A 56,443-nucleotide genomic window follows, 5' to 3' on the forward strand; every position below is an offset into this window, starting at 1 on the left:
AGCACGATCCGGTCAATCTGATCCGCATCTTCCGCCTGGCGCAGAAGAACAACCTCGCCTTCCATCCGGACGCGATGCGCGACGTGACGCGTTCGCTCGGCCTGATCAACGCGCAAATGCGCGAGAATCCCGAAGCCAACCGTCTCTTCATGGAGATCCTGACCTCCGACAACGCAGAGATCGTGCTGCGCCGGATGAACGAGACCGGCGTGCTCGGCCACTTCATCCGCGCCTTCGGCAAGATCGTCTCGATGATGCAGTTCAACATGTATCATCACTATACCGTCGACGAGCATCTGATCCGCTGCGTCGGCTTCCTCCAGGACATCGAGCGCGGCGGCTTCGAGGAGTTCACGCTCGCCAGCGACCTGATGCGCAAGATCCGGCCCGAGCATCGTTCGGTGATCTACATCACGACGCTGCTGCACGACATCGCCAAGGGACGGCCCGAAGATCATTCGATCGCAGGCGCCAAGGTCGCGCGCCGGCTCTGCCCGCGACTCGGCTTCAGCGCAGCCGACACCGAGCTGGTGGCCTGGCTGATCGAGGAGCACCTGACGATGTCCACGGTCGCGCAGTCGCGCGATCTCTCCGACCGCAAGACCATCGAGAATTTCGCCGCCGTGGTGCAGTCGGTCGAGCAGATGAAGCTGCTCACGATCCTGACCACCGCCGACATCCGCGGCGTCGGCCCGGGCGTATGGAACGGCTGGAAGGCGCAGCTGCTGCGGTCGCTCTATTACGAGACCGAGCCGGTGCTGACCGGCGGCTTCTCGGAGGTCGACCGGGGCAAACGCCTCACGGCCGCCTACGCCGAATTCCGCCATGCCTTCGCCGAATGGCCGGCGGACGAGCTCGACGCCTATGTCGGCCGGCACTATCCGGCCTATTGGCTCAAGGTCGAGCTGCCGCGCAAGATTCGCCACGCACGCTTCGTGCGGTCGAGCGAACAGGCGGGCCACAAGCTCGCGATCAATGTCGGCTTCGACGAGGTGCGCGGCGTCACCGAGCTCACCATCTTCGCCGCCGACCATCCCTGGCTGCTGTCGATCATCGCGGGCGCCTGCGCGTCGGCCGGTGCCAACATCGTCGACGCCCAGATCTACACCACGACCGACGGCCGCGCGCTCGACACCATCTCGATCTCCCGGGAATACGACCGCGACGAGGACGAGGGCCGGCGCGCCACCCGCATCGGCGAGATGATCGAGGACGTGCTCGAAGGCAAGCTGCGCCTGCCCGAAGTGGTGGCGCGGCGCACCGTGCGCAGCAAGGCGCGGCCCTTCGTGATCGAGCCGGAAGTGACCATCAACAATCAATGGTCCGACCGCTACACCGTGATCGAGGTCTCCGGCCTCGACCGCCCCGGCCTGCTCTACGAGCTGACCACCGCGATCTCGAAGCTCAACCTCAACATCGCCTCGGCCCATGTCGCGACCTTCGGCGAGCGCGCCCGCGACGTGTTCTACGTCACCGACCTGCTCGGCGCCCAGATCAACGCCCCGACCCGCCAGGCCGCGATCAAGAGCGCGCTGACCCATGTGATGGCCGGCGACAAGGCGGTTGCGGCACCGGCGGCGTGAGCTGAGCCTCAGACCTCCACGCCCTCGTGCCGCAGCAGCCAGCGCTTGCGCTCGAGACCGCCGCCGTATTTCACCAGCGAACCATCCGCGCCGATCAACCTATGGCACGGCAGCACCACGCTGATCGGGTTCGAGCCGTTGGCGTGGCCGACGGCGCGAATTGCCTTCGGCATCTCGATCTTTGCGGCGAGTGCGCCATAGCTCATCGTGGTGCCTGCCGGGATTTTTGCCAGCGCGGTCCAGACCTTTTGCTGGAACGGCGTGCCAGCGATGCGCCATTCGACGCGTAAGAGCTGACCGAGATCGCCCTCGAAGTAGGCCGACAGCGAGGTCTTCATCCCGGTCGGCGCGGGTTGATCGACCAGATCCACTGCGCCGTGATGCAGGCGCAGGAGCTCGCGCATGCGATGCTCGTAGTCGTCCCAGTCGAGCGCGCGCAGCGCGCCGTCGGCATCGGTGACGAGCAACGCGATTCCGATGGGCGTTGCCAGCCGATCGAGGCCGAAGCGTTGTGGAGTCCTGGTTGATCGAGCGGCCATTGCGACACCATTGCATCGAAACACGGCATCGCACTTTCCATGCCGGCCATGCTATCGTCCACCCGAAAGCTGACGCTTTTGGGGGAGCTCAACTTGATTCTGATCGCCAATATCCTGGTGGCGCTGGTCGCCGCGCTGCACGCCTACTTCCTGATCCTGGAGATGTTCCTCTGGGACAAGCCGCAGGGCTTGAAGGTTTTCCGTAATACGCCCGAGAAGGCCGAGATCACGAAAGTGCTGGCCGCCAATCAGGGCCTCTATAACGGCTTCCTCGCCGCCGGCCTGATCTGGGGGCTGGTGCAGGGCAACCCGGCCTTCGCGTTCCAGATCAAGGTGTTCTTCCTGCTCTGCGTGATCGTGGCCGGCGCCTATGGCGCGGCGACCGTCAGCACGCGCATCCTGATCGTGCAGGCACTGCCGGCGGCGATCGCGCTGATCGCTTTGTTCCTGGCCTGAGACCGTTGAACTTAAGGCTCCGGGCCTGAGACGCTACGGCGCAGCGCCGCGATCCTTGCGCGGCGCCTGCCCTTCCTCCACACTCTTCGGCAGCGATGGCGACCGTTGCAACCAGCGGGAAAAGACCGTCGACCGGAAAATTCCGTCAGGAGGAACAACCCAACATGAAGACTCGCAGAGCCTATCTAGCTGCCACGGCGGCGCTCGCCTTCGCGTTCTCCGCCAACCAAGCCCTCGCCCAGAAGAAATACGACACCGGCGCGAGCGACACCGAGATCAAGATCGGCCAGACCGTGCCGTTCTCCGGCGCCTATTCCGTCTACGCCAATATCGGCAAGACGCAGGCCGCCTACTTCAAGATGATCAACGATCAGGGCGGCATCAACGGCCGCAAGATCAATCTGATCCAGTATGACGACGCCTATTCGCCGCCGAAGACCGTCGAGCAGGTGCGCAAGCTCGTCGAAGGCGACGAGGTGCTGTTCACCTTCCAGATCATCGGCACCGCCGCCAACGCCGCCGTGCAGAAATATCTCAACGGCAAGAAGGTGCCACAACTGCTCGCCTCGACCGGCGCCGCACGATTCAACGATCCGCAGAACTATCCCTGGACCATCGCGTACAATCCGAACTACATCTCCGAAGGTCGCATCTACGCCAAGTACATTCTCAAGGAGCATCCGAACGCCAAAATCGGCGTGCTCTACCAGAACGACGACATGGGCCGCGACTATCTCGCGGGGCTCAAGAGCGGCCTCGGCGACAAGGCGGCCAGCATGATTATCGGCGAGGTCTCCTACGAGGTCACCGATCCCACAGTGGACTCGCAGGTGGTCAAGCTGAAGTCGATGGGCGCTGATCTTTTCTACGATGCCTCGACACCGAAGTTCGCGGCGCAGGCCATCAAGAAGGTCGCGGAGCTTGGCTGGAACCCGGTCCACATCCTCGACATCAACGCGAGCCCGATCTCGGCGACGCTGAAGCCCGCCGGCCTCGACATCTCCAAGGGCATCATCTCGACGCAATACGGCAAGGAGCCCGGCGATCCCCAGTGGAAGGACGATCCCGGCGTGAAGGCCTTCTTCGCCTTCATGGACAAGTATTTCCCGGAAGGGGACAAGCTCAACACCGTCAACACCTACGCCTATTCGGTGGCGGAGCTGCTGACGCAGGTGCTGAAACAATGCGGCGACGACCTGTCACGCGAGAACGTGATGAAGCAGGTCGCCAACATCAAGGACTTCACTCCGAGCTTCGCGCTGCCCGGCATCAAGATCAACACCGGGCCGAACGACTACCGTGTCAACAAGCAGATGCAGATGATGAAGTTCAACGGCGAACGCTGGGAGCTGTTCGGACCGATCATCGAGGATTCCGGCCCGGCGGGTTAGTTCGATCTTGTAGGGTGGGTTAGACCTGCGGCTGCACGAAGCGCCGTCCGCGGGGCGTAACCCACCTCTTCTACGTCCGCGAAGATAAACAGTGGTGGGTTACGCTTCGCTAACCCACCCTGCGAACCAATGCCCCCTACGAACGGCCAGCGCGCCCCGCCTTGCGTTGCAGCAACCACTCCTCCACACTCGCCCTCAGCGATGGCACCGGACGCGTCGTGCGCCCGGTAGACCATCTGCAATAACAGACTGAGGAAATTGCGAATGAGGAATGGAATTCTGCATCTGGCCACGGCAACGGCGCTGACCCTGGCGCTGTCGGTCTCTGCGGCCAATGCCCAGAAGAAATATGATCCGGGCGCCAGCGACACCGAAATCAAGATCGGACAGACCATGCCGTTCTCGGGACCGGCGTCGGCCTATTCGTCGATCGGCAAGACCCAGGCCGCCTATTTCAAGATGATCAACGACCAGGGCGGCATCAATGGCCGCAAGATCAATCTGATCCAGTCTGACGACGCCTATTCGCCGCCGAAAGCCGTGGAGCAGATCCGCAAGCTCGTCGAGAGCGACGAGGTGCTGCTGACCTTCCAGATCATCGGCACGCCCGTGAACGCCGCCGTGCAGAAATATCTCAACTCCAAGAAGGTGCCGCAGCTGTTCGCGGCGACCGGTGCCTCGCGGTTCACCGATCCGAAGAACTTCCCGTGGACCATGGGCTTCAATCCCAACTACTTCGTCGAGAGCCGCATCTACGGCCAGTACATTCTGAAGGAGCATCCGAACGCCAAGATCGGCGTGCTCTATCAGAACGACGACCTCGGCAAGGATTATCTGAACGGCCTCAAGGCCGGTCTCGGCGACAAGGCCGCCAAGATGATCGTGACCGAAGCCTCTTACGAGGTCTCCGATCCCACCGTCGATTCGCAGATCCTCAAGATAAAGGACGCCGGCACCGATCTGTTCTTCAGCGCGACGACGCCGAAGCAGGCCGCTCAGGCGATCAAGAAGATCGCCGAGTTGGACTGGCATCCGGTGCAGATCGTCGACATCAATGCCACGTCGGTCGGCGCGGTGCTGAAGCCCGCAGGCTTCGAGGCCGCCAAGGGCCTGATCAGCGTGAACTACGGCAAGGAACCGCTTGATCCGACCTGGAAGGACGACGCCGGCCTTAAGAAGTATTTCGACTTCATGGCCAAGTACTATCCCGACGGCGACAAGGACTCGAACTTCAACACCTATGGCTACAGCACGGCGCAGATGCTGGCGCATGTGCTGAAGCAGTGCGGTGACGATCTCACCCGCGAGAACGTCATGAAGCAGGCCACTTCGCTGAAGGACTTTGCGACCGACACCGCGCTGCCCGGCATCAAGGCCAATACCTCGCCGACCGACTACCGCGTCAACAAGCAGCTTCAGATGATGAAGTTCAACGGCGAACGCTGGGAGCTGTTCGGCCCGATCCTGGAGGACGCAGGTCCGGCGGGTTAGCCACCGGGCTCTGAAATCCAATCGGCGGCCTGCGGGCCGCCGATTTTTTTGAGCTATCGCCGTCACCCCCGCGCAACGGCACAGCCGTTGTCGCTGGAGGTGGCCGCTCCTTCAGCGGCCCTCGAAGGGCGACGGCCCCACTGGTGGCCGTACATCCTTCGAGGCTCGCAAGAGCTCGCACCTCAGGATGACGGGGAGAGAGGCGCCTCAGCGACGGTTACTCGGGTATCTCTCCAAAATTCTTCCCCACCGGCAGCACCGCGTGCCGGATCAGGCGCGAATCCTCCACTCCCGCCTGCCGATGCTTCACCGCTTCGCGATAGACGGGGTCGCGGATCATCTCGACGAAGGCTGAGACGCTTGGGTATTCGGCGATGAAGCAATGGTCCCAGCGCTCCTCTTGCGGACCGATCAGCATCAGCTCGAACCTGCCTTGCCAGACGATGCGGCCGCCGAGGCGTTCGAACACCGGGCCGCTTTCGCGACCATAGGCCGCATAGGCCTCCGCACCGGAAGCTTTCCGTCCGTCGGGATACGCCGCTTCTTTGCGCAAGCGCACCAGGTTGAGCATGTGGATCGGGCCGGGACGGTCGTTGTCCCGGAATTGCGCGAAGATCTCCTTGGTCGGATCGATGTGGCCCATGCGTGGGTTCCTTCTTCTTTATAGCAACGATCCTAGCTCCGGCGCCCCGCGAGCGGAACTGTGGCCGGCGAATGCCGCACCTCCTAATCACGCGTTAACGTCGGGGTAACCGGGCCTTAAACCCAGACCGCTAGCGTGCGGCGGGCGGGATGATCGGGCGTTTCAAGTATGGGGTCGGGAAAGAAAAAGAGTGGGCGGAAGGAGCCGCTGTTCGGCTTGCCCGCGGCGCTCGCCGATCTGCGCCTGACGGCGGCCGATCGCATTCCCGGTGGCGGCGACGACAAGCCGAAGAAATCCGCCGGCAAGCGCAAGGCCGAACCATCCGACGACGACGAGCCGCCGCGCGAACGCAAGGCGCAGGCCAAGAGCAGTGGTGCCAAGCGCCGGTCGAAATCATCGTTCAGCGCCGGCCTCGGCCGCCTCGTCTATTGGGGCGCCGTGCTGAGCCTGTGGGGCGTGATCGCCGTGATTGGCGTCGTGATCTGGGTTGGCGCCCATCTGCCGCCGATCCAGTCGCTGGAGATTCCAAAGCGCCCGCCGACGATTCAGATCGTCGGCATGGACGGCAGCCTGCTGGCGCAGCGCGGCGAGATGGCCGGCGCCAATGTCGCGCTGAAGGACCTGCCGCCCTATCTGCCAAAGGCCTTCATCGCGATCGAGGACCGCCGCTTCTATTCGCATTTCGGCATCGACCCCGTCGGCATCCTGCGCGCGCTCGTCACCAACGTGCTCCATCGCGGCGTGTCGCAGGGCGGCTCGACGCTGACGCAACAGCTCGCCAAGAACCTGTTCCTGACCCAGGAACGCACCATGGCTCGCAAGCTGCAGGAGGCGGAGCTCGCGATCTGGCTGGAGCGCAAGCATTCCAAGAACGAGATCCTGGAGCTCTATCTCAACCGCGTCTATTTCGGTTCCGGCGCCTATGGCGTCGAAGCCGCCGCGCAGAAATATTTCGGCAAGCCGGCCAGGAATGTGACCATTGCCGAAGCCGCGATGCTGGCGGGGCTGGTCAAATCGCCCTCGCGGCTGGCACCGAACCGCAATCCGGAAGGCGCGGAGGCGCGCGCGCAGATCGTGCTCGCGGCGATGGCGGACGCCAAGTTCATCACCGAGGCGCAGGCCCAGGCTTCGATCGGCCACCCCTCCTACAATGTGAAGCCGGTCGGCGCCGGCACCGTGAACTATGTCGCCGACTGGATCGGCGAGGTGCTGGACGACCTCGTCGGCCAGATCGACGACAGCATCAAGGTCGAGACCACGATCGATCCGAAACTCCAGGCCGTGGCGGAGGCCGCCATCATCGACGAGCTCGCGGCCAAGAGCGTGAAGTTCAATGTCAGCCAGGGCGCGCTGGTGGCGATGACACCCGACGGCGCCGTGCGCGCCATGGTCGGCGGCCGGAACTATTCCGAGAGCCAGTACAACCGCGCGGTCACTGCAAAACGCCAGCCGGGCTCCTCGTTCAAGCCGTTCGTCTATCTGACCGCGATGGAACAGGGCCTGACGCCCGATACCGTCCGCCAGGACGCGCCGATCGAGGTCAAGGGCTGGAAGCCCGAGAACTACACCCATGAATATTTCGGCGCGGTAACGCTGACGCAGGCGCTGGCGATGTCGCTCAACACCGTCGCCATCCGCCTCGGCCTCGAGGTCGGGCCGAAGAACGTGGTGCGCACCGCGCACCGGCTCGGCATCTCCTCGAAACTCGAGCCCAACGCCTCGATCGCGCTCGGCACCTCGGAAGTCTCGGTGGTCGAGCTGGTCGGCGCCTATGCGCCGTTCGCCAATGGCGGCTTCGCGGCCACGCCGCATGTGGTGACGCGGATCAGGACGCTCGACGGCAAGCTGCTCTACATGCGCCAGCCCGACGAGCATAACCAGGTGATCGAGCCGCGCTATGTCGGCATGATGAACACGATGATGAAGGAGACGCTGATCTCCGGCACCGCGAAGAAGGCCGAGATCCCCGGCTGGCAGGCGGCCGGCAAGACCGGCACCAGCCAGGATTACCGCGACGCCTGGTTCATCGGCTACACGTCGAACCTCGTCACCGGCGTCTGGCTCGGCAACGACGACAACTCGCCGACCAAGAAGGCGACCGGCGGCGGCCTGCCGGTGGAAGTCTGGACCCGTTTCATGCGCGCCGCGCACGAAGGCGTGCAGGTGGCGACCCTCCCGAACTCGCCAGGCAATTGGGGGCCGGCGAACCTCGTGCAGATCTCATCGCAGGTGTCACCGCCGACACAGGCGGCAGCGCCAGCATCTGCACCAGCGCCGGTCAGCAATGGCGGCTATCGCGCACCGCCGCCGACCCGCACCAATGTCAACGCGCGGCCGGAAGCCGCCGCCGGGCTTGATGGCTGGCTGATGGACCGGCTGTTTGGCGGAAACCGGTAGCTTCGGCGTGAGGTCCTGGTGACCTCAAAACAAAAACGCGAAAACAACCCCATGCACAGTAGGCGGCGTGATCCGGCGTGATGCGCGGTGGATTGGCTGAAGGCCTTGATGCGATGGAGTAAAACGCACATCGCCCGCATTCGCGGGCGATGACACCTTCCAAGACGCTAGCTGCGCGCCCTAATCGTCGACCCCGTACCGGTGCAGATCGTTGCCGTAGGTGTCGAGCCACTTCTTGGCGCGCTCCATGGACGGGCAGATCTTGCCGCAGACGCGCCAGAAGCGGGCCGAGTGGTTCATCTCGACGAGATGGGCCACCTCATGCGCGGCGAGGTAGTCGAGCACGTAGGGCGGCGCGAGGATCAGGCGCCAGGAGAACGACAACGAGCCCGCCGAGGTGCAGGAGCCCCAACGGCTGGACTGATCGCGGATCGAGAGCCGCTTCACCTTGACGCCGAGCTCGGCGGCATGGGTCTCCGACGAACGCTGCAGATCGCGGCGCGCCTCGCGCTTGAGGAAGTCGCTGACACGGCGATCGACGTGATCGAGGCCGCCGGCGACGCAGAGAATGCGTTCACCGCTGTCGCGAATTTCGGTCCACACCGTGCCGCGCGCACCTGCGCGATGCACGATGCGATGGGAAACGCCACGGAGCGGTATCACTGTGCCAGGCTGGAACGGTGCAGCCTTCGGCAAACGACCGAGACGTGCCGCGATCCACGCGCCGTGACGCTGCGCGAAGTCCTTGGCTTCGGCGAGCGTGCCGCGCGGCGGGATCGTGAGGATCGCTTCGCGGTCACTCGGATGGATTCTGAGCGTGTAACGGCGCGCACGACGGTGTCTGCGCAGCCGAATCGCAAAGAATTGCGATCCATGACTGATGACGAGGGTCTTCGGTTCGTGGGGCCGACGGTAGAGGAGCGCGCGAGTGGCCATGTCTGTCAGTCCGGGGAGCAAGAGTTCGCCCGGATTCTGCCATAACCGCCGCCAGGGAAAGCGCTCGGCGCAAAAACAAATCATTTGCCCAATATACAGGGGTCTGGCGTCCGGGAGACCCTACAGACTGGGGTTGGAACCCGCTTTTTTCGCCCCCGCTGGACGCATGTGGCACCCCCAAGGGGTGAGCGGTGACTCACTCCTATAAGACTACCTAAATACCTCGAATCTGGCGGGAACCAGGCCCTCCCGGAGCGTCCGGCAGGGCCCGAATTTTCGACGGGAAAGCCGAAAAACGCAGTTATTCAGCCGCAAGCGCCTGCAACGAACTCGGATTCGCAGCGGAGACCATGAAATCATGGATGCGCGGCACGATCTCCGACTTGAAGCGTGAGCCGTTGAACACGCCGTAATGTCCAACGCCCTTCTGAACGTAATGAACGCGGCGATGATCGGGGATCGCACGACATAATGTGTGCGTTGCTTCGGTCTGACCGAGACCCGAGATGTCGTCGTTCTCGCCTTCAACCGTCATCAATGCGACGCGCGTCACCTTGGAAGGATCGACGCGAGTTCCACGATGCATCATCTCGCCTTTCGGCAGCGAATGCTTCACGAATACGGTGTCGACGGTCTGCAGATAATACTCGGCCGACAGGTCCATGACCGCGAGATATTCGTCATAGAAGTCGCGATGCTTGTCGACGAGGTCGCCGTCGCCCTTCACCAGGTTGGCGAACAGGCGCTTGTGAGCGTCCATGTGGCGGTCGAGGTTCATGCTGATGAACCCGTTTAGCTGCAGGAAGCCCGGATAGACGTCGCGCATCATGCCCGGATGCGGGAACGGCACCTTGGTGATGACGGTGTTGCGGAACCAGTCGATGCCGCGCTCCTGCGCGAGCTGGTTCACCGCGGTCGGATTGCGGCGGGTGTCGATCGGGCCACCCATCAGCGTCATCGAGGTCGGTACGAAGGGATCGCGGCGCGCTTCCATGATCGAGACGGCGGCGACGACGGGCACGGAGGGCTGGCACACCGCCAGCACATGGGTGTTGCCGCCCAGCACGTGCAGCATCTCGATGACGTAATCGATGTAGTCGTCGAGATCGAAACGGCCATCGCTCAAGGGCACCATGCGGGCGTCGGCCCAATCGGTGATGTAGACCTCATGTGCCGGCAGAAAGGCCTCGACCGTGCCACGGAGCAGCGTCGCGTAATGGCCCGACATCGGCGCCACGATCAGCACGCGCGGCTGCGGGCTGCGCAGCGGACGGGCGAACTTGCGATCGAAATAGAGCAGCTTGCAGAACGGCTTTTCCCAGACCGGGCGAACCTCGACGGGGACGCGGATGCCGTTGACCTCGGTGTCGTTGAGACCCCATTCCGGCTTGCCGTAGCGGCGCGTGGTGCGCTCGAACAATTCGCAGGCCGCGGCGACGGACTTGCCGACTTCGGTGCGCGCCCAGGGATTCAGCGGGTTCTGAAACAGCAGCTTGGTCGCATCGGTAACGGCGCGTGCCGGATTAAGAGAGGCCTGCGCCATCTCGTACATCCAGTACATCGGCGTCGTCAGGACCGGGCTGCCTTCATTAGCCTGGAGCGGTACGCCGCCAAACTCACCAATCGGCATGATCAAATTCCTCTTCGCATCGCAGCATACTGCCGAATGCGTAATATTGCGTCAATGCATGGTTCCGTACATCTACGTGGCGCAGACGGTTAAATCGGCGTGAATCCACGGGAAAGTGACGTTATTCGCCGCCCGAGAGCAGCGAGCCGTGCTTCTTGGCGCTGCGCAAAAGGGCAAGGAATGCCCAAAAGGAAGCAACCAGAATCACCGCGTTGATGGCTAACGCACCCAGCATCAGATCGGTCCGGAAGGTGTTTTCGATCAGCAGCGCGCGCATCCCCTCGAACACGTAGGTCGGCGGCAGCGACCAAGCGACGGTTTGCAGCCAGGGCGGCAGGACGCTGACCGGATAATAGATGCAGGCCAGCGGCATAATGCCGAACATCAGGGTCCAGACGATGCTCTCGGCACCAAGGCCGTTCCGCAGCACCAGACCCGAGACGAAGATGCCGACCGCCCAGCTGGTGAAGATCAGGTTGCAGAAGAAGGCGATCAGCGGCAGGCCGAGGCTATAGACATTGAAGTGAAAGAACGCGATCGCGAGCAGCGTCATCGGAATCACGCCGATCGCCAGCCGGATCAGGCTCATTGCCATCAGCGACAGCAGAAACTCGATCGGCTTCAGCGGGCTCATCATGAGGTTGCCGAGGTTGCGCGCCCACATCTCCTCCAGGAAGGAGATGGAGAAGCCGAGCTGGCCGCGGAACAGGATGTCCCAGAGGATGACGGCGCCGATCAGCGTGCCGCCCGCCCGCGCGAAGAAATTGGCGTTCTGCGCGATGTAGAGCTGAAGGAAGCCCCAGGTGATGATCTGCAGCGCCGGCCAGTACAACAGCTCCAGCAGCCGGGGCCAGGACGACATCAACAGATACCAGTAGCGCAGGATCATCGCGCCGATGCGTTGGACGGAGATGCCGCGGTGGAGGGACATTTCGCTCATCGTTGCGTTCCGTAGCCCCAGTTGAGCCAGTAGCCCGGATGGAACGAAGCGCAATCCGGGGTGCAGTGCCAGCCACGCCCACCGACGTCATCCTGAGGTGCGCGCCCTTCGCGCGCCTCGAAGGATGGGCCGCAGGCGTGCGCTGCCCATCCTTCGAGGCAAACCTTGCGATGCAAGGTTTGCACCTCAGGATGACGGCTGTGCGCGCGGATAGAACAATCGTGGAGAGGTCCCCTCATTGCGCTCCCTCCTTCGTCCCGTTCGCCCGCCCGCGTGCGACGTCCAGAAACACCTCCTCCAGCGTGGTGCGGTTGTAGCGGGCCATGATGGCGTCGGGCGTGTCGTCGTCCTCGACGCGGCCGCGCTTCATGATGATGACGCGGTCGCAGAGTCGCTCGACCTCGAGCATGTTGTGCGAGGCCAAGAGGATGGTGGCATTATTGTCCTTGCGATAGCGCTCCAGATGCGCACGGACCCAGTCCGCCGTATCAGGGTCGAGCGAGGCGGTCGGCTCGTCCAGCAGCAACAGCTCGGGCTCGTTGATCAGCGCCTTCGCCAGTGCGACGCGGGTCTTCTGCCCGGCGGACAGCTTGCCGTTGGCGCGGTCGATGAAGTCGCTGAGATCGAGATCATGGGCGAGCTTTGCGATGCGGTCCGGGAGATTCCTGACCGCATAGAGCTTGCCGAAAATGGTGAGGTTCTGCCGCACCGTGAGCCGCATCGGCATGTCGACATAGGGGCTTTCGAAGTTCATCCGCCCGAGCACGGCCGCGCTCTCCTCGGGCATCCGATGCCCGAGCACCTGCACACGGCCCGAGGTCGGCAGCACCAGGCCCATGATCATCGCGATGGTGGTGGTCTTGCCGGCGCCGTTGCCGCCGAGCAGCCCGGTGATGCTGCCGCGGGACAGCGAAAAGGAGATGCCGTCCACCGCACGGGTCTGCTTGTAGAGCTTGACCAGGCGATCGACCTCGATGGCCGCGGACAATGTGCTGTCCGCGACAGTCGGCCGACTTGAAGCCTTGGAGTTCTCAGTCATGCTAAGGGCGTTCTTCCGCCATTGCGCGGTGGAGCGCAAGACTTGTAACTCAAAGGCCTGTAACTCCAAGACTTGTAGGTCCAAGGCTTGTAACTCGTTGGAATCAGTGGGCCAGCGTGTTTGTGATAGGACACGCGCACCGCTAGATTGGCCTGCAATGACCGAGACCGCCGCTTCCGACTTCCGCCCGTCGCAACGACACATCCGCCTGGACACCATCCTGCGGCTGCGCTGGCTCGCGGTGCTGGGCCAGCTCGCCGCGATCTTCATCGTGGCGCAGGGGCTCGAGTTCGATGTCGCGATTGTCCCCTGTGTCAGCATCATCGGCCTGTCGGCCGCGCTCAACCTGGCTCTGCAGACCGTGGCCAACCCGATGCAGCGGCTGGCGCCGCTTCACGCGGCCGGATTGCTGGCGCTGAACATCGTGGAACTGGCCGGGCTGCTGTTCTTTACCGGTGGATTGCAGAACCCGTTCTCGTTCCTGTTTCTCGCGCCTGTCCTGATTTCCGCCACCGCGCTGCCGGCCCGGCTGACGTTCGCACTCGGCCTTCTGGCCGTGGCGTGTGCCTCGATCCTGTTCTTCTTTCATTTCCCGCTGCCATGGGACTCCGAAGATCCCGTGGTGCTGCCGCCGATCTATCTGGTCGGTGTCTGGCTATCGATCGTGCTGGCGATCGGCGTCACCAGCCTCTACTCGTTCCAGGTGACCGAGGAGGCACGCAAGCTTGCCGACGCGCTGGCCGCGACCGAGCTGGTGCTGACGCGCGAGCAGCATTTGACCCAGCTCGACGGCCTGGCCGCGGCCGCCGCGCACGAGCTCGGCACGCCGCTTGCGACCATCTTCCTGATTTCGCGCGAGCTGGAAAAGACCGTGACGGACCCGGTCTTCGCGGCGGACCTGAAGACCTTGCGCGAGCAGACGCAACGCTGCCGCGACATTTTGAGCAAGATCACCCAGCTCTCCTCCAGCGGCGCGCCGTTCGACCGCATGAAGCTGTCGGAGCTGATCGAAGAGGTGGTGGCACCGCACCGCGACTTCGGCGTCGACATCAAGGTACGGATTGCGGTGGCCGCGACGGCCGAGCCGGTCGGATCACGCAATCCGGCGGTGCTCTATGGCGTCGGCAACATCATCGAGAACGCCGTCGATTTCGCCAACTCCACGGTCGAGGTCAACGCGTGGTGGAACAATGAGACGATCGAGATCGTGATCTCCGACGACGGCCCCGGCATTCCGCCCGATCTCATGAACCGGATCGGCGAGCCCTATCTGTCGCGGCGGCGCACCCAGGATGCCGGCGGTGGCCTCGGGCTCGGTGTGTTCATCGCCCGCACGCTGCTCGAACGCACCGGCGCCAAGGTCTCGTTTACCAATCGGACGTTTCCGGAACACGGTGCGGTGGTCCAGATCGCGTGGCCCAGGGAGCGTTTTGAGACTATCGAGAGCCTAGAAGAAACAATAGGATAGGGCGCGACCTTGCGTCGCACATGAGGCTTGATCGACTATTGGCGGCCTTGGCACCGCCTGATTGCGACGCCATATGTGGATGTGCAGGAGAGAGGACAAAACCTTGAACGCCATCGCCGAACTGAACGAACAGACCGACCGCTCGCTTCTCATCGTGGAGGACGACAAGCCGTTTCTGGAGCGCCTGTCGCGCGCCATGGAGACACGCGGCTTTGCGGTGACGTCATGTGACACGGTCTCCGATGGTCTCGCGCAGATCGGCAAGTCCGCACCGGCCTTCGCCGTGGTCGATCTTCGCCTCGGTGACGGCAACGGCCTCGACGTCGTCTCCGCGCTGAAGAAGAAGCGTCCCGAAGCCCGCGCCATCGTGCTGACCGGCTATGGCAACATCGCCACCGCCGTCACCGCGGTGAAGATGGGCGCGATCGATTATCTCTCGAAGCCCGCGGATGCCGACGACGTCGTCGCCGCGCTGCTCTCGACCAGCGCTGAAAAGTCCGAGCTGCCGGCGAACCCGATGTCGGCCGACCGCGTGCGCTGGGAACACATCCAGCGCATCTACGAAATGTGCAACCGTAACGTCTCGGAAACGGCGCGGAGGCTGAACATGCACCGCCGTACGCTGCAGCGGATTCTGGCCAAGCGCGCGCCGCGGTAACGGTCTCCGCGGTCACGGTCTCGTAGGGTGGGTAGAGCGAAGCGAAACCCACCGTCTTCGCGGCTTGCATTGAAAGTGATGGGTTTCGCTTCGCTCTACCCATCCTACGAATTCATTCCCAAAAATCCGCGTGCCCCTGCGGATCGACCAGGCGGTTGATCCGCAACGCCGCCGCCATGCCGAACCGCACCGTCATCTGCTTGCGCGTGGCGGCTGCGATCTTGTGCTCGGGCGCCTCGCACTGCATGTGCGCGCCATAGGCGTCCGCGATGATCAGGCCGGTGCCCTCGGGGAAAATCTCGCAGGGCAGATCCTGCGTGAAGGCGAAGAACAGCCGGTCGCAATGGGCGCGGTATTCGTGCCATTTCTGATCGGCGCGCAGATCCTCCACCGATGATTTGATCTCGACGATCCAGATCTCACCGCGCTCATTCAGCGCGACGAGATCAGCGCGCCGCCCCGACGGCAGCGGCATTTCGCTGATGCAGGAAAAGCCGAGCGAGCGTAACAGCCGCGCCGTGCCGCGCGCGATCGCGAGCGCCGTCTCGGATTGACGACGGTCCGGCGGCGGCACGAGGGCGATGCGGGCGGGGCTGTCCATGGGGAGAGAGTAGCCGATTCCAGTGGAAGCGGACACTAGCCGATGAGGCATGCTGCGGCCTCATTCTCCGCTGTCGTCCCCGCGAAGGCGGGGACCCATAACCACAGGGAGAAGTTTGGCGAAGATTCGCCGTTCGGTACTTCTACCAACAGCATCGATGGATCACGCGGTATGGGTCCCGGCCTTCGCCGGGACGACGAAGATGCGGAACCTCCCCTCCCGCACGCGCTTATCACGCAGCCGCCGCTCCTCGGCGGAACCACCGAGGCCGCGCGCGCATGATCGACGATCTCTGGTACAAGAACGCCATCATCTATTGCCTCTCCGTCGGCACCTATATGGACGCCGATGGCGACGGTGTCGGCGATTTCAAGGGACTGTTGCGCCGGCTTGATTATCTGCACGGCCTCGGCATCACCACGATCTGGCTGATGCCGTTCCAGACCTCGCCGGGCCGCGATGACGGCTACGACATCGCCGACTATTACAGCGTCGATTCCCGCTACGGCACGCTCGGCGATTTCGTCGCGTTCACCCATGGCTGCAAACAGCGCGGCATCCGCGTCATCATCGACCTCGTCGTCAACCACACCTCCGACCAGCATCACTGGTTCAAGGAAGCGCGCCGCGACAGGAACTCGCCCTATCGCGACTGGTATGTGTGGTCCGACAAGAAGCCGGCCAACGCCAACAAGGGCATGGTGTTTCCCGGCGTGCAGAAATCGACCTGGACGCGCGACAAGGACGCCGGCGCCTGGTTCTTCCACCGCTTCTACGATTTCCAGCCCGATCTCAACACGTCGAACCCGCATGTGCAGGCGGAGATTTTGAAGATCATGGGCTTCTGGATCCAGCTCGGCGTCTCCGGCTTCCGCATGGACGCCGTGCCGTTCGTGATCTCGACCAAGGGCGCCAAGGTGACGAAGCCGGTCGAGCAATACGACATGCTGCGCAGCTTCCGCGAATTCCTGCAATGGCGGGAGGGTGACGCGATCATCCTGGCCGAAGCCAATGTGCTGCCGGAAACGGACATGGAGTATTTCGGCCGCGACGCCGACCGCATGCACATGATGTTCAACTTCCACGTCAACCAGCATCTGTTCTATGCACTGGCTTCCGGCGACTCACGACCTCTGGCCAAGGCGTTGAAAGCGACAAAGCCACGGCCGGCTTCGGCGCAATGGGGCCTGTTCCTGCGCAATCACGACGAGCTCGATCTCGGACGCCTGACCAAGGCGCAGCGCGAGACCGTGTTCAACGCATTTGGTCCCGACAAGGACATGCAGCTCTACGATCGCGGCATCCGCCGCAGGCTTGCGCCGATGCTCGGCGGCGATCGCAGGCGGCTCGAGCTTGCCTACAGCCTGATGTGCACGCTGCCGGGGACGCCCGTGATCCGCTACGGCGACGAGATCGCGATGGGCGACGATCTCTCGCTGCCCGAACGCAACTGCGCGCGCACGCCGATGCAATGGTCGACCGAACCCAATGGCGGCTTCACCAAGAACAGCAAGCCGGCCAATCCCGTCATCGACACGGGGCCTTACGGCTACGAGCACGTCAACGTCGCCAGACAGCGGCGCGATCCGAATTCGATGTTGAACTGGACCGAGCGCATCGTCCGCATGCGCAAGGAGGTACCCGAGATCGGCTGGGGCGACTTTGCGATCATCCCGACCCGCGATCCGGCCGTGTTCATCATCCGCTATGACTGGCGCAGCAATTCGGTGCTGTTCGTGCATAACCTCGACGAGAAGCCGCGCGAGACGGCGTTCTCGGCCGGCCTGCCCGGCGATGCCGGCGAGCACCTGATCAACCTGCTCGCGGAAGATCATAGCCACGCCGACAAGCGCGGCCAGCACCGCATTGTGCTGGAGCCCTATGGCTATCGCTGGTACCGCGTCGGCGGGCTGGATTATTTGCTGAAGCGGAGCGATGTCGACGCGACGACGGTGAGGAAGGGGCGCACACGTTAGCCGCACACACCGTCGTCGTCCCGGCGAAGGCCGGGACCCATAACCACTGGGCGACATTTGGCGAAGACTCGTCGTTCGGTACTCCGACCAATCGCGACAGATGGATCACGCGGTATGGGTCCCGGCCTTCGCCGGGACGACACTGGAGAACGACGCTAACGCCTTACCCTTCCGTTCAGGCCGGCGGCACCACCACCACACCTTCATTGCCGCGAAGATCCAGCACACCCTCCAGCCGTTCGCCCTCGCGATCCAGGAACGTCGACAGCAGGATCTCGCTGCCGAAACGGATCGCGCTGGTGGTGACCGCGATCGGCTCGGGGCCGAGATTGAGCACGATGAGGAGCGCCCTGCCCTCGGCCTCGCGGCGATAGACCAGCAGATCGCCTTGCGCGGCGATCGGATGATAGTCGCCGGCGACCAGCGCGGGTGAATTCTTCCGCAACTCGATCAGGCGCTTGTACAGGCTCAGGATCGAGCGCGTGTCGGCCTCGAGGTTGACGACGTTTTCGTGGATGTGATCCTCCGGCAGCGGCAGCCACGGCCTCGTTTCCGAGAAGCCGGAGAAATCGGACGAATCCCATTGCATCGGCGTGCGGCAGCCGTCGCGCCCCACCCCGATGCCGGGCACGTTCTTCTCGAAGGGGTCCTGCACATCCTCGGGCGCGATCGCGAGCTGATGCATACCGATCTCGTCGCCATAATAGAGCGTGGGCGTGCCGCGCAGGGTCAGCAGCAGCATCGCGGCGACGCGGGCCTGCTCGGGCCCGACGCGGCTGGCCACGCGCGGGCGATCGTGATTGCCGAGCACCCAGTTCGGCCAGGCGCCCCTGGGCAACGCCTTCTCGTAGTCGTCGATGATCTTTTCGATCGAGCGCGCACTCCAGAAGGTCGAAAGCAGCGCGAAATTGAACGGCATCTGCGCGCCGGTGAGATCATTGCCGTAATAGGCCATCAGACGATGCAGCGGCAGATAGACCTCGCCGATCAGGACGCGCGCGCCAAAGGCATCGGTGACCCGCCGCATCTCGGCGATGACATCGAACACCTCCGGCTGGTCGGTGGAATATTGGGTGAGGATTTTTTCGTTCGGCGGCCGCCCCTCGACATAATGCGGGTTGGGCGGATTGTCGCGGAACTCGGCATCCTTGATCAGGTGCCAGATCACGTCGACGCGAAAGCCGTCGACGCCCTTCTCCAGCCAGAACCGCATCACGTCGTAGATCGCGGCGCGCACCTCCGGATTGCGCCAGTTGAGGTCGGGCTGCTGCGCGAGGAAGGCGTGGTAGTAATATTGGCCGGTCGCGGCGTCGACCTGCCATGCGCTGCCGCCGAACTCGGACAGCCAGTTGTTCGGGACGCCGCCATCGGGGGCCGGGTCGCGCCAGATGTACCAGTCGCGCTTGGGATTATCGCGCGAGGCGCGGCTCTCGACGAACCAGGGATGCTGGTCGGAGGTGTGGTTCGGCACGAGGTCGAGGATCAGCTTCAGACCATGGTCATGCGCGGCCGCGAGCAGCGCATCGAAATCGGCCATCGTGCCGAACAGCGGATCGATGCCGGTATAGTCGGAGATGTCATAGCCGAAATCGGCCATCGGCGAGGGGAAGATCGGCGACAGCCAGATCGCGTCGACGCCAAGCGATTTCACGTAAGGAAGACGCCGCAAGATGCCGGCGAGATCGCCAACGCCGTCGCCGTCACTGTCCTGAAAGGAGCGCGGATAGATCTGATAGAAGATGCCGTCGCGCCACCAGTTCTCGCTGCCCTGAGCCATCTCGGAAACCCCACCCGGAAATCTGTGCCTCGCGCGAGAGAACGCGGAAGCAACGTCCCGGTTCAAACCAGCAGCCGAATTGGGACGGCCGTGTGACGGCGGGGGCGGCTGTTCCGCCGGCGGACCACGACTATTTTGCTTGGCGGCGCAGCAAAAATCGGCATTGTGGCGCCATGACCGAGCAAAGCGACACCCAACAGGCCAAGGCCGGCGCGATCATCGTCCCCGTGACGCCGTTCGAGCAGAATTGCACCATCATCTGGGACGAGCCCGGCAAGAAGGCCGTGGTGATCGACCCCGGCGGCGACGTGCCGAAGATCCTCGAAGCGATCAAGCAGACCGGCGTCACCGTCGAGAAGATCTGGCTCACCCACGGCCATATCGACCATGTCGGCGGCGCGGCCGAATTGCGCGATGCGCTGAAGGTGCCGATCGAGGGCCCGCATGTCGCGGACAAATACCTGCTCGACAACGTGGTCGAGAGCGGCGCGCGCTTCGGCATGACGGGCGGGCGCAATTTCGAGCCGGACCGCTGGCTCGACGAGGGCGACACCGTCTCGATCGGCGCGTTGAAATTCGACGTCCTGCATTGCCCCGGTCACTCGCCGGGCAGCGTGGTGTTCTTCAACAAGGATCTGCGCTTTGCCCATGTCGGCGACGTCTTGTTCGCGGGCTCGGTCGGACGCACCGATCTGCCCGGCGGCAGTCACGCCACGCTGATCGACTCGATCATGACGAAGCTGCTGCCGCTCGGCGACGATGTCGGCTTCATCTGCGGCCACGGCGCCGGCTCGAGCATCGGCCAGGAGCGGATGACCAATCCGTTCATCACCGGCGAGATGTAAGTTTATTCCGCGGCGTCTGCGAGCGCTGCGGTCTCGTCGAGATTGCGCTCGCCCCACTCGCGGATCGCCGCCACCACGGGCACAAAGCTCTTGCCCTTGCGGGTGAGGCGATACTCGACCTTCGGCGGCACCTCGCCAAAATCCTTGCGATCGATCAGTCCGCTTTCCGTGAGCGCCTTCAATTCGCGGCTGAGCACGCGCGGGGTGATCTCCGCGCTGCCTGACGTGCCGCGCAGCAAGCCGCTGCGGATCTCGCCATAGCGGCGCGGGCCGTCCTTGAGATCCCAGACGATGCGCAGCTTGTACTTGCCGCTGATCATCTTTTGAAAGGCTGCGACCGGACAGGCGCGCGCGGGAGCTTTTGCCATGTCGTCTCCTCCCCTTTTTGTTCTGACGCGTTTTCTTGACGCGAACCGGGATCCACTTCGCTTGAAAACGCTATGGCAGAGAGGATAGGAGCGACGGCGAAAAAGTCCATACTATCAATTTTGTCCGTACTTGCAGGATGGCTCACGGGCCGCAGATGATGGTGCACAGCGAACAGGGAGCGTCACATGAAGCACTTCATGATCAAGTACGAATTCAAGAACGGCACGACGGAGGCCTGGCACCAGGAGATCGGCCGCTTCATCAAGGCAATCGACAACGATCCGGAGCTGAAAGGGCGGATCGGCTACCGCGTCCTGAAGAACCGCGACGACGGCCATTACTTCCATCTCGCCAGCGTCACCGATGAGGCCGCGCAGAAGACGCTGCAGTCGCGCGACTTCTTCAAGGCCTATGCGGAGATGACGCGGAAGGTGGCGGCCGGCGGCGAGGTGACGGCGACGCCGATCGAGATCATCGGCGCGACGGCCTGACCTACTTCATCAATCCCGCGGCCGTCAGCGCGCGCGTGATGATCTGGCCGAGATCGAAACCGCGGGATTGCTCGCGCTTCGGCTCGGCCTGTTCGTCAGCGACCTTCGCACGGATGGTGCGGGCAAGATGCGGCGCGGGCGAACGCGCTGGCGCCGCCTTGGCATCCGCCTTCTTCGCGTCCTGAACCCAGCCGGTGAGACCGAAGAACTTTGCGATGTGATAGGACGACGAAATGCCGGCCTCGATCAGGAACGCGCCTTCGACGCCGTAGCGCTGGTCGTTGTCGGCAAGCCCAAGCGGCGTGCCGTGCGCCATGCCGGTGATGGCGTAGAATTCGACCAGCGTCTCGCCGTCCTTGTTCCACCATGCCTGGCGCGGATAGCCGTCGACATTGGTCTCGGCCATCGGCGTCATCGGCAGATCGTGCAAATCGAGCCACTGCTTGACGATCTCGTTGGCATTGCCGGGATTGACGGTGCGATCGGCGCTGCCGTGCCATACCGACACCTTCGGCCAGGGCCCGCGATGATGGGACGCCCGCCGCACGAAATCGCCGAGCTCGCGCTCGGGCCGCGCGGGCGAGTGGAACATGCCGTCCAGCGCCTCGCGCAGATTCGACGCGATGCCGTAAGGAAGGCCCGCGATGATCGCGCCGGCCGCGAACACTTCCGGATAGGTCGCGAGCATCACCGAGGCCATGCCGCCGCCGGCGGAGAGACCGGTGATGAAGATGCGCCGGGGATCGATCCGGTGCGCCCCGACCATATGCGCGATCATCTCGCGGATCGAACGCGCCTCGCCGCTGTCGCGCGCGGTGTCTTCCGGATTGAACCAGTTGAAGCAGGTATTGCCGTTGTTGACGCGCTGCTGCTCGGGCATCACCAGCGCAAAGCCGTAATGGCGCGCGAGCGTCGACCAGCCTGCGCCGAGATCGTAAGCCGCTGCCGTCTGGCCGCAGCCGTGCAGCACGACGACGAGCGCGCGCGGCTTCTGCAATTGCGCCGGCACGAACGTGAACATGCGCAAGGCGCCGGGATTGTCACCGAAGTCCGTGACTTCCTGCAGCGGGCTGGACGCGTCGGTGCTCACGCCAAAATCGGGCAAGCGCAGACCATCCATCCTTGGCAGATGTCTCAAGAGGTCGACATTACGGGCTAGCGACACGGCAAATTCCTGGTGGGCGGCTTTCAACGTTTACCCAGACCAGATAGTTGCTGCAGTGCAAAATGAAAAGACCGTGTGCTTTCGGCCCCGCGCGAATCGCGCAAAAACCCGCAGATTTCCGCACGTATTAACCGCAGTGCCTCAACTTCGTGCAGATGCGCGGCGCATCCACGTCAGGAATGCGGCGCAGATCATGATTAACGCCGCAAACAGCGCGAGTGAGGCGAGAAAACCTGCGCGCGCTGATTGCAACGATTCGATTGCGAAGAACACCGCGCCGATTGCGGCCACTCCGGCCGCATTTCCGATCTGCGCAATGGTGCCGTACATGCCGGACGCCGAGCCTGCCGCGACGGGTTTGACGGTCGACAACACGGCGCCCGAGAGCGGCGCCATCACCAGGCCCTGGCCATAGCCGAAGATGAGCATGACGAGCGCGAACGCGATCGGCGGTGGCGCCTCGATCAAGTCTGCGAGAAGCGCGAGCGCGGCAAGGCCCGCGATCTGCAACGCGCAGCCCTCGATCAACACCTTGGTGCCGCGATGCCTCGCGCGTGCGCCGCTGTGACGCGACGCCACGACGAAGGCGAGTGCGAGCGGAACGAAGGCGAGGCCGGCGGCAAGAGGCGCCATCTTCAGGCCGCGCTGCATGAACAGCGTCATCACCAGATAGAACGAGAGATTGGCGACGAAGAAAAAGAAAGCGGCGCCGAGCCCGCGCAGGAAAGCGGTGTCCGCCAGCAGCGTCAGATCGATCAGCGGCATCCCGCCGGCGCGCGCGACCGCGTGCTCGAGCCTTGGGAATGCGAACAGGATCGCACCGCCGATCGCCATCACCCCCCACAGCCACGGCGCCCAGCCGAGATCGTGGCCGAACAGCAGCGGGCCGATCAGGCACAACAGCCCCGCGAACAGCACGACGCTGCCCCTGATGTCGAGCCTGGTGCCGGCCCGGCGCGGCACAGTCGGCATGATCCGCCATGCCGCAACAGCGATGACGAGCCCGCAGGGCACGTTGACGAAGAACACCGCGCGCCAGCCGGTGTGCGCGAGGTCGATCGTGACCAACAATCCGCCGAGCAGAAAGCCCGCAGCGCCCGCGAGCCCGAGCACGATGCCGTAGATGCCGAAGGCGCGACTGCGCGTCTCGTCGGTGAAGAGCAGGTGCAACGTCGCCAGCACCTGCGGCACCATCAGCGCGGCAGTCGCGCCTTGCGCCAGGCGGGCGAGGATCAGCTCCGCGCCCGATTGCGCCAGCCCGCACCACAGCGAGGTCGCCGTGAAGCCGAGCACGCCGGCGATGAACACATTCCTGGTGCCGTGGATGTCGCCGAGGCGGCCGCCGGTCACCACCAGCGTCGCATAAGCAATCAGATATATCGCGATAACGGACTCGATCTGTGCCGGCGTCGCGCGCAAGTCGACCGCGATGGTGGGAATGGCGACATTCACGATGAAGGCGTCGACGCCGAACATGAACTGCGCGGCGACGACGATCGCCAGCACCCACCAGCGACGGGTCGAATCGACGGGCTTTGTGACGGTTTGATGCATTTTCGCGCTCGCGTTCCGCGATTTATTTGCGCGCAAGACTCGCAGATCGGCGTCATCGGCGCGATTACCTCGGAGGTAGGACTTGCCGCTGTGGCCCGATTGCTGCATGTCGGTTCCCGCTGATTTTGCTGGGTTTTGAACGCAGATCCTTTGGAAGCACGTCCGATGTACGACTACGACATGGTGGTGATCGGCTCGGGCCCGTCGGGGCGCCGGGCCGCGGTGCAATGCGCCAAGCTCGGCAAGGCCGTGCTGGTGGTGGAGAAGGGCCGGCGGGTCGGCGGCGTCTCCGTCCACACCGGCACGATCCCGTCCAAGACGCTGCGCGAGACCGTGCTCAATCTCTCCGGCTGGCGCGAGCGCGGCTTCTACGGCCGCTCCTACCGGGTGAAGCAGGACATCGCGGCGAGCGATCTGATGACGCGGCTGCAAAAGACGCTCGACCACGAGGTCGAGGTGCTCGAGCATCAGTTCAGCCGCAACCTGGTCCGCACCGCCAATGGCGAAGCGCGCCTGGTCTCGCCGCACGAGGTCGAGATCACCAGCGCGATCGGCGAGACCAAGGTGGTATCCGCCGCCTTCATCCTGATCGCCTGCGGCACCCGCCCGTTCCGGCCGGACTATGTGCCGTTCGACGGCGCGACAGTGCTCGACAGCGACGAGATCATCGAGCTGCCGAAGCTGCCGCGCAGCCTCGCCGTCATCGGTGCCGGCGTGATCGGCGTCGAATACGCCACCATCTTCAGCGCGCTCGACGTGCCCGTGACCCTGATCGAGCCGCGGCCGACCTTCCTCGACTTCATCGACAAGGAATTGATCGACGAGTTCATGCACGAGCTGCGCGACCGCAACGTCGCGCTGCGGCTCGGTTCCAAGGTCAATTCGATCGAGAAGACGGCGCAGGGCATCGTCACCAACCTGTCCGACGGGCGGCACGTCACCACCGAGATGCTGCTGTTCGCGGCCGGCCGCGTCGGCGCCACCGACCGGCTCAATCTCGAAGCCGCCGGCATCGTCGTCGACCATCGCGGCCGCATCTCGGTCGATCCCGTGACGCTGCAGACCAGCGTGCCGCACATCTACGCGGCCGGCGACGTGATCGGCTTTCCAAGCCTCGCCTCCACCTCGATGGAGCAGGGCCGCGTCGCCGCCTGCCACGCGCTCGGCATGGAGCCGCTGGCGCCGCCGGAATTCTTTCCCTACGGCATTTATTCCGTGCCGGAGATCTCGACCGCGGGCCTCACCGAAGAAGAGGTGCGCACGCGCGGCATTCCCTACGAGGTCGGCATCGCGCGCTTCCGCGAGACCTCGCGCGGCCACATCATGGGGCTGAACAGCGGCATGATGAAGATGATCTTCTCGACCAAGACCCGCCGCCTGCTCGGCGTGCACATCCTGGGCGAAGGCGCCACCGAGCTGATCCATATCGGCCAGGCCGTGCTGAACCTCAAAGGCACGATCGACTATTTCATCCAGAACACGTTCAACTATCCGACGCTGGCGGAAGCGTACAAGATCGCCGGCCTCGATGCGTGGAACAGGATGACGCGGTAGTTCTTACCTCGCCCCGCTTGCGGGGAGAGGTCGGAATGCGCGCGAAGCGCGGATTCCGGGTGAGGGGGTACAGGTCTCACGACTATCTCACGCGTGGAGAGAAGCCCCTCACCCCAACCCTCTCCCCGTAAGAACGGGGAGAGGGAGAAGAGACAGCGTCAGCACATAGCTGCATTCCGCGGCGCGGGACATCGCGCGATTGCGTTCGCGGCATCGGGCACGTAGCCTCTGTCTACCTAAAAAACAGAAAATATCAGCCGGAGAGAACGCCATGGCGCGCCTGAAGTTTGGAGCCTTTCTTGCCCCGCATCACCCGATCGGGGAGCATCCGATGCTTCAGTTCCGGCGCGATCTCGACCTGGTCGAGCAGCTGGACGCACTCGGCTATGACGAGTTCTGGTGCGGCGAGCATCACTCCTCCGGCTGGGAGATGATTGCGTCGCCCGAGATGTTCCTGGCCGCGGCCGGCGAACGCACCAAACGCATCAAGCTCGGTACCGGCGTGGTGTCGCTGCCCTATCACCATCCCTTCAACGTCGCCCAGCGCATGGTGCAGCTCGACCACATGACCGGCGGCCGCGCCATCTTCGGCTCCGGCCCGGGCGCGCTGGCCTCCGACGCCCACACGCTCGGCATCGATCCGATGACCCAGCGCGACCGCCAGGATGAAGCGATCGCCGTGATCCGCCGCCTCTTCAACGGCGAGCGCGTCACCGCCAAGACCGACTGGTTCACCATGAACGACGCCGCGCTCCAGCTGCTGCCGCTGCAGGAAGAGATGCCGTTCGTGGTGGCCTCGCAGATATCGCCTTCGGGCATGACGCTCGCCGGCAAATACGGCATCGGCATTATCTCGCTGGGCTCGATGACGACGCAGGGCCTGATGTCGCTGCAGCAGCAATGGCAGTTCGCAGAGGATGCCGCCAAGAAGCACGGCACCACGGTCAGCCGCGCCGACTGGCGCGTGCTCCTGACCTTCCACATCGCCGAGAGCCGCGAGCAGGCCCGCAAGGAAGCCGGTGCCGGGCTGATGCGCTGGCACAACGAATATAATGTCGGCACGCTGCAGCGGCCGGGCCTCGAAGCGTTCGCCTCGCCCGACGAGGCCGTGGACAAGACCGCCTTCGTCGAGGGCGCGGCCTCGACCATCGGCACGCCTGACGATCTCGTCAAAACCATCAAGAACGTGATTGACCTGTCCGGCGGCGTCGGCGCCATCATCGGCTTCGTGCACGACTGGGCCAATCCGGAAGCGACGCGCCGAAGCTGGGACATGGTCGCGCGCTACGTCGTGCCGGAGATCAACGGCTACATCGATGGCCTGCGCAAGTCGCAAAAATTCGTGATCGAGAACCGCGCGATTTTCGAGCGCGCCGGTCAGGCCGTGATGGCCAAGATCATGCAGAACGAGAAAGCGGCCGAGGCGTTGAAGGTCACCGGTCCAGGCCGGGTCGCGATTCCCGCCGTCAACGCCCCGGATTTGCAGAAGGAAGCAGCCAAGCGCTAGGCTCCTGCGCTACGCATGTAACGACGTTCACAAGCAAGACATCCTGGCCTGTGCTATGCTGCCGATGATCGGCCTGGCGCAGGCCGTATTGTTGCCGCGGTCGCGCGATTCCTGTCGGTCAGCCAACCGGAGCATTCGTCATGTCGATGCAGAATGTGGCCTCGCCTGAGCTCGCCTACACCGCGCCCAAGCGGAATCAGCTGACGCATATCCCGGGCGACGAAGGCTGGCCGATCATCGGCAAGACGTTTCAGGTGCTCGCGGACCCGAAGGGGCATATCGAGCAAAACGGCGCCAAATACGGGCTTGTCTATCGCACCCACATTTTCGGCGAAACCAACATCGTGCTGCTCGGACCCGAAGCGAACGAGCTCGTGCTGTTCGACCAGCAGAAGCTGTTCTCGTCGACCCACGGCTGGAACAACGTGCTTGGGCTGCTGTTTCCGCGCGGATTGATGCTGCTCGACTTCGACGAGCACAGGCTGCACCGCAAGGCGCTGTCGGTCGCGTTCAAGTCGGGGCCGATGAAGTCCTATCTCAGCGATCTCGACCGCGGCATTTCGGCGCGAGTCGCGCAGTGGAAAGCCAGGCCCGGCGAGATGCAGCTTTATCCGGCGATGAAGCAGCTCACGCTCGATCTCGCGGCAGCGTCCTTTCTCGGCGCCGATATCGGGCCGGAGGTCGACGAGATCAACCGCGCCTTCGTCGACATGGTCGCGGCCGCCGTCGCGCCGATCCGCCGCCCCCTGCCCGGCACCCAGATGGCGCGCGGCGTCAACGGGCGCAAGCGCATCATCGCCTATTTCCGCGAGCAGATCCCGCTGCGTCGCGGCAATCACGGCGGCGACGATCTGTTCTCGCACCTCTGCCGCGCCACCCACGAGGACGGCGCACTGCTCTCCGAGCAGGACATCATCGACCACATGAGCTTCCTGATGATGGCGGCGCACGACACGCTGACCTCATCGCTGACGTCCTTCATCGGCGAGCTCGCCGCTAATCCGGACTGGCAGAGCAAGCTGCGCGCGGAGGTCCTCGCGCTCGGGCTCGCTCCTGGCGCGCCGAGCAGCTTCGACGATCTCGAAAAGATGCCGCTGACGGAGATGGCCTTCAAGGAAGCGCTGCGGATCAAGCCGCCGGTACCCTCGATGCCGCGCCGCGCGATGCGCGATGTCACCTTCAAGGGCTATACGATCCCCGCAGGCACGGCCGTCGGCGTCAATCCGCTCTTTACGCACCACATGAAGGACATCTGGCCGGAGCCGGATCGGTTCGATCCCTTGCGCTTCACCGAGGAAGCCCAGCGCAATCGTCACCGCTTCGCCTGGGTGCCGTTCGGCGGCGGCGCGCATATGTGCCTCGGCCTGCACTTCGCCTACATGCAGGCGAAATGTTTCGCCCGGCACTTCCTGCAGAACATCGAGGTGTCGCTGGAGCCCGGCTACAAGCCGGACTGGCAGATGTGGCCGATCCCGAAGCCGAAGGACGGGTTGAAGGTCAGGATGCGGGCGGTTTGAGTTCTCGTGTCCCGGACGCGCGAAGCGCGAGCCGGGACCCAGAATCTCGCGGCACATTACTCTTGGTGAGATGGGCCCCGGCTCTGCCGGCGCACCGCTGAAGAAGCGCTGCGCCGCGTCCGGGGCACGAGACCCTTGTATCCGGCGATCGCAGAACTCGTAGGGTGGGCAAAGGCGCGGAGCGCCGTGCCTACGATGTCTTGCGGATAGGAAGTCGTGGGCACGGCGCGCGAAGAGCGCGCCTTTGCCCACCCTACGGCACCGTCGCTGTAGCTTCTACGCGCCCCCGTCGAACGCCTTGCGCAGGGCCGACAGGCCTTGCTGCTGCTGGGTCCAGTTGCGGCCGCCGGTAACAGCCCCGTCGACGACGAGATCATGGCCGTTGACGAAGCTGGATTCGTCGCTGGCCAGGAACACCGCGGCATGGGCGATGTCGTCGGGCAGGCCGGCGCGCGGGATCGGCTGCGCGGTCTTGTAGACGTCGCGCAACATGGCGGGCGTCTGCTCGGCAGCATCGGTCGAGAGCCCCAGCGCCTTGCCGAAGATCCCGGTCGCGATCGCGCCGGGCGAGATCGAGTTGACGCGCACGTTGGATTCGCCGAGCTCCATCGCGACGCATTTGGTCAGATGAATCACCGCAGCCTTGGCCGCCCCGTAAACCAGCGAGGACGAATAGCCGGCGAGACGTCCGGCGATGCTGCCATTGTTGATGATGCTGCCGGCCCCCTGCTTCTTCATGTGGGGCGCGGCGTGCTTCATGCCGAGCATGACGCTGCGCACCAGCGTCGCCATCGCCGCGTCGAAGCGCTCGACCTCGAGGCCTTCGATGCCGCCGGTCTGCGCCGGGCCGCCGGCATTGTTGAACAGGCAGTCGATCCGACCGAATTTTTCGACCGCGAGCGCGATCAGCGCCTGCATCTGCGCCTCGACGGTCACATCCGTCTGGCGGAAGACACAGGACGCGCCGAGTTGCTTCGCCAGCGCCTCGCCTTCCGGTATACGGCGGCCCGCGATCACAATTTTGGCACCTTCGGCAACGAAGACTTCCGCGGTACGCAATCCAATCCCGCTCGTTGCACCCGTGATCACCGCAACCTTGCCGTCAAGCCTGCCCATGGAATGTCCCTGTTTTCGAATGATTTGAAGCCAAATGGCGGGCACCGATCGATGACGTCTCCACGACAATCGGCGCCGCAACAATCACTATTCCTGCCGGCTCCCGACAAGGCAAGCTTTGCTTGCGCATGCGAGATGCGTAACATCATGGCCCGTCTGTCGATTTTCGGACGTCTTTCGCAACCGGGCTGCGCATGGGGAAGCTGATCGACGAATTCCGCAAGGGCTGGAAGGGCGAGGCACCGCCATCGCTCGGCCTGAGCATTGCGTTTGCGGTGGCCTGCGTACTGGTCGCGACCGTGGCGCGCTGGGGGCTCTCGCATGTGCGGCCCGACGTCTTCTTCACGCCCTATTTCCCCGCCGTGTTCTTTGCAGCGGCCTTTGGCGGCTTGCGGATCGGCGTGGTGACGGCGCTGGTCGGCGGCGTGCTCGGTGTCGTCGTGAATTTCGGCGATGCCTTTGCCGATCGCGCGCGGTTCGCCCTGCTGACACTTTATTGGGGCGTCTCTGCGCTCACCATCTGGGGCGTCGAACATTATCGTACGATGCTGGCGGAGCAGCGCCGGATCTCCAAGCGCCTGATCGAGGAAGAAGACTATCGCAAGGTCCTGGTCGACGAGCTCCAGCACCGGCTGAAGAACAAGCTGTCGACCGTGCACGCCGTGCTGCACCAGGTGCTGCATGACCAGCCGCAGGTCTGGGCCCGGATCGATCCGCGGCTGCGCTCGCTGGCCGCGACCGACGACCTGATCTCGCGGATCGATAAGGCCGGCTGCGACATCCGCGATCTCCTGATCTCCGAGCTCGGCCCTTATGGCCACGTTCGCTTCACGCTCAACGGCGACCGGCTGTTCCTGCCGCCGAAACTCGCGGTGACGCTGTCACTGATGTTTCACGAACTTGCCACCAATGCCGGCAAATACGGCGCGTTCTCCTCGCCTCGCGGATTGCTGCAGGTGTCATGGACCGTCAGCGACGATCGCCTGAACATCACGTGGGACGAAACCGAAGGACCGAGCATCGACAAGATCTCGGAGCCCGGTTTCGGCACCAAGCTGCTGAAGTCGGCGCTGTCAGCCTTCGACGGCAAGACCGAGGTCTCGTATTTGAAGACCGGGCTGCATTGCACCATGCAATGCCGCATTCCCAAGAGCGAATGAGATCACCTCTCCCCAGCGGGGAGAGGTGGACTGCCCCGAAGCTCACATCGATTCAATCAATCAACATGATGCCGTTAGCTTCACTGCAAACGAAAGAAACCGCACTCTTCGCTCGCGCTTTCGCCAGCGCTGTTGACCTTCTGTTAATGACGATCGGCGGCGCAGCTCGCAACGCCACAAGTTTCTTCCAAAACACCCCCGTATTTCTGCGGACCCCTTAACCAAACCTAAGAGGGAACTGCGCATGATCGCGTGCATTGCAAAGGCGCGCTGAAACAACAAGATTCATGAATTCTATGAACGACAATGCATATAACGGCGCGAGTGAAGCCGAACTCGGATTCCTCAAGGAAATCGTTAGAATGCTGCCTGCCGGCCTGACCGTGCAGGATGCGCAAGGCAAACTTCTCCTGGTTAACGATGTCGCGGCCGCCCAGCTCGGAATGGACGGGAGCCGTCCGTCACCCGATCTCGCACAGCGCCGCGAGGCCTGCGAGCGCGCGCTGAGGGCCGGACAGCCGGTCACCTCCGAAGAAGCGCTGCAGGACGGCGCCGCACGGCAGGTGCTGCTGACCACCCATCGACCGATCCAGCTCGCCGGGCGCGAGCTCTTGATCTCGGCCTCCGCCGACATCACCGAGCAGAAGAATTTCGAGGACCAGCTGTTTCGCTCGGCCTATTTCGACGAGCTGACCGGCCTGCCCTCGCGGCGCGTGATCGAGCATCGCGCCAACGGCCTGCTGGCGCGCAATGGCAGCGGCGAACGCTTTGCGCTGGCCTTCCTCGACGTCGACAATTTCAAGCACATCAACGACTATTACGGCCACGCCGTCGGCGACGCGCTGCTGGTCGAGCTCTCGAAGCGGCTCGGCCGCGACCTGCGCGATTCCGACATGCTGTCGCGCATCTCCGGTGATGAATTCCTGTTGCTGCTCTCCCCGATCCAGAGCCAGGAGGAAGTCGCCGAATTCATGCAATCGACGCTGGAGCGGCTGACCGCGCCGTTCTTCATCGACAATTCGGAACTCTTCGCCTCCACCTCGGTCGGCATCAGCCTCTATCCCGACCACGGCCGCAGCTTCGAGACACTGCGCCAGAACGCCGACATCGCGATGTACCGCATCAAGAACGACGGCAAGGGAATGGCGGCGTTCTTCGACGCCGGCATGGAGCGCGAAGCCCTGGCGCGAATGAAGATCGAACAGTCGCTACGGCTCGCCATTCTCGAAAAGCGCTTCTGCTGCGCTTTCCAGTCCAAGGTCGACATCCGCACGCAAGCCGTGAAGGGCATCGAGGCGCTGGTGCGCCTGCGCGACGACGAGGGCGTGATCCAGGCGCCGGGCTCGTTCATCAATCTGGCGAGCGAGCTCGGGTTGATCGACGAATTGACCCATCTCGTGCTGGCCGAGATCGTCAAGTCGATCGACCTGATCAACGACACCTTTGGCGCGGAAGCGACCATCAGCATCAACGTCGCCGCCAAGCAGGCCGGCAATCCCGAGTTCATGCGGACTTTCGCCCAAGCGCTCGAAGATACCGGCTTTCCCCAGCGCTTCATGATCGAGGTGACCGAAGAGGCCTTCGTCGCCGGGAATCATTTCCAGAACGAAATCCTGCCGATGTTCCGCAAGCTCGGCGTCGGCATCTCGATCGACGATTTCGGCACCGGCTATTCGTCGCTGTCGGCGCTGGCCGACATCACCGCCGACGAAATCAAGATCGACCGCTCTTTCATCACCGACATCCATAAGCGCCCGCGCAGCCAGGGCATTCTGCGCGCGATCGAGTCCTTGAGCGAAGCGCTCGGCATGACCGTCATCGCCGAGGGCCTCGAATCCTACGAGGAACTCGCCTATCTCCAGGCCGCGACCAAGATCCGCTACGCGCAGGGCTATTATTTCGCCCGGCCGATCTTCCTCGAGGAACTCAAGCTCGCCACGCCTGCGTCGAGCGAGTCCCGCGCCAGCGTCTCCGCCCGCCCGATGCAGCACAACCGCCAGGGCTATTCGCGCGCAAGCGGGTATCGGCGGTAAGCGCGCTCTGTGTGCCGCATCGGCGTTAACCCCGTCACACCGATTCCCCTTTGAAATTGCTGCACTTTTGGTAGTAATCAGGCGGACCTCCCCGAGGCACGCCATGTCACCTTCCTCCTCCGACGCCAGCGATCCCGCCTATGTCCGCGCGCGGGCGATGGTGACGCTGTTCGAGCGGCTGGAGCATCTGTGCGAGGGCGCGATCGCGATCGATCGCAGCGGGCGGGTCATCTACGTCAATGAGAAGTATTTGGCGTCGCTCGGTCTCAAGCAGACCGCGGAGGCGATCGGCCGGCCGATCGAGGAGATCATCCCGAACAGCCTGATGCGGAACGTCGCCGAGAGCGGCGAGCCGATCCTGCTCGACATCATGGAGCTCGGCGGCGAGCAGCTCGTGGTGACGCGCATGCCGATCGAGGACGAGGAGCGCAATGTCATCGGCGCGATCGGCTTCGTGCTCTATGACCACATCGAAAGCCTGAAGCCACTGCTCGCGCGCGTCACCCAGCTCGAGGCCGATCTGAGGCTGGCGCGGCGTCAACTGTCCAACGCCCGCGCGGCGCGCTTCACATTGGCGGATTTCGTCGGCACCACGCCGGCAATCGCGCAGGCCAAGGAATTCGCAAAACGCGCGGCACGGCAAAGCGTGACCGTGCTGCTCACCGGCGAGACCGGCACCGGCAAGGAACTGTTGGCGCAGGCCATTCACAACGCGTCCTCGCGCGCCGACAAGCCGTTCGTGAGCGTCAACGTCGCGGCGATCCCGGAGACCTTGATCGAGTCCGAATTCTTCGGCACCGCGCCCGGCGCCTATACCGGCGCCGATCGCAGGGGACGCGAGGGCAAATTCCGCATCGCCGACGGCGGCACGCTGTTCCTCGACGAGATCGGCGAGATGCCGCTGCAATTGCAGGCGAAGCTGCTGCGCGTGTTGCAGGAGCGGGAGATCGAGCCGCTCGGCTCGGACAAGATCACCAAGGTGGATGTGCGCGTGATTGCCGCGACCAATGTGGATCTACGCAAGCGCGTCAGCGACGGCGCCTTCCGCGCCGATCTGTATTACCGCCTCAACGTGCTCTCGATCGACCTGCCGCCGCTTCGCAAATGCCTCGACGATCTACCTGAGATCTGCGCGCGCCTGATCGAGGACATCGGTGCCTCCGGCGACTTCGTCAATGCGAGGATCACGCCGAGCGGATTGTCGGCGCTCGCGCGCTACGATTGGCCGGGCAACGTCCGCGAGCTCCGCAACATCCTGGAACGCGCACTCATCCTGAGCGATTCCGGGCGCCTGACCGGCGACGATTTCGCGCACATCCTGCCGGTCAGCGCGGACGCACAATCCGCGCCGGCGCAGCGCATGACCGGCTCGGTCGTGCCCTATGCCGAAGCCGAGGCGGAGTTCGAGAAGCAGACGCTCGAACACGCGCTGGCCGCCAGCAACGGGCAGATCACGGAGGCCGCGCGCATGCTGCGGATCTCGCGCGCGACGTTCTACAAGAAGCTCGCCAAGTTCGGACTGGCCTCGGGATCGCCGCCCGTCTGAGTTTCGAGACGGGAGATGTCTGGAGTCTCGGACTCCTGACATTCCGACTCTGGCTCTCGCCTGCGGCCTTGTCGGCGTTTCCGCCGCATTTTCAGCCGCTCGCGCACAAAGCTCCGCGTCTGGCGCGGGGCTTGCTCTGGGCCTGCGAGAGGAAACGCATGGGCTGATGCAAAACGCGGCATCGCGACTTCGCGCGCGCCGCGTCTGCACCACGCGCACGTCAACAGACTGTCACATGCACCTCATGCAAGCTCCGCCGGAAGGTGGAATTGCAATGTCTGCACATGTGTGCAAATCGCTGTGACCAAGGCAGTTCATTCAGGGAGGACCCACCGTGCGTCGATCGCTCATTCTCACAGCAGCCATCATGGGCTTGGCCGCGAGCAGCTCCGCGCGAGCCGATGACCTCAAGGTCGCGCTGATCTACGGCAAGACCGGTCCGCTGGAAGCCTATGCCAAGCAGACCGAGACCGGCCTGCAGATGGGCTTTGAATACGCCACCAAGGGCACCATGATGCTCGACGGTCGCAAGATCGTCATCATCACCAAGGACGACCAGGGCAAGCCGGACCTGTCGAAGGCCGCACTCGCCGAAGCCTATCAGGACGACAAGGCCGACATCGCGATCGGCACGACCTCGTCGGCGGCGGCGCTCGCCATTCTCCCCGTCGCCGAGGAGAACAAGAAGATTTTGATCGTCGAGCCCGCGGTCGCGGACCAGATTACCGGCGAGAAGTGGAATCGCTACATCTTCCGCACGGCGCGCAACTCGTCGCAGGACGCGATCTCCAACGCGGTCGCGATCGGCAAGCAGGGCGTCACCGTCGCGACGCTGGCGCAGGACAACGCCTTCGGCCGCGACGGCGTCGCCGCTTTCAGGGATGCGCTGGCCAAGACCGGCGCGACACTCGCGGCCGAGGAATATGCCCCCGCCAACACGACCGACTTCACCGCCATCGGACAACGCCTGTTCGACGCGCTGAAGGACAAGCCGGGCCGCAAGATCATCTGGATGATCTGGGCCGGCGCCGGCAACCCGCCGTCCAAGCTTCAGGACATGGACCCGAAGCGCTACGGCATCGAGCTCTCGACCGGCGGCAACATCCTGCCGGCGCTCGCGGCCTATAAGGGCATGCCGGGCATGGAAGGCGCGACCTATTACTACTACGACATCCCGAAGAACCCGGTGAACGACTGGCTCGTCGCCGAGCACCAGAAGCGCTTCAACGCGCCGCCGGACTTCTTCACCGCGGGCGGCTTTGCGGCTGCGATGTCCGTCGTCGCCGCCGTCACCAAGGCGAAGTCGACCGATACCGAGAAGCTGATCACGGCGATGGAAGGCCTGGAGTTCGACACGCCGAAGGGCAAGATGGTGTTCCGGAAAGAAGACCATCAGGCGCTGCAGAGCATGTATCACTTCAAGGTCAAGGTCGATCCGAACGTGGCCTGGGCCGTGCTCGAGCCGGTGCGCGAGCTGAAGATCGAGGACATGGACGTTCCGGTCAAGAACAAGCGCTGAGTTGCCACCTCTCCCATAGGGAGAGGTCGCGCCGAAGGCGCGGGTGAGGGGTTTCGTCCTCTCGTGGGACCTGAGCCCCCTCACCCGATTTGCTGCGCAAATCGACCTCTCCCCTGCGGGGAGAGGTGAACCGAGAGACCAACCCGGCTTGCAAGAATGACGCTGACCCTCGAGACCCGCGATCTCACCATCCGCTTCGGCGGCCATGTCGCAGTCAACAACGTCACCTGCACGTTCCGCCCCGGCGAGCTCACCGCGATCGTCGGACCGAACGGCGCCGGCAAGACCACCTACTTCAACCTGATCTCGGGCCAGCTCCGCGCCTCCGCTGGCCACATCCTGTTCGACGGCACCGACATCACGGGCCACTCCGCGCCACTGCGGACCCGCGCGGGTCTCGGGCGCGCGTTCCAGCTCACCAATCTCTTCCCGAACCTGACGGTCGAAGAGAACGTCCGCCTCGCGGTGCAGGCCGCCTCCGGCACCCATTACGACATGCTGCGGCCCTGGATGGTCCGCCGCGACCTGATCGCGCGCGCCGATGCCATTCTCGACCAGGTCGCGCTCGGCAACCGCCGCGGCGTCGCCGCGACGGTGCTGTCGCACGGCGACCAGCGCAAGCTCGAGGTCGCGCTGATGATCGCGCTCGAGCCGAAAGTGTTCATGTTCGACGAGCCGACCGCCGGCATGAGCATCGACGAGGTGCCGGTCGTGCTGAACCTGATCGCGCAGCTCAAGCAGGACAAGAGCAAGATCATCCTGCTCGTCGAGCACAAGATGGACGTGGTGCGCTCGCTCGCCGACCGCATCATCGTGTTGCATAACGGCCAGCTGGTCGCCGACGGGCCGCCGGCCGAAGTGATCGCATCGCCGATCGTGCAGGAAGCCTATCTCGGCGTGTCACCCAAGAAAACGTCAGAGGGCGCAGCATGACCGGCCTCCTCAAACTCTCCGGCGTGCACACCCATATCGGCCGCTACCACATCCTGCAGGGCATCGATCTCACGGTGCCGCAAGGGCAAGTCACGATGCTGCTCGGCCGCAACGGCGCCGGCAAGACCACGACGCTGCGCACCATCATGGGTCTGTGGCAGGCCTCCTCCGGCGAGATCAGCCTCAGTGGCGAGCGTATCGAAAGCCGCGCCACGCCCGACATTGCACGTCTCGGCGTCGGCTATGTGCCGGAGAGCATGGCGGTGTTCGCCGATCTCACGGTGAAGGAGAATCTCGTCCTCGCCGCCCGCGACGCGCCGATGGACGACAAGCAGCTGGAATGGATCTTCGGCTTCTTCCCGGCGCTGCGCCGGTTCTGGCTGTCGCGGGCGGGCAGCCTCTCGGGCGGGCAGAAGCAGATGCTGTCGATCGCGCGCGCGATCATCGAGCCGCGCAAGCTGCTATTGATCGACGAGCCGACCAAGGGGTTGGCGCCCGCCATCGTCATGGCGCTGATCGAGTGCCTGAAGGAGATCAAGCGCAAGGGCGCGACGATCCTGCTGGTCGAGCAGAATTTCTTTGCCGCCCGCGAGCTCGGCGACAATGTGCTGGTGATGGACAACGGCACCATCGTCCACCGCGGCGAGATGGCGGCCTTGGCCTCCGACGTATCATTGCAAGAGCGGCTGCTCGGCCTGAGCCTGGAGGCACATCAGTGACTGACCTCGCCGCCACCGATCCGCTACCCAAGCCGAAGCGCGACATCGCGCCGATCCTGCTGCCGATCGCGCTCGCGCTTCTCGTGATTCCGCTGATCGGCTCGCCCTCAACCTGGCTGACGTTGACCGCGGCAAGTCTCGCCATGGGCATGATGATCTTCATCATGGCCTCGGGGTTGACGCTGGTGTTCGGCCTGATGGACGTGTTGAATTTCGGCCACGGCGCCTTCATCGCGGTCGGCGCCTACATTGCGACGCTGGTGTTCGCACCGTTCGCCGCCTCCGTGCAGGCGGATTCGCTGTGGGTGAACCTCGCGGTGCTGGCACCAGCGGCACTGATGTCGATGGCGGTCTCCGGCGCGCTCGGCCTGGTCGTCGAGCGCGTGCTGATCCTTCCCGTGTACGGCCAGCATCTGAAGCAGATCCTGATGACGACGGGCGGCCTGATCGTCGCCGAGCAGACGCTCTATGCGCTGTGGGGGCCGCAGATCATCCCGATGCCGCTGCCGACCTCGCTGCGCGGCTCCTTCATCCTCGGCGACGTCGCGATCGCCAAATACCGCGTGCTCGCGACGCTGATCGGGCTTGCCGTTTTCATCGCGATCCAGCTCGTGCTGAACCGCACCAAGCTCGGCCTTCTGATCCGCGCCGGCGTCGAGAACCGCGAGATGGTCGAAGCGCTCGGCTATCGCATCCGCCGCCTGTTCCTCGGCGTGTTCATGACGGGCTCGGCGCTCGCCGGCCTCGGCGGCGTGATGTGGGCGCTCTATCGCGAGCAGGTCCACGCTTCGATGAGCGACGAGCTCACCGTCCTGATTTTCGTCGTCGTCATCATCGGCGGCCTTGGCTCGATCGGCGGCTGCTTCATCGGCGCGATCCTGGTGGCGATGGTTGCCAATTACGGCGGCTTCCTGGTGCCGAAACTCGCTCTCGTCTCCAACATCCTGCTGATGGTCGCCATTCTGATGTGGCGGCCGCGCGGCCTCTATGCGGTGACCAGCCGATGATGATCCTGTCGGGCGATCCGCCGCGGAGCCGCGTGCTCACACTCGTTCTCGTCGTCATCATCCTGGCGCTGGCGGCAACGCCGTTCCTGTTCCCCGGCGCGAAAGCGCTGAACGTCGCCGCCAAGATCTGCGTCTTTGCCGCGCTGGTCGCCTCCTACGATCTGCTGCTCGGCTATACCGGCTCGGTGTCGTTCGCCCACACCATGTTCTACGGCATCGGCAGTTACGCCATCGCGATCGCGCTCTATGGCATGGGTCCGAACTGGGCCGCGGTCGCCACCGGCATCGTCGTCGGCCTGCCGCTCGCCGCGCTGCTGGCGCTGGCCATCGGCCTGTTCTCGCTGCGGGTCGCCGCGATCTTCTTTGCCATGATCACGCTCGCCGTCGCCTCCGCCTTCCAGGTGCTGGCCTCGCAACTGTCCTGGCTCACCGGCGGCGAGGACGGGCGCAGCTTCCAGCTGCCCGAGCTGCTGCGCCCCGGCACGGTGCTGATCTCCAAAAACCTGTTCGGCTTCGAGATCAACGGCCGCATCCTCACCTTCTATCTGGTGTTCGCCATCTCGGCGCTGATGATCCTCGCGCTGCTGCGCGTGGTGAACTCGCCGTTCGGCCGCGTGCTGCAGGCGATCCGCGAGAACCGTTTTCGCGCCGAGGCGCTCGGCTTCCGCACCGTCTTCCACCTCACCTACGCCAACTGCCTTGCGGCCCTGGTCGCCGCCAGCGCCGGCATCCTGAACGCGCTATGGCTCCGCTATGCCGGCCCGGACACCTCGCTGAGCTTCTCCATCATGCTGGACATTCTCCTGATGGTGGTGATCGGCGGCATGGGCACGATCTACGGCGCGATCATCGGCGCCACCATCTTCATCCTCGCCCAGAACTATCTGCAATCGCTGATGGGCGTCGCCTCGAAGGCGGCGTCGGAGGCCGGCCTGCCGCTGCTGCCGGGATTGCTCCATCCTGACCGCTGGCTGCTCTGGCTCGGGCTTCTCTTCATTGCCAGCGTCTATTTCTTCCCGACCGGCGTGGTTGGGCGGCTGCGCCATGGCGGAGGCGACAAGAGCGCGGGCGCCTCGCATTAAGCTTCGATTAACGATGCAGCGCAGCGCGTCGTGCAGGCGACGCACAACCGTGGCGTGACACCACACGGTTCCCGCGGGAGTGGATATCCGTAGTATTCCGCAACCGGTTTAAGCCATGGGTAACCGGCTTTCCTAAGCATTGCGCCATCTGTCCGTAGTATTTCTGCTCCTCCAGGGGAGTGGGATGCGCCAGGTTTTTCGACAGATGGCAGCTGCAATGTTCCTGGCCGCAAAGGGCGGCTGGGACGCTGCCATGCGGCGCGGCCCCGTGCTGTGGCTGACACTCTCGGGCGCGTTGCTGGTCGCCGGCATTTTCGCGGTGACCGCGATGGCCGTCGGCGAATTTCGCGAGAAGACGCTCGTCAACCGCGAGCGCGAGCTGGAAAACACCGTGCAGCTGATCGCACGGCACTTCGATCAGCAGTTTGAAGATTCCGATGTCGTCGCCGCCGATCTGATCGGGCAGATGCACTTGCCGGACATCACATCGCCGCAGATGTTCCGCGAGCGCATGTCGGGGCCCGAAGCCCGCCGGATGCTGCGAGGCAAGATCAGCGCGGTGTCCTATCTCGGCGACATCGCGATCTACGATGCCGACGGCGAGATCATCAACTGGTCGCGGGCCCAGCCGCTGCCCAAGATCAACGTCTCCTCGCGAACCTATTTCCAGACCTTCAAATCGAATCCCATGTCGGAGCCGGTGCTGCTGGAATCCGTGCGCAGCTACCTGATCGGCAAATGGACCACGATCGTGGCGCGGCGGCTGACCCTGCCGGACGGCACTTTCGTCGGAGCGATGGTGCGGCGGATCGATCCCGACAGCTATCAGCGTTATTTCGCCTCGGTCGCTCTGGCCGACGGCGCCGCCATCACGCTGTTCGACCGCGAGGGCACGATGCTGGCCCGCTACCCGCATGTCGAGGAGATGATCGGGACCAACTACAAAAATGCTCCGCTGATGCGACAGGTGCTGGCCAGGGGCGGCCATCAGACACTTCGGGTCAAGAGCCCGGTCGACGGCGAGGACCGTTTGGGTTCAGCCGTCCCGCTGACTCATTTCCCGCTGGTCATCGTGGCGACCAACACCATGTCGGCAGCGCTCGCCGACTGGCGGCAGCAAACCGGCTTCATGGTCACCACCGCAACGCTGTCGGCGACCGTGATCGCGCTGATCCTGTTCATGATCATCCGGCAGATCAACCGGCAGAACCGCGAGGCCCAGCAACGGCTGGAGGCGGAGCGACTGCGGCTCGACACCGCCCTCAACAACATGTCGCAGGGGCTGATCCTCTACGACGCCGACGGTTACATCGTCACCTGCAATCGCCGCTATGCCGACATGTTCGGCCTCTCCCACGACGTCATCAAGCCCGGCTGTCACATCCACGAGGCGATGTACCATCGCAAGGAGCGCAACGCGTTCAGCGGCGACGTCGAAGCGTTTTGCGCCGAGGTCATGCGAGGCGTCGCCGAAGGCCAGGTCGCCACCAAACTGCATCAATTACCGAACGGCCGTGCCTTCCAGGTCATCAACACGCCGCTCGCGCAGGGCGGATGGGTCGCCACGATCGAGGAGATCACCGAGCGGCTCAATCTGGAGCAGGAGCGCGATCGCAACTACACGTTCCTCCGCGAGATCATCGACCATATCCCGTCGCAGATCACGGTGAAGGACGCCCGGACACGGCAATATCTGCTGATCAACAGCACCGCCGCAGAGCAATTCGGCCAATCGCGCGAAGCCATCGTCGGCAAGACCCCCTTCGACATCTACCCGGTCGACACCGCCAGGGTCGTCACCGACGACGACAGCAAGGCGCTGCAGACAGTCGATGGATTGTCCAAGGACGAGCATGCCTGGCCGAGCCAGACCATGGGACTGCGCTACATCACCTCGACCCGGATCGGCATCCGCGACAAGTCCGGCGAGCCGCGCTACCTCATCAATGTCGTCGATGACGTGACCGAGCGGCGGCGCGCCGACGAGAAGATCGCGCATATGGCGCATTACGATGCGCTGACCGACCTGCCGAACCGCACGCTGTTTCGCGAGCAGATCGAGCGCGAGCTGGGGAAGGTCGCGGACGGCGCGCAGTTTGCGCTGCTCTATATCGACGTCGACGAGTTCAAGGGCATCAACGATTCGCTCGGCCACCATGTCGGCGACGAGCTGCTGAAGGCGATCGCCGGCCGCATCCGCACCTGCCTCAAGCCGGGCGATCTGATCGCGCGGCTCGGCGGTGACGAGTTTGCCGTGATCCAGACCGGAATCGAATCGTCCGCCGACGTGCTAGCCTTCGTCACGCGGGTCCATGAAGCGATCCGCCGCCCCTATCACTGCCTCGGCCACCAGCTCTCCACCGACGCGAGCATCGGCATCGCGATGGCGCCGCAGGACGGCGCCGATCTCGACCAGCTCATCAAGAACGCCGACCTCGCAATGTACGGTGCGAAGGCGGAAGGGCGGCGCACCTACCGCTTCTTCGTGCCGGAGATGGATGCGAGCGCCAAGGCCCGCCTCACCCTGGAGCAGGATCTACGCCAGGCGCTGATCGACGGCGGCTTCGAGATTCACTACCAGCCGCTTGTCAATCTGCACTCGGGCGAAGTCTCCGGCTGCGAGGCGCTGCTGCGCTGGCGCCATCCGGAGCGCGGCATGGTCTCGCCGGCAGAATTCATTCCGATCGCCGAGGACACCGGCCTGATCAACGAGATCGGGGACTGGGTGCTGCGCACGGCCTGCAACGAGGCCGCGACCTGGCCCGCCCATGTGCGCGTTGCCGTCAACGTCTCGCCGGTACAGCTGAAATGCGACACGCTGGCGCTGCGGATCGCCGGCGCGCTGGCCGCCTCCGGCCTGGAGCCGCGGCGGCTCGAGCTCGAGATCACCGAGGCCGTGCTGATCCGCGATGACGAAGCGGCCCTCTCAATCCTGCACCAGCTTCGCTCGATCGGCGTGCGCATCGCGCTCGACGATTTCGGCACCGGTTATTCTTCGCTGAGCTATCTGAAGCGCTTCCCGTTCGACAAGATCAAGATCGACCGCTGCTTCGTCGCCGACATCGCCGATTCCGGCGGATCACCGGTGATCGTGCAGGCGGTGGTGAACATCGCCTCTGCCAGCAACATGACGACGGTGGCCGAAGGCGTCGAGACCGAAGCCCAGCGCGAGATGCTGCGCGCGCTCGGCTGCACGGAGATGCAGGGCTATCTGTTCAGCAAACCGAGGCCGGCGACGGACGTGCGCGGGATGTTCGGCCCGGGCGACGCCATGCCTGTGGCGGCGGTGGCCTGAGATGGCAAAGCTCATCACGCCTCCTGCCAAGACCGTGGACGTGGCGGATTCCTACGCGGTGCGGCTGATGCAGCACCTGGTGGTGCCGACCTTCGTGATCGACCCGAAGCGCCGCGTCGTGATCTGGAACCGCGCCTGCGAGCGGCTGACCGGCGTTGCCGCCGCCGAGGTGATCGGCACGACGAAACACTGGCAGGCCTTCTACGAGACCAAGCGCCCTTGCCTTGCCGATCTCGTTGCGCAGGACCGCCCTGAGCAGCTGCCGGAGTTCTATTCGGAGTACGCTGCGCGCGGCCACAACGGGCTCGGCTTCAGCGCGGAGAACTGGTGCGTGATGCCGAAGCTCGGCAGCCAGCTCTATCTCGCGATCGACGCAGGTCCCATCCATGACGAGGCCGGCAATCTGATCGCCGTGGTGGAAACGTTGCGCGACCTCACCGACCAGAAGCGCGCCGAGATGGCGCTGAAGGAGCTCGCCACCAAGGACGGCCTGACCGGACTGTCGAACCGCCGCTCCTTCGACCAGATGCTGATGACCGAATGGGCGCGCGCGCAGCGGACGCAGAAGCCGCTGGCGCTGCTGTTCGTCGACGTCGATCATTTCAAGCTGTTCAACGACGAACACGGCCATCAGTCCGGCGACGAATGCCTGCGCGAGGTCGCGCGCGTCGTCAGCCGCCACGCGGTACGTCCGCTCGACCTCGCCAGCCGCTATGGCGGCGAGGAGTTCGCGCTGATCCTGCCCGACTTGAATTGCGATGATGCCTGCGTGATCGCCGAAGAGATCCGCGGTGCCGTCATGGCGTTGCGGATTGCCCATGGCGCCCACGGGGCCGGCAACCACGTCACCCTCAGTGTCGGTGTCGCCAGCCACATCCCCGGCGAGGCCGACGGCGCCCCCGACCGGCTGCTGGGTGCGGCCGACCAGGCGCTCTATGCCGCCAAGCGGCTCGGCCGCAACCGTGTCGTCTGCTCCGAACGGATCCTGGCCGAATTCGCAGGCCTCGGCTGGGACAATGTACCGGTCAGCGGTCCGGTTCCTGGCCTGGCCCCGCGCAAATCGGCCTAAAGCGCTGATATTGCCGCGGCGAGACCGGTTGCTCACTTCTCGCCAATCGGCTACATGATCCCTCGCTGCACCCGTAGCTCAGCTGGATAGAGCGTTGCCCTCCGAAGGCAAAGGTCACACGTTCGAATCGTGTCGGGTGCGCCACTAGCGATGGCCGGCTATCCGATGCGTGTTTTCGATCGTCTGGTCACCTGCCTCGTTCTATTCCTTGCCATCGCAGCCGTCCCGGTGCCTGCCGCACGCGCTGCCGAAACCTGCCCGTTCATCAGCGCCCAGGAGCTCGCCGCAGCGATGCCGGCGCTCAAATGGTCTCTGATTTCAAATCAGGACGGCCGCGGCTGCATCTACCAGGCGGGGCGCGGCGACACGATGATGCTGACCGTATTCAGCAATCCCGACAAGGACCGCGCCAAGGAATTGTACGCGACCTTCGTCAAGACGCTTGGCGAGCGCATGCCGCTGAACGCCGTGTCCGGGATCGGTGAAGAAGGTCAGGGCGGAACCAGCGCTGCCGACGCGCAGCGCCAGGAGGCCTCGGTCGTCGCCTTGTCCGGCGACTATATTTTGCAGATCAGCGTCTATCCGATCGGCCGGCGTGCCGACAACACGCTGCTCGGACCGATCACCGCAGCCGCGCGCGTTGCCATCGGCAATGCGGGCAAGACCAGCGAGCGGTTCGGCAATTGCGAATGGCTCACGGCCGCGGATGCCGACGGCTTTCTCGACAAGAGCACGCTGACGGTCCAGCGGACCGGCGCGAGCAGCTGCATGATGTTCGATCGCGAGGCCAACACCATGACCGTCGCGGTGATTGCGATCTCGCGCGACACGGTCATCAGCATGATGAAACGCGCAGGTCCATGCAAACACGTGGCGATACCCGAGCTCGGCAGTGAAGCGTTCGGCGAGCATTCGTGCACCAAGGGCAACGGCAACGCCGTCAACATCTTTGTCTGGGAGAACGGCAGGCAGGCTTCGATCCTGTTCGCGCCGGTCAAGCCGCATCCGGAGTCCGGCTCGGTCGAGCGCCTGAAAGCGGTTGCCGGGCGGGTCTACGGAAAACTGTAGCGACACCGCTGGGGCGCTGTTGCGCGGTAACCGGACCGCTTTCGCGAGGGCCCGCGATTCCAGTATGGGCGACCACCGTCAGGTCGGACGGGCTGAATACGTCACTCACCGTCGAACCTCCGGCCTGAACGGCCGCCTGCTGCATTTTTGTTTCCGGATATTTCTGGTTGCTCAACGGCAATATTGAGCAACCGGCGGATCGTGGCTCCAACGGCTCCGCGCCAGCTCCCGTGCCTACCACCGCCCGACCGGGCAAATCCAACCGCCAAGGTGAACTCAGGACTGTGAACACAGGACTGGATGTGACTTCGGCGGTATCGGCCCGAGTCCACCAAAAGCACGGAAAGCAACCATGACCTCGATTTCGGCGCTCTCCACTCATCACCACCAGCACACGTCACCATTGCAGCGGCTGCAGGACGAGCTGCAATCGGAAGTCAGTTCCGGCACGATCAGTGCGTCCGATCAGTCGGCACTGTCCTCCGCGCTCAGCGATATCGACTCCTCGCTGCAATCGGACGGGACAGGCGATCAATCCAGCGACAGCGGCCCCGGCGGAATCAAATCGAAGATCGATGATCTGATCCAGCAGGAAGTGTCGTCCGGCAAGCTCACCGACCAGCAGGCCACCGAACTGCAAGGCATCTTCAAATCTGCGTTCTCGCATGGACCGGGCGGAGCAGGCGGACCGCCCCCTGGCCCGCCGCCGGTCAGCGGCATCGACAGCACGTCCAGCGGCAGTTCGGTGGTCGACCTGCTGCAGCAATTCGTTCAGGCGCTGAAGAGCTCGCTGACGGATTCGAGCTCGTCCAGCACGACGGATTCGACCACCAGTTCGACGTCGACCAGCAGCACAGACAGCTCCTCCAGCGGCAATTCGACGACGGAGGTGCTCGAAAAATTCCTGGAGACGCTGAAGGCCTCGCTTGCGGATTCGACCTACAGCGGCACGGGATCGAACGGCACATCCAATCCATCCGACCCCGCGCTGTCCGGCGTCCTGCTCAACGACCGGATCTGATAGCCGCGACGCAGCAGACGCCTAATCCAGTCACCCTTCGGCTTCCACAAGGGGTGACTGGAAGGGTGGCTGTTCTCTTCTGTGTCCCGCGTCACGGCGGGACCGGCTGGTCCGCGTCATTCTTCTCGCATCGCGCGGAATAGTCCGCGCGATCTGAAATGAGGAGACTGTCATGCAGAACATGGCTCGCGAATTGACGGAGACGGAGCTCGAGACGATCGCCGGTGGCGGCTTCTGGGGCAGCGTTGCCAATTTCTTCCGTGGCCTGTTCGGCGGTCCCGGCGACCTTCGCCGTCCGCTCGACCGCCCCTGATCCCAACTGCGATCCGGACGGGGGCCGTACGCGGCCCTCGTCCTTGCGGTCTCAGTGCCTGACATGCTCGAAGACCACGATCACGCCGGTCGGCTCGGGTTCGTGCGCCATCAAGCGCGTCAGATCCGCATCGCTCCAGTCGGCGAGGCTGACGACTTCGCCGGTCTCGCGATCCGCGCCGAGCGAGGGCGTCGGCTCGAGGACTTTCAATCCCATCTCGTCGACGAAGAAGGTGTGTTCCCCGAACATGCTGTTGAGCTGGGCCATGGCGGGGTGTTCGTCGGGCAGCACCTGCGCACCGAGCTGGTTGATGGTCTGCTTCACCTGTTCGGATGTGAGCTTCATGAGCTGCTCCGTTCTGTCATTCGAGTTTCATGACTTGAACCAAGGTTTAGCCGGAGTGCGTGTTCCCTGCGCCTGTGTTCGCCTGGCTCAATCTCCCGAACGGGTGCTGCGCACAAATGTTCCGGCGAAATGAATTTCGTGATCGCGTGTTGCAGACGCCGCGCGGACGGCACGAGATCGCCACACGATGTCCACGATCTCTTCGATGAGCGCTAATGCGCGCTGCGGTTCTCACCGACCGAGAGCGCGCAGATGCGTGACAGATAGGTGTAGGGCAGACCCGTCTCCTCCGCCCAGGCGTTGAACTGCGCCTGCACCTTGGCGAGATCGCCCTTCGACTTGACCTCTTCGGCGATGTCGAGGCCGGCATCACGCAGGCAGGCGACGACGTCCTTCGAGGTGACGAATCCGTCCCAACCGATGAAGCGCAGCAGCATCTGCCCGGTGTTGCCGCCGAGCCGGCTGCCGCGCTTGGTGAGGAGATCGAGCAGGCCGATCTCGTTGGACGGCGGCCACGTCGCCAAAAACTTGCCGAAGCTGCCGTGCTCTTTCGCGATCTCCTGCACGAAGGCGGCATTGTCGCGCACCGACATGATCTTGGCGCCGTTGCGCACGATCCGCGCATCGCGCAGCAGCGCTTCCCAATAATCCTCGGGCTGGAAGCTGAGCTTGGCCGGCTGGAAGCGCAGGAAGGCCTCTTCAAAGCCGTCCCACTTCGTGTCGATCACGCTCCAGGCAAAGCCCGCGCAAAACACGCGCTTGGTCATCTCGGCAAGGATGCGATCATCGCCGAGTTTTGCCAGACTCTTGAGGTCGGGCTTGTCAGGCATCAGCCTGTCGAGCGCCTTGGGTCCGCCCTTGCGCTTCTCGGCACGGGCACGAATGGTCTTGAAGGAAGTCATGCGATCACCCGCGTTGAAAGCTCGCCACGACACCAGAATTCGACCATCCGGTCCAGCCCTGCGACGCTGCCGGCACTTGCGCGCTCCCGCGCAGCACAGCATGCTTCGCTCGACCGATTGATGTGCGGCCGTTCTGGTCCGCTTCTTGCTTTATGACGTTTTGGAATTCCCAGACATTTTCGCACCCTCTCCGACGGATTCCCGATGCGCTGCCTGGTCGTGGCCGACCTGCATTACTCGTTGCCGCAGCTCGACTGGCTGGTCAGCGCTGCGCCGCAATTCGACCTTGTGATCTTTGCCGGCGATGCGCTCGACATCGGATCGATGGTGGATTTCCGCGCCCAGATCGTGGTGGTGAAGAAGTACCTCGCGCTGATCGCGGCGCAGACCAGGGTCATTCTCTGCTCCGGCAATCACGATCTCGACGAGCGCAATGCGGAGGGCGAGAAGATCTCGCGCTGGATCTCGGAGGTGCAGGAGCTCGGCATCGCCAGCGACGGCGACAATCTCAGCATCGGCGACACGCTGTTCACGGTGTGCCCGTGGTGGGACGGGCCGCTGGTCAAGCAGCGCATCGCCGACCAGCTGCGCGATGCCGCGCTCGAGCGTCCGCAGCGGTGGATCTGGGCACATCACGCGCCGCCGGCGAATTCGCCGACGAGCTGGGGCGGCAAGCGGTTCTTCGGCGATGTCGAGCTGGTGCAGTGGATCATGCAGTATCAGCCGTCGATGGTGATCTCGGGACATGTGCATCAATCCCCCTTTATCACGGACGGCTCGTGGTTCGACCGGCTGGGCCAGACCTGGGTATTCAATGCGGGCCTGCAGCCCGGCCGGCCGCCGACGCACATCGTGCTCGACCTCGATGAGAACAAGGCGTTCTGGCTGGCGGCAGGCGAAGCACAGTGGATCGATCTTGCGGCGCCGCTGAAGCGGCCGGCGTCTGACATCGCCGAGCCGCCGGACTGGCTTACATCCTTGGATCGGATTGCCGATCCGAGCCTGGCGAGACCTCGAGCGGCGGCAGGTTGATCATGCTCTGCAGCACCTCGCCGACCATGGCGAGATGCGTGCCGTGACCGGCATATTGCCGCTTGAGATCGGCGAGATAGGTGTTGGCGGCATTGAGCCGCTGCGCCAGCATGCGCGCGATCAGCAGCGCGACCTCCGGCTCCCGCTTCAGGAGTGAGGCAGCATCGGCGAATTCGTAGACGACCGTGTCGGAGCAGGCACGCACCGTCGCGGTGTGCGGCAGCCCAAGCAACACCGACATCTCGCCCAGCACCGCACCGGGCTCGGCAATGGTGGCGACCACCATCTCGCCCTTGAGCACCTCGAGCTTGCCGCTCATCAGCACATAGAGATGGCCGGAGGCGCCGCCTTCGGTCACCAGATCCGTGCCGGCCGCAATCTGCCGCTCAGTTCCACCGGTGCAATAGTCCAGAACCGCACGCATCGCCGTAAGCTCCCGTCCTGGGAGGCAGTAGAGCACGATCCGCGGCGGGATGCAGCGGTTTTTGAGCGGGCCGCACGGCCACTTTCGGCAAGTCTGGTCAGCGCGATAGCCGTTTTGCGAGGTGAATCGACTGCCAGTCGCCAAGGCCGGTATCGGCAAACCCCGCCTTCTTCGCAAGGCCGCGCATCTCGGTATTGGCTCGTGCGGTCTCAGCCGCGATCATCTCGTGACCGAGATCGCTCGCGCGTCGCTCCATCGCGGCCATCATCTGCAGGCCGACGCCCTTGCGCTGAAAGACATCGGCAACGGAGATGGCGAAATCGCCGTGCCGGGCGACTGCGTCATAGACGTATCGGGTTTCTCCGATGATCGTGCTTTGCCCTGCATCCAGCCTGAGCTCCGCAAGCAAGGTGAAATAATCGGGATGGCTGACCTTGGCGACGCATTCGGCCGCGACGACGGCAAGGTCCGCCCGCGCGCCCATAAAGCGCTTGTTGCGCGTCGTCGCGGACAGGCCGGTGAAATAGATCGAGAGGCTCTCCACGTCGGCGGCATCGGCAGCCCTGATCCGGACTGCACCATTCGTTTCGGTCTCGTCAACGACAGCATCCAGAGACAATCGTGACATGCGCGAAGCCCTCGGCAGGTTGCGTGGACCGCACACCTAGCCGAGGTCGCGCATTTGCCGCTTGGACAGAGCTGCCAATCTTGCGGTCAGAAACGAACAGCGCGTTGTCCTCGGCCGGACATCACACAGGGTTTGCACTCATGCCGCTTCGCGCGTGCCGACACGCCGCTCCGGCCGTGCTGCCGTCATCGACTGTTCCTCGGCGTCCTGCGGAGCGCCCCAGAATTCGCGCACCGTAGGCCCCCATCTCAGCCGTCGCGCACGCAAGAACTCGAGGATCTCGTGCGGCCAGACCCTGCGGCCCATCTGCGTGTACCAACGCATGGCGTGTCGCAGGCCCGCGTCGCGCTGAAACAACACGCGCCAGATCGCCTTGGGCCGACACTGCAGCACCATCTCGGTGAACTTGAACCAGACCAGCACGCGCCACGGCGCCATGTAGCGCGTGGCCAGCACCTGATGCTTGTAATCCCAGCGGCGGCGATCCGGCTGGATCACGCGGCGGTCGGCGGCCAGCCGGAAGTATGGCGTCCAGCGATGCGGCGTGACGTAGAGCAGCTGCACCTGATCGGGATCGTAGGCGAGCAGCTGTTTCAAGCCACGCCAGTGATCGCGATCGGTTTCTTCCTCGAACCCGACCACCCAGGTCGCCATCGACAAGATGCCGTGCTGCCGCAAGAGGCGAATGGCCTCGCGATCGGTTGCGGTGGTTGCCCCCTTGCGGATCAGCTCCAGCGTCTTCTCATCGGTGTTCTCCAGTCCGAGCAGGAAGCGCTGCCAACCTGCCTTCTTGTAGAGATGCAGCATGTCGGCATCGCGCACGATGTCGTCGGCCCGGGTCGAGCCCACCAGGATGAGATCGACATTCTCGGCGATCAGCGCTTCGAGGAAGGCCCGCCACGCCTTCTTGGACACAGTCGGATTTTCGTCCGCGAAGTTGATGACCTTCACACCGTGCTCGCGATGCAGGCGCGCCAGCTCTTTGGCGAAGCGGACGGGATCCCGATGACGCCAACGCGTCCAGAAGCCGCGCTGGCCGCAATAATTGCACAGATGCGGGCAACCGCGCGAGAACTGCACGACCACGGCACGCAGGCCACCCCAATAGCTGTACCGCGCGTGATCGATGAGCTCCCAACCGATCCGATAGGCATCGAGATCCGCGATGACCGGCGCAGGCTGCGTCGCACGGGGGCCTGCGACGTCGCGGAGCGCGATGCCGGCAACGCCGCTGAGATCGTGGCCATATTCCAGCGCGCGTATCAGGCGCCGCGCGGTCTCCTCGCCTTCACCACGAACGATGGCGCTGACATAGGGCTCGTCGCGCAGGATGTCGCGCCAATGATAGGTCGGGAAGACGCCGCCATAGACGATCAGCACGCCCGGCATGGCTTTCACCAGCGCCTGCGCGATCTCCGTAATCACGGGATGTCCGGAGGTCGAGCCGGAATGACCGAACAACACGGCGTCCGGCGCGAAGCGGCTCGCTTCGCTGATGATATCCGCGACCGGCATCGGGCCGAACTCGGCATCGATCAGCCTTACGGCGTGACCGTCGTCGATCAGCGGGCCGCCGATCGCGAGCAGGCCGAGCGGCGGCAGATGATCGTCCGGAATACGGCTTCCGATCGAGGGATGAGGCACGTTGACGAGAAGAACACGCATGGACTTTCGCTCCCGCTTTGGTTGGCGTGATCGTCCGTCCCGCTCCTATGAAGAAGCCCAATCCCCCGACTGAACCCGAAGACATCGTACTTGGCTGCTGCGGAGACTCTTGCTCTGCTCCGCTTTTTTGACGCGTTTTCTTCACGCGAACCGGTATCCACTTCGCTCGAAAACGCTTTGCAGCATCACGCCCGAGAAAGCGAGGGCACCTCCTCCGGCATGATCGCCTGAAGACCGCCGAAGCGTCGCTCGCGGCCATGGAAGGAAGCCAGTGCGGCGGCAAGATCGGCCGCATCGAATTCCGGCCACATCCGCTCGGTGAAATGCAGCTCGGCATAGGCGCCTTCCCAGAGCAGGAAGTCCGACAGCCGCTTTTCGCCCGACGTGCGGATGATGAGATCGACGTCGCGCAAGCCGGCCTCGCCGGTGACCAGTTGCGAGAAGGCCTCGCGGGTGAGGCTGGTCAGCGCGGCCGCCTTCGCCGCGGCATTGAGAATGGCGTCGCGTGCGGAATAGTCGACGGCGATGCGCAGATGCAGCGTCGTGCCGTGGGCCGTGGCGGCCTCCGCACGCGTGATGGCGGTGGCAATGCCGTCCGGCAAGCGGTCGCGACGGCCGATCACGTTGAGCCGCACGCCGTTCTTCACCAGGCTCTGCACCTCGTTGGCGAGGTAGAAGCGCAGCAGCGTCATCAGGGCTGCGACCTCGGCCTTCGGCCGGCGCCAATTGTCGGTCGAGAATGCGTAGAGCGTCAGCGTGCCGATGCCCTGCTTGGGCGCGGCCTCGACGATGCGGCGGATGGTCTCGACGCCGGCCTCGTGGCCGCGCACGCGCGACAGGCCGCGCCGCGTCGCCCATCGTCCGTTGCCGTCCATGATGATGCCGACGTGAAGCTTGTCGTTGGGGGACGTGACGTCACTTTGCATTGCAAAGTCTCCGGTCAAAAAGGGGGACGATCAGGTCGAGAGAATGCCGAGGCGGCCAAGCGGCGGTGCCTCGCGGCCGGCGGCCTTGGCGGCATCGCGCACGAGACGCTCGAGCACGGCGAGATAATCGAGGAAACGGCGGCGGCCGGTCTTGGTCAGGCGGCAGGTGGTGTGCGGGCGATTGCCCTCATAGCCTTTGGTCACCTCGACCAGGCCCGCCTCCTGCAGCACCGCGAGGTGTCGGCTAAGATTGCCGTCGGTGAGGCCGCAGAGTTGCTTGAGATCGGCGAAGGCGAGCCCCTTCGGATGCGCCATCAGCGAGGTCAGAAGCCCGAGCCTCGCCTTCTCGTGGATCACACGGTCGAGCCCTTCATAGGAGAAAGGCGCGCTGTCAGTCTTCGACATCATTCTCTCCGGACGCAACATACAGAATGGCCGCCATCATCGACTGGCCGATCACGAAAGGCAGCCCCATGGTCCACGGCGACAACATGTGAGTCCGGCTCGCCAGCACCACTACGGCAAAACCCGAGATGAAGTACCAGGCCCCGGCGAACGCCACGCTGCGCGGCAGCGAGCGGACGGAGGCGAAAATGCCGAGCGATACCAGGATCTGCCACAGCCCCGGCAGAAGCCACAGCGTCTCGGCCGCGAACTTCCACATCACCACCGCGAGCAGGATTCCGGCGACGCCCGCGGGCAAGAACTGCTCGACCGCCTGGTGGATCATGGCGTCGGCAAGGCCCGAATGATGGCGGCGCGAGCGCGCCCGCATCTCGACCCAGATGATCAGGCCGGACAGCGCAGCCGCAACGAACCAGCCGAGAAAGAAGCCGAGCGGCTCGCTGTTGGGGTCGCCGAGCAGCCAGAATTGCAGGATTGCGGTGACAAGCGCGACCACGCCTGTCGCGGCCATCGTCGCCGGGCCGTAACCGCGGAATGCCGTGCCGGCCGCGATCTGGCTGCGGATTGCCACGATGTCGGCCAGTGCCTTGTCGAGATCGCGCATCGGCAACGCCAAAACCCCGCTCCACCCAGTTCACGAACCAGTCCGCCCGGTCACTTTGTGATGCAAAGTATACCGCAGTACAAAGTAAAGGCAAGCCTGAAAGTCGTCCGCGAGGGACGCCGCCCGATCAGACAACTGTCGGTTGCGCGAAGTGGGCCCACGCAGATAAGATGGCGCCAAAGCGTTCCGGGGGGAAGTCATGTGGTTGAAGTCGTTTGCCGTCGCTGCTCTGTTGCAGATGTGCCTTTCTGGATCAGCACATGCGAAGGGGCCATTCGGAAGCGTCAATGTCGGCAACTGGATCGGCGGCGCCTTCAGCAACGACGAAACAGGCGCCTTCTCCCATTGCGCCGCGACGGCGCCTTACGCGAGCGGCGTCATCCTGGTCGTGAGCCAGAATGCAGCCGGCACATGGTCGCTCGCCTTTGCGAGCCCCGGCTACCACCTCAACAAGGGCGAGAACGCCGCGATCGACGTGACCTTTGACGGGCAGGAGCAGGCCAGGCTTTACGCTACGGCGTATCAATCCAACATGCTCACCGCCATTATGCCGCTCAATGTCGTGCGCACGTTTCAGAAGGCGAGCCTGATGGTCGCAACGGCGGGCCGCGCCGTCCTGAATTTTGACCTGACCTCGACCGGGCCGCTGATCGCGGCGTTGGCCAATTGCGTGACCAAAGTAAAGGCCGACGGACTCGACAAGGCCGGCGACTTCACCAAGGGTGCCGCGAAGCCCGCAGCCACGGCCGACAAGCAAGGCTCGCCGCCGGCCGGCAAACCCGCCAAAGGCGCCAAGAGTGGTTTTGGCACCGGCTTCGTGGTCAGCGCCAACGGACACATCGTCACCAACAACCACGTGATCGATGGTTGCAGCGAGCTCAAGGGCAATCTCACCGGCGAAGCCGCGATGGTGTTGCGCGTGGTATCGAGCGATGCGAACAACGATCTGGCCTTGTTGCAGCCGTCATCGACGGTGGCATTCAAGGACTTCGCCCGGATCCGCGATCGCTCGTTCCACTCCGGCGATTCCGTCGTCGCGATCGGTTTCCCCTTTCACGGCTTGCTCACGTCGGACTTCACCGTGACGACCGGTATCGTGAGCTCGCTTAGCGGCATACTCAACGACACGCGGTTCCTGCAAATCAGTGCGCCGGTGCAGCCCGGCAATAGCGGCGGCCCGCTGTTCGACAACAGCGGTCAGATCGTGGGCGTGGTCACAGGAAAGCTCCCTGGATTGCGCATCGCCGCGGCAACCGGCAACATTCCGGAGAACATCAACTTCGCCATCAAGACCGGCGCGCTGCGCGACTTCCTCGACAATTCGGTGGTGCCGTACCAGACTGCCGAGCCGAAGGGCGAATTGAAAACCCCCGAGATCGCCGGCAACGCGCGGGCCTACACGATGCTGATCTCGTGTAACGGCACTGAGCAGGCTGACGCGAAGAAGTAGCGGCAAAGCCGGTCTCGTAGCCCGGATGGAGCGAAGCGCAATCCGGGGACGTCGCACGCCTCGCAAGGTCCCGGATTTCGCTTCGCTCCATCCGGGCTGCGCATCAAACCGAGCCTTCCCTCACCCGTGGCAGCACGCGCTCTTCGCCTGCGGCTCGTACTGGTCGCGCAGGCGGACCCAGTCCATCGGATAGGGCAGACCGTCCTCGTGACGACCGAGCGGAGTGAGGTCGAGATATTGATAGGCGGCGTTCATCATGTCGAGACCGCGGGCGAAGCAGGAATAGGTGTGAAAGATGTCGCCGGCTTCGTTGCGATAGAACACGCTGATGCCGGGCAGCTCGGGGCCATAGAACGGTGTGGTGCCGAAATTGTACTTCGGGACACCCTGATCGATCTGCTCGCGCGTGAACGAGACCTCGTAATCATAGTTGAAGTCGTTGCGGCCCGAAGACACCCAGTCGAAGCTCCAGCCCATGCGCTTCTTGAACGCCTCGAGCTTCTCGACGGGTGCCAGCGAGATCGCGACCATGGTGGTGTCGCGCGCCGCCAGATGCGGCACCATGCGCTCAAAGCCGTCGGCCCAGAACGAGCAGCTCTTGCAGGCCGCCTCCCAGTCGGGCGCGAACATCACGTGCTGGACCACGAGCTGCGGGCGGCCCTTGAAGAGATCGCCCAGCGTCACCTTGCCGTTCGGCCCGTCGAACACATAACTCTTGTCGACCTTCACCCAGGGCAATGCGCGGCGCTCCTCGGCGAGGCGTTCGCGGGCCTGGCTCAGCTCCTTCTCATGCGCCAGATGGGCTTTGCGGGCGGCGACCCATTGCTCGCGCGAGACGATCTGATGTTGCTGCATGGTATCCTCCTCTGACAGGAATCAGGCGACGAAGCTGTCGAGCTTGTCGAAGAACGAGTTCCAGCCGCGCTGATGGTTGTCGCGCGCGGTCTCGTCGAAGAACTGGGCGTGATGAAAGATCATCAGCGTGCCGGCATCATCAGGCTTCAGCGTGATCGTCACCAGCGATTCGCGTTCCGGCGTCGAATGCCAGGCCCAGGTGAAGACCAGCCGCTCGTTCGGCACGACCTCGCGATAAAGGCCACCCGCCTCGAAATACTCGCCGTCCTCGCGCGTGAACGAGATGCGGTAGCGGCCACCGGAGCGAACATCCAGGTCGGCCTTCAACGTCGCCGGCTTCATGTTCGGCGGCCCGAACCATTGCACTAGCTGCGCGGCTTGCGTCCAGGCGGCGAAGACCTTTTCCGGCCGCGCGCGGAGCCGGCGCGTGAGTGTGAGGCTTGGACCTTCGGTTGCGCGTTCGGCGGCGTTGGCGGCTGCGTTGACCATGGTTTGTCCTCCACAAAGGCGGCAAGGCGGTCGAAACTCTCGGACCAGAATTGCGCATAGCGATTGAGCCAGTTCATCGCCTGCTCCATCGGCTGCGCGGTAAGCCGGCAGGAAACGGTGCGCCCGGTCTTCTCGCGCACGATCAGGCCCGCATCCGTCAGCACGTCGAGATGCTTCATGATCGCCGGCAGCGAGACCGGGAACGGCGCGGCCAGTTCGCTCACCGACAGGCTGTCCTTCTCGCCGAGACGCGCCAGCAGCGCGCGCCGTGTCGGATCGGACAATGCCGCAAAGGTGCGATCGAGCGTCT

The 56,443-nt window shown here is 64.1% G+C and carries 51 protein-coding genes and 1 tRNA gene (2 of these 52 cut by a window edge); 29 read left to right on the forward strand and 23 right to left on the reverse strand.

Going from position 1 to position 56,443, the window contains the following annotated elements; all coding sequences use genetic code 11:
* A protein-coding gene (locus NLM32_RS45360; protein ID WP_254135113.1) for a [protein-PII] uridylyltransferase crosses the window boundary here: on the forward strand, positions 1–1,583 show its 3' portion. 1,210 nt of this gene lie to the left of the window's left edge; 1,583 of the gene's 2,793 nt are visible here — the last part of the coding sequence; the start codon falls outside the window, past its left edge; the stop codon is at positions 1,581–1,583.
* 8 nt (positions 1,584–1,591) lie between these two features.
* Here NLM32_RS45360 and NLM32_RS45365 read toward each other — a convergent pair whose 3' ends face one another.
* The gene (locus NLM32_RS45365) at positions 1,592–2,122 is read right to left on the reverse strand and encodes a methylated-DNA--[protein]-cysteine S-methyltransferase (protein ID WP_254135114.1); all 531 of its coding nucleotides are present in this window, start codon (positions 2,120–2,122) and stop codon (positions 1,592–1,594) included.
* Between the two features lie 99 nt (positions 2,123–2,221).
* Between NLM32_RS45365 and NLM32_RS45370 the strand changes: the two genes are divergently transcribed.
* The 3 genes from NLM32_RS45370 (at position 2,222) to NLM32_RS45380 (ending at position 5,460) form a co-directional block, all read left to right on the forward strand.
* On the forward strand, positions 2,222–2,578 hold the full coding sequence (locus tag NLM32_RS45370; RefSeq protein ID WP_254135568.1) for a DUF1304 domain-containing protein: 357 nt from the start codon (positions 2,222–2,224) through the stop codon (positions 2,576–2,578).
* Positions 2,579–2,742: 164 nt separating this feature from the next.
* Positions 2,743–3,969 carry an ABC transporter substrate-binding protein gene (locus tag NLM32_RS45375; RefSeq protein ID WP_254135115.1) on the forward strand — a complete coding sequence of 409 codons (1,227 nt, stop codon included), beginning with the start codon at positions 2,743–2,745 and terminating at the stop codon, positions 3,967–3,969.
* Positions 3,970–4,233: 264 nt separating this feature from the next.
* Positions 4,234–5,460 (forward strand): ABC transporter substrate-binding protein, encoded by a 1,227-nt coding sequence (locus tag NLM32_RS45380; protein ID WP_254135116.1) that lies wholly within the window; start codon positions 4,234–4,236, stop codon positions 5,458–5,460.
* Positions 5,461–5,677: 217 nt separating this feature from the next.
* Here the strand turns inward: NLM32_RS45380 and NLM32_RS45385 are convergent, their stop codons facing one another.
* The gene (locus NLM32_RS45385; RefSeq protein WP_254135117.1) at positions 5,678–6,103 is read right to left on the reverse strand and encodes a DUF1330 domain-containing protein; all 426 of its coding nucleotides are present in this window, start codon (positions 6,101–6,103) and stop codon (positions 5,678–5,680) included.
* A gap of 168 nt (positions 6,104–6,271) precedes the next feature.
* On the opposite strand from NLM32_RS45385, the gene NLM32_RS45390 reads away from it, so the two are divergent.
* Positions 6,272–8,500 carry a transglycosylase domain-containing protein gene (locus NLM32_RS45390; RefSeq protein ID WP_254135118.1) on the forward strand — a complete coding sequence of 743 codons (2,229 nt, stop codon included), beginning with the start codon at positions 6,272–6,274 and terminating at the stop codon, positions 8,498–8,500.
* A 180-nt stretch (positions 8,501–8,680) separates the two neighbouring features.
* Here NLM32_RS45390 and NLM32_RS45395 read toward each other — a convergent pair whose 3' ends face one another.
* The 4 genes from NLM32_RS45395 to NLM32_RS45410 form a co-directional block, all read right to left on the reverse strand.
* Positions 8,681–9,520 (reverse strand): M48 family metallopeptidase, encoded by an 840-nt coding sequence (locus NLM32_RS45395; protein ID WP_254135119.1) that lies wholly within the window; start codon positions 9,518–9,520, stop codon positions 8,681–8,683.
* A 217-nt stretch (positions 9,521–9,737) separates the two neighbouring features.
* The gene (locus NLM32_RS45400) at positions 9,738–11,066 is read right to left on the reverse strand and encodes a polyhydroxyalkanoate depolymerase (RefSeq protein WP_254135120.1); all 1,329 of its coding nucleotides are present in this window, start codon (positions 11,064–11,066) and stop codon (positions 9,738–9,740) included.
* 121 nt (positions 11,067–11,187) lie between these two features.
* Entirely contained in the window at positions 11,188–12,006 is an 819-nt protein-coding gene (locus tag NLM32_RS45405) for an ABC transporter permease (protein WP_254135121.1), read from the reverse strand.
* Between the two features lie 235 nt (positions 12,007–12,241).
* Positions 12,242–13,045: an ABC transporter ATP-binding protein gene (locus NLM32_RS45410; protein WP_254135122.1), complete on the reverse strand. Its 804-nt coding sequence runs from the start codon at positions 13,043–13,045 to the stop codon at positions 12,242–12,244.
* Positions 13,046–13,202: 157 nt separating this feature from the next.
* Here NLM32_RS45410 and NLM32_RS45415 point away from each other — a divergent pair, with 157 nt between their 5' ends.
* Positions 13,203–14,513, forward strand: a complete 1,311-nt coding sequence (locus tag NLM32_RS45415; RefSeq protein WP_254135123.1) for an ActS/PrrB/RegB family redox-sensitive histidine kinase — start codon at positions 13,203–13,205, stop codon at positions 14,511–14,513.
* 103 nt (positions 14,514–14,616) lie between these two features.
* On the forward strand, positions 14,617–15,171 hold the full coding sequence (locus tag NLM32_RS45420; protein ID WP_271607750.1) for an ActR/PrrA/RegA family redox response regulator transcription factor: 555 nt from the start codon (positions 14,617–14,619) through the stop codon (positions 15,169–15,171).
* Between the two features lie 112 nt (positions 15,172–15,283).
* Here NLM32_RS45420 and NLM32_RS45425 read toward each other — a convergent pair whose 3' ends face one another.
* Positions 15,284–15,772 carry an MmcB family DNA repair protein gene (locus tag NLM32_RS45425; RefSeq protein WP_254135124.1) on the reverse strand — a complete coding sequence of 163 codons (489 nt, stop codon included), beginning with the start codon at positions 15,770–15,772 and terminating at the stop codon, positions 15,284–15,286.
* Positions 15,773–16,050: 278 nt separating this feature from the next.
* On the opposite strand from NLM32_RS45425, the gene NLM32_RS45430 reads away from it, so the two are divergent.
* Positions 16,051–17,748, forward strand: coding sequence for an alpha-amylase family protein (locus tag NLM32_RS45430; RefSeq protein ID WP_254135125.1), 1,698 nt, complete (start codon positions 16,051–16,053; stop codon positions 17,746–17,748).
* A 175-nt stretch (positions 17,749–17,923) separates the two neighbouring features.
* On the opposite strand, the gene NLM32_RS45435 is transcribed toward NLM32_RS45430, so the two are convergent.
* Positions 17,924–19,525 carry an alpha-amylase family glycosyl hydrolase gene (locus NLM32_RS45435; RefSeq protein WP_254135126.1) on the reverse strand — a complete coding sequence of 534 codons (1,602 nt, stop codon included), beginning with the start codon at positions 19,523–19,525 and terminating at the stop codon, positions 17,924–17,926.
* 173 nt (positions 19,526–19,698) lie between these two features.
* Between NLM32_RS45435 and NLM32_RS45440 the strand changes: the two genes are divergently transcribed.
* Positions 19,699–20,370 (forward strand): MBL fold metallo-hydrolase, encoded by a 672-nt coding sequence (locus NLM32_RS45440; RefSeq protein WP_254135127.1) that lies wholly within the window; start codon positions 19,699–19,701, stop codon positions 20,368–20,370.
* Positions 20,371–20,372: 2 nt separating this feature from the next.
* Here the strand turns inward: NLM32_RS45440 and NLM32_RS45445 are convergent, their stop codons facing one another.
* A complete protein-coding gene (locus tag NLM32_RS45445; protein WP_254135128.1) occupies positions 20,373–20,738 on the reverse strand; it encodes a helix-turn-helix domain-containing protein in 366 nt (121 codons plus the stop codon).
* Between the two features lie 186 nt (positions 20,739–20,924).
* On the opposite strand from NLM32_RS45445, the gene NLM32_RS45450 reads away from it, so the two are divergent.
* Entirely contained in the window at positions 20,925–21,230 is a 306-nt protein-coding gene (locus tag NLM32_RS45450) for a hypothetical protein (protein ID WP_254135129.1), read from the forward strand.
* 1 nt (position 21,231) lies between these two features.
* On the opposite strand, the gene NLM32_RS45455 is transcribed toward NLM32_RS45450, so the two are convergent.
* On the reverse strand, positions 21,232–22,395 hold the full coding sequence (locus NLM32_RS45455) for a PHB depolymerase family esterase (RefSeq protein ID WP_254135130.1): 1,164 nt from the start codon (positions 22,393–22,395) through the stop codon (positions 21,232–21,234).
* 141 nt (positions 22,396–22,536) lie between these two features.
* On the reverse strand, positions 22,537–23,949 hold the full coding sequence (locus NLM32_RS45460; RefSeq protein WP_254135131.1) for an MFS transporter: 1,413 nt from the start codon (positions 23,947–23,949) through the stop codon (positions 22,537–22,539).
* Positions 23,950–24,114: 165 nt separating this feature from the next.
* Here NLM32_RS45460 and sthA point away from each other — a divergent pair, with 165 nt between their 5' ends.
* The 3 genes from sthA (at position 24,115) to NLM32_RS45475 (ending at position 28,527) form a co-directional block, all read left to right on the forward strand.
* Positions 24,115–25,503, forward strand: coding sequence for a Si-specific NAD(P)(+) transhydrogenase (gene sthA, locus NLM32_RS45465; RefSeq protein ID WP_254135132.1), 1,389 nt, complete (start codon positions 24,115–24,117; stop codon positions 25,501–25,503).
* A gap of 271 nt (positions 25,504–25,774) precedes the next feature.
* Complete coding sequence (locus tag NLM32_RS45470; protein WP_254135133.1) at positions 25,775–27,010, forward strand: LLM class flavin-dependent oxidoreductase; 1,236 nt, start codon at positions 25,775–25,777, stop codon at positions 27,008–27,010.
* Between the two features lie 140 nt (positions 27,011–27,150).
* Positions 27,151–28,527 (forward strand): cytochrome P450, encoded by a 1,377-nt coding sequence (locus NLM32_RS45475; RefSeq protein WP_254135134.1) that lies wholly within the window; start codon positions 27,151–27,153, stop codon positions 28,525–28,527.
* A 276-nt stretch (positions 28,528–28,803) separates the two neighbouring features.
* Here NLM32_RS45475 and NLM32_RS45480 read toward each other — a convergent pair whose 3' ends face one another.
* Positions 28,804–29,643: an SDR family NAD(P)-dependent oxidoreductase gene (locus NLM32_RS45480; protein WP_254135135.1), complete on the reverse strand. Its 840-nt coding sequence runs from the start codon at positions 29,641–29,643 to the stop codon at positions 28,804–28,806.
* Between the two features lie 194 nt (positions 29,644–29,837).
* Between NLM32_RS45480 and NLM32_RS45485 the strand changes: the two genes are divergently transcribed.
* From NLM32_RS45485 to NLM32_RS45550, 14 genes are all read left to right on the forward strand, one after another.
* Positions 29,838–30,803, forward strand: a complete 966-nt coding sequence (locus NLM32_RS45485) for a sensor histidine kinase (protein ID WP_254135136.1) — start codon at positions 29,838–29,840, stop codon at positions 30,801–30,803.
* 296 nt (positions 30,804–31,099) lie between these two features.
* Positions 31,100–32,836, forward strand: coding sequence for a bifunctional diguanylate cyclase/phosphodiesterase (locus NLM32_RS45490; protein ID WP_254135137.1), 1,737 nt, complete (start codon positions 31,100–31,102; stop codon positions 32,834–32,836).
* 103 nt (positions 32,837–32,939) lie between these two features.
* Positions 32,940–34,382, forward strand: a complete 1,443-nt coding sequence (locus NLM32_RS45495; protein WP_254135138.1) for a sigma-54-dependent Fis family transcriptional regulator — start codon at positions 32,940–32,942, stop codon at positions 34,380–34,382.
* A 334-nt stretch (positions 34,383–34,716) separates the two neighbouring features.
* A complete protein-coding gene (locus NLM32_RS45500) occupies positions 34,717–35,901 on the forward strand; it encodes a substrate-binding domain-containing protein (protein WP_254135139.1) in 1,185 nt (394 codons plus the stop codon).
* Between the two features lie 156 nt (positions 35,902–36,057).
* Positions 36,058–36,834 (forward strand): ABC transporter ATP-binding protein, encoded by a 777-nt coding sequence (locus NLM32_RS45505; RefSeq protein WP_254135140.1) that lies wholly within the window; start codon positions 36,058–36,060, stop codon positions 36,832–36,834.
* Positions 36,831–37,553, forward strand: coding sequence for an ABC transporter ATP-binding protein (locus tag NLM32_RS45510; protein ID WP_254135141.1), 723 nt, complete (start codon positions 36,831–36,833; stop codon positions 37,551–37,553). Before NLM32_RS45505 ends, NLM32_RS45510 begins: the two co-directional genes overlap by 4 nt.
* Positions 37,550–38,560, forward strand: a complete 1,011-nt coding sequence (locus NLM32_RS45515; RefSeq protein WP_254135142.1) for a branched-chain amino acid ABC transporter permease — start codon at positions 37,550–37,552, stop codon at positions 38,558–38,560. Before NLM32_RS45510 ends, NLM32_RS45515 begins: the two co-directional genes overlap by 4 nt.
* Positions 38,557–39,642, forward strand: coding sequence for a branched-chain amino acid ABC transporter permease (locus tag NLM32_RS45520; RefSeq protein ID WP_254135143.1), 1,086 nt, complete (start codon positions 38,557–38,559; stop codon positions 39,640–39,642). The genes NLM32_RS45515 and NLM32_RS45520 overlap by 4 nt, the downstream gene beginning before the upstream one ends.
* Before the next feature lie 184 nt (positions 39,643–39,826).
* Positions 39,827–42,937: an EAL domain-containing protein gene (locus NLM32_RS45525; protein ID WP_254135144.1), complete on the forward strand. Its 3,111-nt coding sequence runs from the start codon at positions 39,827–39,829 to the stop codon at positions 42,935–42,937.
* A 1-nt stretch (position 42,938) separates the two neighbouring features.
* Positions 42,939–44,006 (forward strand): diguanylate cyclase, encoded by a 1,068-nt coding sequence (locus NLM32_RS45530; RefSeq protein ID WP_254135145.1) that lies wholly within the window; start codon positions 42,939–42,941, stop codon positions 44,004–44,006.
* Positions 44,007–44,073: 67 nt separating this feature from the next.
* Positions 44,074–44,150: transfer RNA gene (locus NLM32_RS45535), tRNA-Arg, on the forward strand.
* A gap of 21 nt (positions 44,151–44,171) precedes the next feature.
* On the forward strand, positions 44,172–45,074 hold the full coding sequence (locus tag NLM32_RS45540) for a hypothetical protein (protein ID WP_254135146.1): 903 nt from the start codon (positions 44,172–44,174) through the stop codon (positions 45,072–45,074).
* 352 nt (positions 45,075–45,426) lie between these two features.
* Positions 45,427–46,095, forward strand: coding sequence for a hypothetical protein (locus tag NLM32_RS45545; protein WP_254135147.1), 669 nt, complete (start codon positions 45,427–45,429; stop codon positions 46,093–46,095).
* A gap of 172 nt (positions 46,096–46,267) precedes the next feature.
* A complete protein-coding gene (locus NLM32_RS45550) occupies positions 46,268–46,408 on the forward strand; it encodes a ComC/BlpC family leader-containing pheromone/bacteriocin (protein WP_254135148.1) in 141 nt (46 codons plus the stop codon).
* 51 nt (positions 46,409–46,459) lie between these two features.
* On the opposite strand, the gene NLM32_RS45555 is transcribed toward NLM32_RS45550, so the two are convergent.
* A complete protein-coding gene (locus tag NLM32_RS45555; protein ID WP_254135149.1) occupies positions 46,460–46,753 on the reverse strand; it encodes a hypothetical protein in 294 nt (97 codons plus the stop codon).
* A 212-nt stretch (positions 46,754–46,965) separates the two neighbouring features.
* Positions 46,966–47,655, reverse strand: a complete 690-nt coding sequence (locus tag NLM32_RS45560) for a DNA-3-methyladenine glycosylase I (protein ID WP_254135150.1) — start codon at positions 47,653–47,655, stop codon at positions 46,966–46,968.
* 204 nt (positions 47,656–47,859) lie between these two features.
* Between NLM32_RS45560 and NLM32_RS45565 the strand changes: the two genes are divergently transcribed.
* Positions 47,860–48,687 (forward strand): metallophosphoesterase, encoded by an 828-nt coding sequence (locus NLM32_RS45565; protein WP_254135151.1) that lies wholly within the window; start codon positions 47,860–47,862, stop codon positions 48,685–48,687.
* Here the strand turns inward: NLM32_RS45565 and NLM32_RS45570 are convergent.
* From NLM32_RS45570 to NLM32_RS45595, 6 genes are all read right to left on the reverse strand, one after another.
* Positions 48,626–49,111: a Crp/Fnr family transcriptional regulator gene (locus NLM32_RS45570; protein ID WP_254135152.1), complete on the reverse strand. Its 486-nt coding sequence runs from the start codon at positions 49,109–49,111 to the stop codon at positions 48,626–48,628. The genes NLM32_RS45565 and NLM32_RS45570 overlap by 62 nt on opposite strands.
* A gap of 97 nt (positions 49,112–49,208) precedes the next feature.
* The gene (locus tag NLM32_RS45575; RefSeq protein WP_254135153.1) at positions 49,209–49,739 is read right to left on the reverse strand and encodes a GNAT family N-acetyltransferase; all 531 of its coding nucleotides are present in this window, start codon (positions 49,737–49,739) and stop codon (positions 49,209–49,211) included.
* A gap of 138 nt (positions 49,740–49,877) precedes the next feature.
* The gene (gene bchE / locus NLM32_RS45580; protein WP_254135154.1) at positions 49,878–51,404 is read right to left on the reverse strand and encodes a magnesium-protoporphyrin IX monomethyl ester anaerobic oxidative cyclase; all 1,527 of its coding nucleotides are present in this window, start codon (positions 51,402–51,404) and stop codon (positions 49,878–49,880) included.
* A 185-nt stretch (positions 51,405–51,589) separates the two neighbouring features.
* Positions 51,590–52,330, reverse strand: a complete 741-nt coding sequence (locus NLM32_RS45585; RefSeq protein WP_254135155.1) for a di-trans,poly-cis-decaprenylcistransferase — start codon at positions 52,328–52,330, stop codon at positions 51,590–51,592.
* Positions 52,331–52,360: 30 nt separating this feature from the next.
* A complete protein-coding gene (locus NLM32_RS45590) occupies positions 52,361–52,735 on the reverse strand; it encodes a transcriptional regulator (RefSeq protein ID WP_212424295.1) in 375 nt (124 codons plus the stop codon).
* Positions 52,722–53,339 (reverse strand): hypothetical protein, encoded by a 618-nt coding sequence (locus tag NLM32_RS45595; RefSeq protein WP_254135156.1) that lies wholly within the window; start codon positions 53,337–53,339, stop codon positions 52,722–52,724. The genes NLM32_RS45590 and NLM32_RS45595 overlap by 14 nt, the downstream gene beginning before the upstream one ends.
* Positions 53,340–53,538: 199 nt before the next feature.
* Here NLM32_RS45595 and NLM32_RS45600 point away from each other — a divergent pair, with 199 nt between their 5' ends.
* Entirely contained in the window at positions 53,539–54,789 is a 1,251-nt protein-coding gene (locus NLM32_RS45600) for a S1C family serine protease (protein ID WP_254135157.1), read from the forward strand.
* Between the two features lie 120 nt (positions 54,790–54,909).
* Here NLM32_RS45600 and NLM32_RS45605 read toward each other — a convergent pair whose 3' ends face one another.
* The 3 genes in view from NLM32_RS45605 to NLM32_RS45615 are tightly spaced (at most 21 nt apart) and all read right to left on the reverse strand, a layout consistent with a single transcriptional unit that may run on beyond the window.
* The gene (locus NLM32_RS45605; protein WP_254135158.1) at positions 54,910–55,644 is read right to left on the reverse strand and encodes a thioredoxin family protein; all 735 of its coding nucleotides are present in this window, start codon (positions 55,642–55,644) and stop codon (positions 54,910–54,912) included.
* A 21-nt stretch (positions 55,645–55,665) separates the two neighbouring features.
* A complete protein-coding gene (locus NLM32_RS45610; RefSeq protein ID WP_254135159.1) occupies positions 55,666–56,010 on the reverse strand; it encodes an SRPBCC domain-containing protein in 345 nt (114 codons plus the stop codon).
* Positions 56,010–56,443 carry the 3' portion of a helix-turn-helix transcriptional regulator gene (locus NLM32_RS45615; protein ID WP_254135160.1) on the reverse strand. The gene runs 19 nt beyond the window's last position, so the window shows 434 of its 453 coding nt (coding positions 20–453); its start codon lies off the right edge, out of view; it ends in the stop codon at positions 56,010–56,012. Before NLM32_RS45615 ends, NLM32_RS45610 begins: the two co-directional genes overlap by 1 nt.

Source organism: Bradyrhizobium sp. CCGUVB14, from assembly GCF_024199935.1.
Taxonomy (GTDB): domain Bacteria; phylum Pseudomonadota; class Alphaproteobacteria; order Rhizobiales; family Xanthobacteraceae; genus Bradyrhizobium.

What these genes read in the sequence shown, in the direction of transcription:
- NLM32_RS45365 (WP_254135114.1), bottom strand. Translation starts at nt 2,122, where the DNA reads ATGGCCGCTCGATCAACCAGGACTCCACAACGCTTCGGCCTCGATCGG.
- NLM32_RS45375 (WP_254135115.1), top strand. Translation starts at nt 2,743, where the DNA reads ATGAAGACTCGCAGAGCCTATCTAGCTGCCACGGCGGCGCTCGCCTTC.
- NLM32_RS45380 (WP_254135116.1), top strand. Translation starts at nt 4,234, where the DNA reads ATGAGGAATGGAATTCTGCATCTGGCCACGGCAACGGCGCTGACCCTG.
- NLM32_RS45385 (WP_254135117.1), bottom strand. Translation starts at nt 6,103, where the DNA reads ATGGGCCACATCGATCCGACCAAGGAGATCTTCGCGCAATTCCGGGAC.
- NLM32_RS45390 (WP_254135118.1), top strand. Translation starts at nt 6,272, where the DNA reads ATGGGGTCGGGAAAGAAAAAGAGTGGGCGGAAGGAGCCGCTGTTCGGC.
- NLM32_RS45395 (WP_254135119.1), bottom strand. Translation starts at nt 9,520, where the DNA reads ATGATTTGTTTTTGCGCCGAGCGCTTTCCCTGGCGGCGGTTATGGCAG.
- NLM32_RS45400 (WP_254135120.1), bottom strand. Translation starts at nt 11,066, where the DNA reads ATGCCGATTGGTGAGTTTGGCGGCGTACCGCTCCAGGCTAATGAAGGC.
- NLM32_RS45405 (WP_254135121.1), bottom strand. Translation starts at nt 12,006, where the DNA reads ATGAGCGAAATGTCCCTCCACCGCGGCATCTCCGTCCAACGCATCGGC.
- NLM32_RS45410 (WP_254135122.1), bottom strand. Translation starts at nt 13,045, where the DNA reads ATGACTGAGAACTCCAAGGCTTCAAGTCGGCCGACTGTCGCGGACAGC.
- NLM32_RS45415 (WP_254135123.1), top strand. Translation starts at nt 13,203, where the DNA reads ATGACCGAGACCGCCGCTTCCGACTTCCGCCCGTCGCAACGACACATC.
- NLM32_RS45425 (WP_254135124.1), bottom strand. Translation starts at nt 15,772, where the DNA reads ATGGACAGCCCCGCCCGCATCGCCCTCGTGCCGCCGCCGGACCGTCGT.
- NLM32_RS45430 (WP_254135125.1), top strand. Translation starts at nt 16,051, where the DNA reads ATGATCGACGATCTCTGGTACAAGAACGCCATCATCTATTGCCTCTCC.
- NLM32_RS45435 (WP_254135126.1), bottom strand. Translation starts at nt 19,525, where the DNA reads ATGGCTCAGGGCAGCGAGAACTGGTGGCGCGACGGCATCTTCTATCAG.
- NLM32_RS45440 (WP_254135127.1), top strand. Translation starts at nt 19,699, where the DNA reads ATGACCGAGCAAAGCGACACCCAACAGGCCAAGGCCGGCGCGATCATC.
- NLM32_RS45445 (WP_254135128.1), bottom strand. Translation starts at nt 20,738, where the DNA reads ATGGCAAAAGCTCCCGCGCGCGCCTGTCCGGTCGCAGCCTTTCAAAAG.
- NLM32_RS45450 (WP_254135129.1), top strand. Translation starts at nt 20,925, where the DNA reads ATGAAGCACTTCATGATCAAGTACGAATTCAAGAACGGCACGACGGAG.
- NLM32_RS45460 (WP_254135131.1), bottom strand. Translation starts at nt 23,949, where the DNA reads ATGCATCAAACCGTCACAAAGCCCGTCGATTCGACCCGTCGCTGGTGG.
- sthA (WP_254135132.1), top strand. Translation starts at nt 24,115, where the DNA reads ATGTACGACTACGACATGGTGGTGATCGGCTCGGGCCCGTCGGGGCGC.
- NLM32_RS45470 (WP_254135133.1), top strand. Translation starts at nt 25,775, where the DNA reads ATGGCGCGCCTGAAGTTTGGAGCCTTTCTTGCCCCGCATCACCCGATC.
- NLM32_RS45475 (WP_254135134.1), top strand. Translation starts at nt 27,151, where the DNA reads ATGTCGATGCAGAATGTGGCCTCGCCTGAGCTCGCCTACACCGCGCCC.
- NLM32_RS45480 (WP_254135135.1), bottom strand. Translation starts at nt 29,643, where the DNA reads ATGGGCAGGCTTGACGGCAAGGTTGCGGTGATCACGGGTGCAACGAGC.
- NLM32_RS45485 (WP_254135136.1), top strand. Translation starts at nt 29,838, where the DNA reads ATGGGGAAGCTGATCGACGAATTCCGCAAGGGCTGGAAGGGCGAGGCA.
- NLM32_RS45490 (WP_254135137.1), top strand. Translation starts at nt 31,100, where the DNA reads ATGAACGACAATGCATATAACGGCGCGAGTGAAGCCGAACTCGGATTC.
- NLM32_RS45495 (WP_254135138.1), top strand. Translation starts at nt 32,940, where the DNA reads ATGTCACCTTCCTCCTCCGACGCCAGCGATCCCGCCTATGTCCGCGCG.
- NLM32_RS45505 (WP_254135140.1), top strand. Translation starts at nt 36,058, where the DNA reads ATGACGCTGACCCTCGAGACCCGCGATCTCACCATCCGCTTCGGCGGC.
- NLM32_RS45510 (WP_254135141.1), top strand. Translation starts at nt 36,831, where the DNA reads ATGACCGGCCTCCTCAAACTCTCCGGCGTGCACACCCATATCGGCCGC.
- NLM32_RS45520 (WP_254135143.1), top strand. Translation starts at nt 38,557, where the DNA reads ATGATGATCCTGTCGGGCGATCCGCCGCGGAGCCGCGTGCTCACACTC.
- NLM32_RS45525 (WP_254135144.1), top strand. Translation starts at nt 39,827, where the DNA reads ATGCGCCAGGTTTTTCGACAGATGGCAGCTGCAATGTTCCTGGCCGCA.
- NLM32_RS45530 (WP_254135145.1), top strand. Translation starts at nt 42,939, where the DNA reads ATGGCAAAGCTCATCACGCCTCCTGCCAAGACCGTGGACGTGGCGGAT.
- NLM32_RS45540 (WP_254135146.1), top strand. Translation starts at nt 44,172, where the DNA reads ATGCGTGTTTTCGATCGTCTGGTCACCTGCCTCGTTCTATTCCTTGCC.
- NLM32_RS45545 (WP_254135147.1), top strand. Translation starts at nt 45,427, where the DNA reads ATGACCTCGATTTCGGCGCTCTCCACTCATCACCACCAGCACACGTCA.
- NLM32_RS45550 (WP_254135148.1), top strand. Translation starts at nt 46,268, where the DNA reads ATGCAGAACATGGCTCGCGAATTGACGGAGACGGAGCTCGAGACGATC.
- NLM32_RS45555 (WP_254135149.1), bottom strand. Translation starts at nt 46,753, where the DNA reads ATGAAGCTCACATCCGAACAGGTGAAGCAGACCATCAACCAGCTCGGT.
- NLM32_RS45560 (WP_254135150.1), bottom strand. Translation starts at nt 47,655, where the DNA reads ATGACTTCCTTCAAGACCATTCGTGCCCGTGCCGAGAAGCGCAAGGGC.
- NLM32_RS45565 (WP_254135151.1), top strand. Translation starts at nt 47,860, where the DNA reads ATGCGCTGCCTGGTCGTGGCCGACCTGCATTACTCGTTGCCGCAGCTC.
- NLM32_RS45570 (WP_254135152.1), bottom strand. Translation starts at nt 49,111, where the DNA reads ATGCGTGCGGTTCTGGACTATTGCACCGGTGGAACTGAGCGGCAGATT.
- NLM32_RS45575 (WP_254135153.1), bottom strand. Translation starts at nt 49,739, where the DNA reads ATGTCACGATTGTCTCTGGATGCTGTCGTTGACGAGACCGAAACGAAT.
- bchE (WP_254135154.1), bottom strand. Translation starts at nt 51,404, where the DNA reads ATGCGTGTTCTTCTCGTCAACGTGCCTCATCCCTCGATCGGAAGCCGT.
- NLM32_RS45585 (WP_254135155.1), bottom strand. Translation starts at nt 52,330, where the DNA reads ATGCAAAGTGACGTCACGTCCCCCAACGACAAGCTTCACGTCGGCATC.
- NLM32_RS45590 (WP_212424295.1), bottom strand. Translation starts at nt 52,735, where the DNA reads ATGTCGAAGACTGACAGCGCGCCTTTCTCCTATGAAGGGCTCGACCGT.
- NLM32_RS45595 (WP_254135156.1), bottom strand. Translation starts at nt 53,339, where the DNA reads ATGCGCGATCTCGACAAGGCACTGGCCGACATCGTGGCAATCCGCAGC.
- NLM32_RS45600 (WP_254135157.1), top strand. Translation starts at nt 53,539, where the DNA reads ATGTGGTTGAAGTCGTTTGCCGTCGCTGCTCTGTTGCAGATGTGCCTT.
- NLM32_RS45605 (WP_254135158.1), bottom strand. Translation starts at nt 55,644, where the DNA reads ATGCAGCAACATCAGATCGTCTCGCGCGAGCAATGGGTCGCCGCCCGC.